At 69.6% G+C, this 49,393-nt stretch carries 41 protein-coding genes (1 of these 41 running past the window's edge); 19 read left to right on the top strand and 22 right to left on the bottom strand.

What is annotated here, in order from left to right; genetic code table 11:
• The 3 genes from ACWD0F_RS28785 to ACWD0F_RS28795 form a co-directional block, all read left to right on the top strand.
• On the top strand, window positions 1-1,499 hold the 3' portion of the coding sequence (locus ACWD0F_RS28785) for an alpha-1,4-glucan--maltose-1-phosphate maltosyltransferase (RefSeq protein ID WP_449880673.1). It extends 589 nt beyond the left edge of the window; the window shows 1,499 of its 2,088 coding nt (coding positions 590-2,088); its start codon lies beyond the left edge, outside the window; the stop codon is at window positions 1,497-1,499.
• 71 nt (window positions 1,500-1,570) lie between these two features.
• A complete protein-coding gene (treS, locus tag ACWD0F_RS28790) occupies window positions 1,571-3,271 on the top strand; it encodes a maltose alpha-D-glucosyltransferase (protein ID WP_449880675.1) in 1,701 nt (566 codons plus the stop codon).
• A gap of 3 nt (window positions 3,272-3,274) precedes the next feature.
• The gene (locus ACWD0F_RS28795) at window positions 3,275-4,606 is read left to right on the top strand and encodes a maltokinase N-terminal cap-like domain-containing protein (protein ID WP_449880677.1); all 1,332 of its coding nucleotides are present in this window, start codon (window positions 3,275-3,277) and stop codon (window positions 4,604-4,606) included.
• Window positions 4,607-4,616: 10 nt separating this feature from the next.
• Here ACWD0F_RS28795 and ACWD0F_RS28800 read toward each other — a convergent pair whose 3' ends face one another.
• The gene (locus ACWD0F_RS28800) at window positions 4,617-5,342 is read right to left on the bottom strand and encodes a DUF4328 domain-containing protein (protein ID WP_449880679.1); all 726 of its coding nucleotides are present in this window, start codon (window positions 5,340-5,342) and stop codon (window positions 4,617-4,619) included.
• A gap of 197 nt (window positions 5,343-5,539) precedes the next feature.
• On the opposite strand from ACWD0F_RS28800, the gene glgB reads away from it, so the two are divergent.
• The 3 genes from glgB (at window position 5,540) to ACWD0F_RS28815 (ending at window position 11,276) form a co-directional block, all read left to right on the top strand.
• The gene (gene glgB, locus ACWD0F_RS28805; protein WP_449880681.1) at window positions 5,540-7,693 is read left to right on the top strand and encodes a 1,4-alpha-glucan branching protein GlgB; all 2,154 of its coding nucleotides are present in this window, start codon (window positions 5,540-5,542) and stop codon (window positions 7,691-7,693) included.
• A gap of 109 nt (window positions 7,694-7,802) precedes the next feature.
• Complete coding sequence (locus tag ACWD0F_RS28810; protein ID WP_449880683.1) at window positions 7,803-9,695, top strand: S8 family peptidase; 1,893 nt, start codon at window positions 7,803-7,805, stop codon at window positions 9,693-9,695.
• A gap of 183 nt (window positions 9,696-9,878) precedes the next feature.
• A complete protein-coding gene (locus ACWD0F_RS28815; protein WP_449880685.1) occupies window positions 9,879-11,276 on the top strand; it encodes a S8 family peptidase in 1,398 nt (465 codons plus the stop codon).
• A 23-nt stretch (window positions 11,277-11,299) separates the two neighbouring features.
• Here the strand turns inward: ACWD0F_RS28815 and ACWD0F_RS28820 are convergent, their stop codons facing one another.
• Window positions 11,300-12,739, bottom strand: coding sequence for an AAA family ATPase (locus ACWD0F_RS28820; RefSeq protein WP_449880687.1), 1,440 nt, complete (start codon window positions 12,737-12,739; stop codon window positions 11,300-11,302).
• 84 nt (window positions 12,740-12,823) lie between these two features.
• On the opposite strand from ACWD0F_RS28820, the gene sppA reads away from it, so the two are divergent.
• On the top strand, window positions 12,824-14,521 hold the full coding sequence (gene sppA, locus ACWD0F_RS28825; RefSeq protein WP_449880689.1) for a signal peptide peptidase SppA: 1,698 nt from the start codon (window positions 12,824-12,826) through the stop codon (window positions 14,519-14,521).
• 58 nt (window positions 14,522-14,579) lie between these two features.
• On the opposite strand, the gene ACWD0F_RS28830 is transcribed toward sppA, so the two are convergent.
• The 5 genes from ACWD0F_RS28830 to ACWD0F_RS28850 form a co-directional block, all read right to left on the bottom strand.
• A complete protein-coding gene (locus ACWD0F_RS28830) occupies window positions 14,580-15,065 on the bottom strand; it encodes a flavin reductase family protein (protein WP_449880691.1) in 486 nt (161 codons plus the stop codon).
• A 76-nt stretch (window positions 15,066-15,141) separates the two neighbouring features.
• Window positions 15,142-16,071, bottom strand: coding sequence for an ABC transporter substrate-binding protein (locus ACWD0F_RS28835; RefSeq protein WP_449880693.1), 930 nt, complete (start codon window positions 16,069-16,071; stop codon window positions 15,142-15,144).
• A 38-nt stretch (window positions 16,072-16,109) separates the two neighbouring features.
• On the bottom strand, window positions 16,110-16,802 hold the full coding sequence (locus ACWD0F_RS28840) for an ABC transporter permease (RefSeq protein WP_449880695.1): 693 nt from the start codon (window positions 16,800-16,802) through the stop codon (window positions 16,110-16,112).
• A complete protein-coding gene (locus tag ACWD0F_RS28845; RefSeq protein WP_449880697.1) occupies window positions 16,802-17,476 on the bottom strand; it encodes an ABC transporter permease in 675 nt (224 codons plus the stop codon). The genes ACWD0F_RS28840 and ACWD0F_RS28845 overlap by 1 nt, the downstream gene beginning before the upstream one ends.
• Window positions 17,469-18,527: an ABC transporter ATP-binding protein gene (locus tag ACWD0F_RS28850; RefSeq protein ID WP_449880699.1), complete on the bottom strand. Its 1,059-nt coding sequence runs from the start codon at window positions 18,525-18,527 to the stop codon at window positions 17,469-17,471. The genes ACWD0F_RS28845 and ACWD0F_RS28850 overlap by 8 nt, the downstream gene beginning before the upstream one ends.
• Window positions 18,528-18,780: 253 nt before the next feature.
• Between ACWD0F_RS28850 and ACWD0F_RS28855 the strand changes: the two genes are divergently transcribed.
• A complete protein-coding gene (locus ACWD0F_RS28855; RefSeq protein ID WP_449880701.1) occupies window positions 18,781-20,397 on the top strand; it encodes a hypothetical protein in 1,617 nt (538 codons plus the stop codon).
• Between the two features lie 6 nt (window positions 20,398-20,403).
• Here ACWD0F_RS28855 and ACWD0F_RS28860 read toward each other — a convergent pair whose 3' ends face one another.
• From ACWD0F_RS28860 to ACWD0F_RS28890, 7 genes are read right to left on the bottom strand one after another with little or no spacing between them, the layout of a single operon-like run.
• Window positions 20,404-21,129 carry a DUF981 family protein gene (locus ACWD0F_RS28860; protein WP_449880703.1) on the bottom strand — a complete coding sequence of 242 codons (726 nt, stop codon included), beginning with the start codon at window positions 21,127-21,129 and terminating at the stop codon, window positions 20,404-20,406.
• 51 nt (window positions 21,130-21,180) lie between these two features.
• Window positions 21,181-22,344, bottom strand: coding sequence for a lipid-transfer protein (locus ACWD0F_RS28865; protein WP_449880705.1), 1,164 nt, complete (start codon window positions 22,342-22,344; stop codon window positions 21,181-21,183).
• 21 nt (window positions 22,345-22,365) lie between these two features.
• A complete protein-coding gene (locus ACWD0F_RS28870) occupies window positions 22,366-22,779 on the bottom strand; it encodes a MaoC/PaaZ C-terminal domain-containing protein (protein ID WP_449880707.1) in 414 nt (137 codons plus the stop codon).
• Window positions 22,779-23,693, bottom strand: coding sequence for a bifunctional MaoC family dehydratase N-terminal/OB-fold nucleic acid binding domain-containing protein (locus ACWD0F_RS28875; protein ID WP_449880709.1), 915 nt, complete (start codon window positions 23,691-23,693; stop codon window positions 22,779-22,781). The genes ACWD0F_RS28870 and ACWD0F_RS28875 overlap by 1 nt, the downstream gene beginning before the upstream one ends.
• The gene (locus ACWD0F_RS28880) at window positions 23,690-24,844 is read right to left on the bottom strand and encodes an acyl-CoA dehydrogenase family protein (RefSeq protein ID WP_449880711.1); all 1,155 of its coding nucleotides are present in this window, start codon (window positions 24,842-24,844) and stop codon (window positions 23,690-23,692) included. Before ACWD0F_RS28880 ends, ACWD0F_RS28875 begins: the two co-directional genes overlap by 4 nt.
• Window positions 24,844-25,917 carry an acyl-CoA dehydrogenase family protein gene (locus ACWD0F_RS28885; protein WP_449880713.1) on the bottom strand — a complete coding sequence of 358 codons (1,074 nt, stop codon included), beginning with the start codon at window positions 25,915-25,917 and terminating at the stop codon, window positions 24,844-24,846. Before ACWD0F_RS28885 ends, ACWD0F_RS28880 begins: the two co-directional genes overlap by 1 nt.
• Window positions 25,917-27,608 (bottom strand): AMP-binding protein, encoded by a 1,692-nt coding sequence (locus ACWD0F_RS28890; RefSeq protein ID WP_449880715.1) that lies wholly within the window; start codon window positions 27,606-27,608, stop codon window positions 25,917-25,919. Before ACWD0F_RS28890 ends, ACWD0F_RS28885 begins: the two co-directional genes overlap by 1 nt.
• A 187-nt stretch (window positions 27,609-27,795) precedes the next feature.
• Here ACWD0F_RS28890 and ACWD0F_RS28895 point away from each other — a divergent pair, with 187 nt between their 5' ends.
• From ACWD0F_RS28895 to ACWD0F_RS28940, 10 genes are all read left to right on the top strand, one after another.
• Window positions 27,796-28,446: a TetR family transcriptional regulator gene (locus tag ACWD0F_RS28895; RefSeq protein ID WP_449880717.1), complete on the top strand. Its 651-nt coding sequence runs from the start codon at window positions 27,796-27,798 to the stop codon at window positions 28,444-28,446.
• Window positions 28,447-28,573: 127 nt separating this feature from the next.
• Window positions 28,574-29,509: an NADP-dependent oxidoreductase gene (locus tag ACWD0F_RS28900; protein WP_449880766.1), complete on the top strand. Its 936-nt coding sequence runs from the start codon at window positions 28,574-28,576 to the stop codon at window positions 29,507-29,509.
• Between the two features lie 120 nt (window positions 29,510-29,629).
• Complete coding sequence (locus ACWD0F_RS28905) at window positions 29,630-30,862, top strand: helix-turn-helix domain-containing protein (protein WP_449880719.1); 1,233 nt, start codon at window positions 29,630-29,632, stop codon at window positions 30,860-30,862.
• Between the two features lie 711 nt (window positions 30,863-31,573).
• The gene (locus ACWD0F_RS28910) at window positions 31,574-32,563 is read left to right on the top strand and encodes a sigma-70 family RNA polymerase sigma factor (protein WP_449880720.1); all 990 of its coding nucleotides are present in this window, start codon (window positions 31,574-31,576) and stop codon (window positions 32,561-32,563) included.
• Between the two features lie 42 nt (window positions 32,564-32,605).
• On the top strand, window positions 32,606-33,721 hold the full coding sequence (locus tag ACWD0F_RS28915; protein WP_449880722.1) for a steroid 3-ketoacyl-CoA thiolase: 1,116 nt from the start codon (window positions 32,606-32,608) through the stop codon (window positions 33,719-33,721).
• Between the two features lie 23 nt (window positions 33,722-33,744).
• Window positions 33,745-34,782: an MBL fold metallo-hydrolase gene (locus ACWD0F_RS28920; protein WP_449880724.1), complete on the top strand. Its 1,038-nt coding sequence runs from the start codon at window positions 33,745-33,747 to the stop codon at window positions 34,780-34,782.
• A 25-nt stretch (window positions 34,783-34,807) separates the two neighbouring features.
• On the top strand, window positions 34,808-35,482 hold the full coding sequence (locus tag ACWD0F_RS28925) for a FadR/GntR family transcriptional regulator (RefSeq protein ID WP_449880726.1): 675 nt from the start codon (window positions 34,808-34,810) through the stop codon (window positions 35,480-35,482).
• 97 nt (window positions 35,483-35,579) lie between these two features.
• Window positions 35,580-36,527 (top strand): DNA polymerase ligase N-terminal domain-containing protein, encoded by a 948-nt coding sequence (locus ACWD0F_RS28930; RefSeq protein WP_449880728.1) that lies wholly within the window; start codon window positions 35,580-35,582, stop codon window positions 36,525-36,527.
• Window positions 36,528-36,707: 180 nt separating this feature from the next.
• Complete coding sequence (locus ACWD0F_RS28935; protein WP_449880730.1) at window positions 36,708-37,985, top strand: ATP-binding protein; 1,278 nt, start codon at window positions 36,708-36,710, stop codon at window positions 37,983-37,985.
• A complete protein-coding gene (locus ACWD0F_RS28940; protein ID WP_449880732.1) occupies window positions 37,979-38,434 on the top strand; it encodes a GNAT family N-acetyltransferase in 456 nt (151 codons plus the stop codon). Before ACWD0F_RS28935 ends, ACWD0F_RS28940 begins: the two co-directional genes overlap by 7 nt.
• Here ACWD0F_RS28940 and ACWD0F_RS28945 read toward each other — a convergent pair.
• Genes ACWD0F_RS28945 through ACWD0F_RS28975 form a run of 7 tightly spaced genes read right to left on the bottom strand, consistent with a single transcriptional unit; the run spans window position 38,416 to window position 45,860 of the window.
• On the bottom strand, window positions 38,416-39,405 hold the full coding sequence (locus ACWD0F_RS28945; protein ID WP_449880734.1) for an aldo/keto reductase: 990 nt from the start codon (window positions 39,403-39,405) through the stop codon (window positions 38,416-38,418). The two genes, ACWD0F_RS28940 and ACWD0F_RS28945, sit on opposite strands and share 19 nt — an antisense overlap.
• On the bottom strand, window positions 39,405-40,394 hold the full coding sequence (locus ACWD0F_RS28950) for an ABC transporter permease (protein WP_449880736.1): 990 nt from the start codon (window positions 40,392-40,394) through the stop codon (window positions 39,405-39,407). Before ACWD0F_RS28950 ends, ACWD0F_RS28945 begins: the two co-directional genes overlap by 1 nt.
• Window positions 40,391-41,842, bottom strand: coding sequence for a sugar ABC transporter ATP-binding protein (locus tag ACWD0F_RS28955; RefSeq protein WP_449880738.1), 1,452 nt, complete (start codon window positions 41,840-41,842; stop codon window positions 40,391-40,393). Before ACWD0F_RS28955 ends, ACWD0F_RS28950 begins: the two co-directional genes overlap by 4 nt.
• A gap of 29 nt (window positions 41,843-41,871) precedes the next feature.
• Entirely contained in the window at window positions 41,872-42,894 is a 1,023-nt protein-coding gene (locus ACWD0F_RS28960; protein WP_449880740.1) for a sugar ABC transporter substrate-binding protein, read from the bottom strand.
• Between the two features lie 49 nt (window positions 42,895-42,943).
• Window positions 42,944-43,675 (bottom strand): SDR family NAD(P)-dependent oxidoreductase, encoded by a 732-nt coding sequence (locus ACWD0F_RS28965; protein ID WP_449880742.1) that lies wholly within the window; start codon window positions 43,673-43,675, stop codon window positions 42,944-42,946.
• A 29-nt stretch (window positions 43,676-43,704) separates the two neighbouring features.
• Window positions 43,705-45,018: an enolase C-terminal domain-like protein gene (locus ACWD0F_RS28970; RefSeq protein WP_449880744.1), complete on the bottom strand. Its 1,314-nt coding sequence runs from the start codon at window positions 45,016-45,018 to the stop codon at window positions 43,705-43,707.
• A complete protein-coding gene (locus tag ACWD0F_RS28975; RefSeq protein ID WP_449880746.1) occupies window positions 45,015-45,860 on the bottom strand; it encodes a fumarylacetoacetate hydrolase family protein in 846 nt (281 codons plus the stop codon). Before ACWD0F_RS28975 ends, ACWD0F_RS28970 begins: the two co-directional genes overlap by 4 nt.
• A 344-nt stretch (window positions 45,861-46,204) precedes the next feature.
• On the opposite strand from ACWD0F_RS28975, the gene ACWD0F_RS28980 reads away from it, so the two are divergent.
• Window positions 46,205-47,410: a cytochrome P450 gene (locus tag ACWD0F_RS28980; RefSeq protein WP_449880748.1), complete on the top strand. Its 1,206-nt coding sequence runs from the start codon at window positions 46,205-46,207 to the stop codon at window positions 47,408-47,410.
• Window positions 47,411-47,521: 111 nt separating this feature from the next.
• Here the strand turns inward: ACWD0F_RS28980 and ACWD0F_RS28985 are convergent.
• Window positions 47,522-49,393: NB-ARC domain-containing protein (locus tag ACWD0F_RS28985; protein ID WP_449880750.1), on the bottom strand; the 1,872-nt coding region annotated here is incomplete at its 5' end.

Consider the following 49,393-nt stretch of genomic DNA (forward strand, 5'->3'; position numbering starts at 1 on the left):
TGGAGGCGCATCCCTTCCGTGAGCTGGTGACCAGGTCGAAGTCGCACAAGGTCCGGGTGGACCGGCGCCGGGCGCTCTACGGCTCCTGGTACGAGTTCTTCCCCCGGTCCGAGGGCGCCGTCGTCACCGACCTCGGCGTCGCCCAGTCCGGAAATTTCAAGACCGCCGGCAAACGGCTCCCGGCCATCGCCAAGATGGGCTTCGACGTCGTCTACCTGCCGCCCATCCATCCGATCGGCGCCAGCTACCGCAAGGGCCGCAACAACACCCTCAGCCCCGAGCCCGACGAGCCCGGCTCGCCCTGGGCGATCGGCTCGGAGGACGGCGGCCATGACGCCGTCCACCCCGATCTGGGGACGATCGAGGACTTCGACGAGTTCGTGGCCCGCACGCGCGAGCTGGGCATGGAGATCGCGCTCGACTTCGCGCTGCAGTGCGCGCCCGACCACCCGTGGGTCAAGGAGCATCCCGAGTGGTTCACGGTCCGGGCGGACGGATCGATCGCCTACGCCGAGAACCCGCCGAAGAAATACCAGGACATCTATCCGATGAACTTCGACAAGGATCCCGAGGGGATCTATGTCGAGGTCAAGCGGGTGTTGCGGCACTGGATGGATCACGGTGTGCGCATCTTCCGGGTGGACAACCCGCACACCAAGCCGGTGGGCTTCTGGGAGCGGCTGCTGGCCGACGTCCACACCTCCGATCCTGACGTGATCTTCCTTTCCGAGGCGTTCACCCGACCGGCGATGATGCGGGCGCTGGCCAAGACCGGCTTCCACCAGTCCTACACCTACTTCACCTGGCGGACCTCCAAGAGCGAGGTCGAGGACTATCTCACCGAGCTCTCCCACGAGACCTCGTGTTATCTGCGTCCCAACCTGTTCGTCAATACTCCGGACATTCTCCACGAATACCTGCAGCAGGGCGGCATTCCCGCGTTCAAGATCAGGGCGGTGCTGGCCGCTCTGGGCGCGCCGGCCTGGGGGGTTTACTCGGGGTACGAACTCGCGGAGAACGTCCCGGTGCGACCGGGCAGCGAAGAATACCTAGATAGTGAGAAATACCAGTACAAGCCCCGCGACTGGGTTACGGCCGAACGCGAAGGACGAAGCCTCGCGCCTTTCCTCACTCACCTGAATTTGTTCCGAAGAGCGCATCCAGCGCTGCAAGAATTGCGTAATCTACGGTTCCACGGGGTCGACCAACCGGACATCGTCTGCTTCTCGAAACGACTGCCCGGCGCCTATGACCCGGCCACACGAAGGCACGGGCTGGGCGACGTCGTCCTGGCGGTCGTCAACCTGGATCCACATCGCACCCACGAGGCGACTGTAGAGCTCGACCTGCCTGCCATCGGTCTCGACTGGAACGCCGAGTTCGTCGTCGACGACGAGTTGTCAGGGGAGTCGTACCGCTGGAGGCAGAGCAACTATGTACGCCTCGACCCCCATATCCAGCCTGCCCACATTCTCACCGTACGAGCCTCGCCACGGTAGAACTGAATTCAGCGGGGAGTCTTCAACGTGTGTGACAGCGCCTCCCTCATGAGCACCTCATGGAGTGGCTCATGAGCTCCACACCCATTCCCAACACCTTCGACGAGGGAAAGCCGCGCGATCCCCACTGGTACAAGCGCGCGGTTTTCTACGAGGTCCTGATCAGGGGCTTCGCCGATTCCAATGGCGATGGGACCGGTGACATCCGCGGTCTCATCAGCAAACTCGACTATCTGCAGTGGCTCGGCGTCGACTGCCTCTGGCTGCTCCCCCTGTACGAGTCGCCGCTACGCGACGGCGGCTACGACATCGCCGACTTCATGAAGATCCTGCCCGAGTTCGGGGACCTGGGAGACTTCGTGAAGCTGGTCGACGAGGCACACAAGCGCGGCATGCGCGTCATCGCCGACCTGGTCATGAACCACACCAGCGACGCCCATCCGTGGTTCCAGGCGTCGCGGCACGACCCCGAGGGGCCGTTCGGCGACTTCTACGTGTGGTCCTCGACGGACGAGCAGTATCAGGACGCCCGGATCATCTTCATCGACACCGAGACCTCCAACTGGACCTACGATCCCGTGCGCGGCCAGTACTACTGGCACCGCTTCTTCCATCATCAGCCGGACCTCAACTACGAGAACCCGGCGGTCCAGGAGGCGATGCTGGAGGTCCTGCGCTTCTGGCTCGACCTGGGCATCGACGGGTTCCGGCTGGACGCGGTGCCGTACCTCTTCGAGGAGGAGGGCACCAACTGCGAGAACCTGCCCAGGACCCATGAGTATCTCAAGACGATCAGGGCCGACGTCGACCGGCTCTTCCCTGACCGGGTGCTGCTCGCCGAGGCGAACCAGTGGCCGTCGGACGTGGTCGAATATTTCGGCGATCCGGTAGGTGGTGGCGACGAATGCCACATGGCATTCCATTTCCCACTTATGCCCAGAATTTTCATGGCCGTACGCAGGGAATCGCGCTACCCCATATCCGAAATTATGGCACAAACACCGAAAATTCCGGAAAATTGCCAATGGGGGATCTTCCTCCGCAACCACGATGAGCTGACGCTCGAAATGGTCACGGACGAAGAGCGCGACTACATGTACACCGAGTACGCCAAGGACCCCCGCATGCGCGCGAACGTCGGCATCCGCCGCCGCCTGGCGCCCCTGCTGGAGAACGACCGCAACCAGATCGAGCTGTTCACCGCGCTGCTCCTGTCGCTGCCCGGCTCCCCCGTCCTCTACTACGGCGACGAGATCGCCATGGGCGACAACATCTGGCTCGGCGACCGCGACGGCGTGCGCACGCCCATGCAGTGGGACCCCGACCGCAACGCCGGCTTCTCCGACTGCGACCCGGGCCGGCTCTACCTGCCGGTCATCATGGACCCGATCTACGGCTACCAGGCCATCAACGTGGAGGCCCAGCAGAAGAACGCCGGCTCGCTGCTGCACTGGACCAAGCGCATGATCGAGATCCGCAAGCGGCACCCGGTCTTCGGTCTCGGCGGCTACGCGGAGCTCAACTCCTCCAACCCGAGCGTGCTCGCGTTCGTCAGGGAGCTGGGTGACGACCGGATGCTCTGCGTGAACAACCTGTCACGCTTCCCGCAACCGGTCGAACTCGACCTGCGCAGGTTTGTCGGCGTATCTCCCGTGGAGACCATGGGTGGCGTACCATTTCCGGCAATTGGCGAACTTCCGTATCTTTTGACGCTTCCAGGGCATGGGTTCTATTGGTTCACACTCCCGCCGGCCATCACCCAGGAGGAGTAGGACGTGCTTGACGAGCTCCTTGTCGCATGGATCAGCCGCCAGCGTTGGTTCGGCGGCAAGGGGCGCGCGATCGACGAACTGTCGATCGACTCGGACGTCGAGCTGACGCCCGGACTCAGGCACCTGATCATCGCCGTCTGGCAGGAGGGCTCGCGCGAGCGCTACCAGGTCCTGCTGGGCGAGCGCGAGTGGATCCCCGACCGGCTGACCCACGCCCTGATCGGCACGATCGACGGCGTCTACCTCTACGACGCCGTCCACGACCCCGACCGCACGAACTGGCTGCTCGACGGCATGGCCCGCCACGAGACCCGCAGCGGCCTGCGCATGCGCCACGTGCCCGGCGCCACCATCGACACCTCCCCGCGCAGCCTCGTGCTGGGCGCGGAGCAGTCCAACACCTCCCTCGTGTACGGGGACGCCTACATCTGCAAGTTGTTCCGCCGCCTCATCCCCGGGGTCAACCCGGAGCTGGAGATCGTCACGGCGCTGGCGGCCAGGGACGCGCCGCACATCGCGCAGCCGTACGGGTGGATCGAGATGGATCTCGACGGCACCGACACCACGCTCGCGTTCATGCAGGAGTTCCTGTCCACCGCCAACGACGGCTGGGACCTCGCGCTGGCGAGCGTGCGCGACCTGTACGCCTCGCTGCCGGAGGCGCCGGCGGCCGAGGTCGGCGGCGACTTCGCGGCCGAGTCCGCCCGGCTGGGCGCCGCCACCGCCCGCGTGCATCACGAGCTGGCCGAGGCCTTCCCCACGGACGTCATCGAGCCGCACGACGTCAAGCGTATGGCCGAGGGCTTCAGGCGCCGGCTGGGCCGGGCGGTGTCAGAGGTGCCGGAGTTGCGGGAGCACGTGCCGGTCATCGAGGAGGTCTACCACCAGGTGGAGCTGCTCACCGACGAAGTGCCTGTGCAACGCGTTCACGGGGACTTCCACCTGGGCCAGGTGATGCGCACGCCGAGGGACTGGGTGGTGCTGGACTTCGAGGGCGAGCCGGGGCAGCCGCTGGCCGAGCGGCGGGCGTTGTCGTCGCCGCTGCGGGACGTGGCGGGGATGTTGCGCTCGTTCGACTACGCGGCCCGGCACCTGCTGGCGGACCACTCACAGGCGGCGGAGCTGGAGCCCCGGGCGCAGGAGTGGGCGGATCGGAACCGGGCCGCGTTCCTCGACGGGTACGCCGAGGGCGGCGGCGTGATCACCCACGGGGACGCGGTGTTGTTGCGCGCGTTCGAGTCGTCGAAGGCCGTGTACGAGGTGGTCTACGAGGCCCGCAACCGGCCGTCGTGGTTGCCCATCCCCTTGGCCGCCTTCCGCCCCCGCGCCGCCTAGCACCCGGCGCTCAGTACGGCTGATACATCCCGGGCGAGCCCGGCATGACACCGGCGGCGGCCGCCGCCCGGGTGTCTTCCTGGGCATCGGTGATCTTGCGGACGACGCCGATCGCCAGGCCGGCCGCGATGATCATCAGCAGGATGTCGAACGCGTCGAAACGGGCCGCGGAGGCGAGCGCGTCGAGATCGCCGGCCTTGTTGAGCAGCCGCCCCGCCACGTTGGTGACGATGTTGTGCACCAGCCAGGCCGCCCACCAGCCGTTGATCAGCCCCTTGGAGGGCGCGGCGGCGCGGGTGGAGGCGTGCCAGATGTCGTCCACGACCTGCTTCGGGAACCAGAACGCGATGATCGGGACGACCCAGCCGAAGATCACCCAGGGCCTGCTCCGCCGATGACCGTCCGGGGAGAGGATCTCGGCGTTGGACCTGACCCGGAACAGCCAGACCAGGAACGCCACCGCCGCGAGGACGTAACTGAGCGCCTCCAGAATCCCGGAGGCCGCGTAGACGAGGTCGCCCGTGGTGATCTCCGAGTCGGGCACGGAGGACGGATCTTCGATCAGCCGGTCCACGAGAGCGGCGTACCAGAGGTCGATCACCGCGGCGACGAGGCCGACCACGGCGACGCCCGCCAGGGCCACGACGGCGAAAATGGCCGGCCCGCGGACCGGGCGTAACGGCGGCGGCGGGGGCGGGTAGACGTGCGGCGGATAGGCAGGAGGAGGCGGATGCATTGCCCGGAGCCTTTCAGTGAGGGGGGAACGAGCAGCGCACCAGTATGTCTGTGTCAAGATCCCGAAAAGGTTCAGTTGTCCGACACGGCACTCTCTTGTGATGAACCCGGGATTTCGCACTTTCGGTGATTGTCTCGGTGAAAGCGGGCAGTTCCTGGGATGGACGCGCATCATAGGGCAGGGTTGGGAGCATGCCGATGAGGACAGAGCTCGACCGCCTCGCAGGCGGAGCACACCACGATCCGCACTCCGTGCTGGGAGCACACCCGGTCACGGGCGGGGTGGTCTTCCGCGCGCTGCGCCCGCTGGCCGAACGCGTGTCCGTGATACTGGACGACGGCACGGCCCACGACATGAAGCACCAGGCCCACGGGGTGTTCGAGGTGACCGTCCCGGGCCTGGACAAGGTGCCCGAATATCTGCTGAGCGTGAAGTACGCCGGGGCGGAGCCGTACCAGGTCCGCGACCCCTACCGGCATTGGCCCACGCTCGGCGAGGTGGACCTGCACCTCATCGGCGAAGGGCGGCACGAGCGGTTGTGGGAGGTGCTCGGCGCCCGCACGATGGAGCACCAGGACGTCGAGGGCACCGCGTTCGCCGTCTGGGCCCCCAACGCGCGCGGCATCAGGATCGTCGGCGACTTCAACCACTGGAACGGCACCGCCTACCCGATGCGCTCGCTGGGCCGCTCGGGGGTGTGGGAGCTGTTCGTGCCGGGGCTGGCCGCGGGCGAGCGGTACAAGTTCCAGATTCTGGGCGCCGACGGGGTGTGGCGCGACAAGGCCGACCCGATGGCCAGGCGGACCGAGGTGCCGCCGATGACGGCCTCCGTGGTCGAGAAGTCCGACTACGCCTGGCAGGACGACACCTGGATGATCGACCGCCGCGAGGCCCATCCGCAGGCCGCGCCGATGAGCGTCTACGAGGTGCACCTGGGGTCGTGGCGGCCGGGGCTGTCCTACCTGGAGCTGGCCGAGCAGCTCTCCGCGTACGTCGCCGACCTGGGGTTCACCCACGTCGAGCTGCTGCCGGTGGCCGAGCACCCGTTCGGCGGATCCTGGGGATACCAGGTGACGTCCTACTACGCGCCGACGGCGCGGTTCGGCACGCCTGACGAGTTCCGGCATTTCGTCGACATGATGCACCAGCGCGGCATCGGGGTGCTGCTGGACTGGGTGCCCGCGCACTTCCCGATGGACGACTGGGCGCTGGCCCGCTTCGACGGCACCCCGCTGTACGAGCACGCCGACCCGGCCAGGGGCGAGCACCCCGACTGGGGCACCTACGTCTTCGACTTCGGCCGCAGGGAGGTGCGCAACTTCCTGGTGGCCAACGCGGTCTACTGGCTGAAGGAGTTCCACGTCGACGGCCTGCGGGTGGACGCGGTCGCCTCGATGCTCTACCTCGACTACTCGCGCCGCGAGGGCGAGTGGACGCCGAACGTCTACGGCGGCAGGGAGAACCTCGACGCGGTCGAGTTCCTCAAGGAGATGAACGCCGTCTGCTACCGCGAGACCCCCGGCATCTCGACCGTGGCCGAGGAGTCGACGGCCTGGCCCGGCGTGTCACGGCCGGTCTATCTCGGCGGGCTCGGGTTCGGCTTCAAGTGGAACATGGGCTGGATGCACGACACGCTCGAATACCTGCGGCACGAGCCGGTCTTCCGCCGCTACCACCACCACCAGATGACGTTCTCCCTGCTGTACGCCTACTCCGAGAACTACATGCTGCCCCTCTCCCACGACGAGGTCGTGCACGGCAAGGGCTCGCTGCTCGGCAAGATGCCGGGCGACGAGTGGCAGCGGTTCGCGCAGTTGCGGGCGTTGCTGGCCTTCATGTGGGCGCATCCGGGCAAGCAGTTGCTCTTCATGGGCGGCGAGTTCGGCCAGGGCTCGGAGTGGTCGGAGGAGCGCGGGCTGGACTGGTGGGTGCTGGAGTTCGACGGGCATCAGGGCGTGCAGCGCATGGTCCGCGACCTGAACAAGGTCTACAAGCAGACCAGGGCGCTGTGGGAGAAGGACTCCTCGCCCGACGGGTTCCGGTGGATCGACGCCGACGACGCCTCGGGGAACACGTTCTCCTTCGTCCGCTACGCGGCCGACGGGTCGGCGGTGGCGTGCGTGGTCAACTTCAGCGGCGGGCCGCACGAGGAATACCGGCTCGGACTGCCGTACGCCGGGCGCTGGGAGGAGATCGTCAACACCGACGCCTACGACTACTGGGGCAGCGGCGTGGGCAACATGGGCGGGGTCGAGGCGGCCGAGGAGCCGTGGCACGGCCTGCCCTGCTCCACGACGCTGCGCGTGCCACCGCTCGGCGCGGTCTGGCTCGCCCACGAGGGGACAGCCTGAACGTTTGAGCGGCCCCCGCTGAAAGTTCGGTGAGAACTCGGGCGGGGGCCTGTGCGTGTCGGGCAAATCGCCCTAAACTCCGAGATCATCCCCCATCGGAGGACGACGCGTGCGACTTCGCCCCTTACTCGTCTGTTCGATCGTGCTGGCGCTGCTGCCCCTGTCGGGCCCGGCCTACGCGGACGACCCGGCGCCCACCCCTTCGCCCACGGTCTCGCAGGAAGCCGGCGCCAAGGTCGAGGAGGGCTTAGGCGTCGACGGCGGCACCACGAGGGCCATCGTCGAGCTGACCGATCCGGCCCAGAACGCGCCCGTGGCGACGCAGGCGGCGGCCGACAGCGTGGACGTGGTGCACCTGCCGCAGAGCCAGTCGTTCATGGTGGTCGAAGGCACCGCGGCGGAGCTGGCCAAGCTGGCCGAGGATCCGCGCGTCGCCTCCATCCACCGCGACAGGACGTACGCGCCGACCGACGTCAGCTCCAACCTGGTCCAGATCGGCGCCGACCAGGCCCACGCCAAGGGCTACACCGGCACGGGACAGGCGGTGGCGGTGCTCGACACCGGCATCGACGGCGACCACCCCTGGTTCACCGGCCGGGTCGTGGCCGAGGCCTGCTTCTCCGTCGTCGAGGCGGGCGTCGAGACGCTCTGCCCGAACGGCCAGACGTCGCAGACGGGAGCGGGCGCGGCGGACGCCATGACGGCCAAATGCCTGGCCGACGGCGTGAACCTGTGCGACCACGGCACCCACGTCGCGGGCATCGCGGCCGGCACGGGCGGCGTGGCGCCGGGCGCGGGCATCGTCGCGGTGCAGGTGTTCAGCCGGGTCAACGACGAGGAGTTCTGCGGCGACCCCTCCTGCGTGGTGGCCTACGAGTCCTCGCTGCGCGAGGCCATGGACTACGTCGCGGGTCTCACCCAGCCGATCGCCGCGGTGAACCTGAGCCTCGGCGGTGAGTTGTCCGAGACCGACTGCGACTCCAGCGCGGAGGGCGCGCCCTTCAAGGCGAAGATCGACGCCCTGCTGGCCAAGAACATCGCGACCGTGGTGGCGGCGGGCAACGAGGGCTTCGAGGGCACGTCGTACCCGGGCTGCGTCTCCACCGCCGTGGCCGTCGGAGCGAACGACGGCGCCGACACGATCGCGAACTTCTCCAACCGGGGCGGGCTGCTCGACCTGTTCGCGCCGGGCGTGGACATCGAGTCGTCGGTGCCGGACAACCAGACGGCCGTCTACAGCGGCACCTCGATGGCCACCCCGCACGTGGCCGGCGCGCTGGCGCTGATGAAGGCGGCCGCGCCGGAGACGCCGATGACCGAGCTGATCGGCAAGCTCAAGTCGACCGGCAAGCCGTACGCGTACGAGGCGGGCGGCGCCCAGGTCGTCACCCCGCGCCTGGACCTGGCGGCGGCCCTGGCCGGGGCGGCCCCGCAGCCGACCGCCACGCAGAGCCCGATCGAGAACCCCTCGCCGGAGCCGGACCCCTCCGACAGCAGCGGCCCGAGCCCGGAGCCCGACCCCTCCGGCGACACCGAGCCGAGCCCGGAGCCGGAGCCGAGCAGCAGCACGTCGCCGATCCCGCTGCCCACCGTCACGGTCACGGTGACCGTCACGCCGAAGCCGGCCGCCGCGGTCTGCACGCGGGGCACGGCCGCCAAGAAGTTGTCGGCCAAGAAGTGGGCCGTGGAGATCCACCGCAGCAGCGGCTCGATCCCGGACACCACGCTCACCTGCTACCTGAAGCTGATCGGCAAGTCGAGCAAGGTCTTCCCCGAGGTGACCAAGGCGTCCTCGCTCGGCAAGGCGTACCGGGTGCTGAAGAACAGCAAGACCAGCAAGGGCACGCTCGACGGCGCACTGCTCACGGCCTGGCTGAACTGGGCGCACGGCACGAACGGCACCACGACGCTGACCGCCGCCGAGAAGGTGCGGCTGAGCGCCAAGTCGTCCGCGGCGACGCTGAAGAAGACGGCGAAGAACGTCCTCAAAACCGCTAAATAGCTCGATATCACGAAAAGGCCGGTCGTTCGTGACCGGCCTTTTCTCATTGATGTAAAAGGGGCTCAAACGTTTCTCTGGTGCCATACGTCACCGACATCACCGTTGTCACAGGTGGGGAGGTATGCGGTCTGTACTCGCGCCGGAAGCGGAGAAGGCTTCACGGCCTGAACCTCGGAGGCACCCATGAGGCTTCGATCTCTGCTGGCCGGCGCCGCGGCGCTGGCCGCGACCGCCACCCTGCTCTGTACGGCCCCGGCGCTGCGCGCCGACACCGCGCGACCCACGCCGAGCGGCGACACCTCCGACGACGGCGGGCCGATCATCAGCCCCGCGCTCGTCGCGGAGATCCAGGCGAAGTCCCGGGTCCGCTCCATCATCCAGCTCAAGCCCGGCCAGAGCGTGGAGGCCGTCGCCGGCGACCTCGAACGGGCGTCGGCGGGCAGCCGCATCCCGGGATCGGCCCAGTCGGCGCACTTCTTCGTCGCCGAGGTGGACGACACGACGCTGGCCACGCTCCGGCGCGACGGCCGGGTCCACTCCGTCTACAAGGACGAGCTGCGCGCGCCCAGCCTCGACAGCACCACCGCCCTGATCCGCTCGAACCGGGCGAACGCCGCCGGCTGGACCGGCAGGGGCACGACCGTCGCCATTCTGGACACCGGCATCGACCGGGACCATCCGTTCTTCACCGGCCGGATCGCCGACGAGGCGTGCTTCTCCTCCTCCAGCGCGGGCGACGGCACCGTCTCGCTCTGCCCGAACAACCAGTCCAGCCAGACCGGCCCCGGCGCGGCGGACGCCGAGACGCCGCAGTGCGTCGTCAACGGGGCCTACGCCTGCTCCCACGGCACGCACGTGGCCGGCATCTCCTCGGGCCGGATGGTCACCGGCGCGCCCGCCAACGGCGTCGCCCCCGAGTCGCGCCTGCTGGCGATCCAGGTCTTCAGCCGGGTGAACAATGCGCAGACGTGCGGGGGCGGCGGGGCGCCCTGCTTCCTCAGCTACACCTCGGACCAGAAGCTGGCGCTAGAGTACGTCACGCGGGTGGTCGCCACCCACAACGTGGCCGCGGTGAACATGAGCCTCGGCGGCGGCGGCCCGTACAGAACGGCCTGTGACGGCGACGTGAGCGCCGCCGCGATCAAGCCCGAGTTCGACGCGCTGGTGTCGCTGGGGGTCGCGCCCGTGGTGTCGGCCGGCAACAACGGCTTCGCCAACGGCGTCAGCGCGCCCGCCTGCATCTCCACCGCCGTCACGGTGGGCGCCACCGACGACGCCGACGCACTGGCCACATTCACCAACCGGGGGTCGCTGCTCGACCTGTTCGCGCCTGGCGTGAACGTCACCTCGGCCGTCCCCGACGACGGGTACGGGGTGAAGAGCGGCACCTCGATGGCCGCGCCGCACGTGGCCGGGATGTTCGCGCTGATGAAGCAGGCGTACCCGGCCTTCACCGTCGCGCAGAGCCTGCAGCGCCTGCAGACCACCGGAACGGCCATCCAGTACAACTCGGGCGGCACCCCGATGACCACGCCCCGGATCGACGCCGAACGAGCCACCGCCGGCGCCCCCGCCGCCTGAACCTCCCCCTCAAAGCCCCATGATCACGCGTAGAGCTCCTCAAGGGTGACCTTGCGCACGTCGCCGGGAAAGTCCGGCTGGAAGCCCGCCCCGCTGTAGCAGGCGAGCACCGTGCCGCTGGTGTCGTAGCCCTTGACCGACAGCAGGTCACGAGCCCGCCGCAACCGATCCACGTGCCCAGTGGTCAGCACCTTGTCCCACTTGACCTCGCCGAGAGACAACACCCGCTGCGGCCGGCCGTGCTCCTCCTGGGCGAGAACCGCCACGTCGACCTGGATCTGCGTCCGGTTGTGCGGGTCGGCGACCGTGCCGGCGGCCACTCTGCCCGGCAACTCGCCGAACACCTCCTTCTCCGAGAACATCGCCCAGTCCCGGCAGAGGGCTTCGAAGTGCGGCCCGACCACCTGCGACAGGAAGGTGGCCCGCGAATTGCGCCACGCCGCCTCGGGCTGTCCGCGTTCCAGCCGGTTCCACTCGCGCCGCATCACCGCTTCATAGAAGACGATCAGCGGCTCGCAGACCCGGAACAGAGAGGTGCCCTTTCTGAACGCGTCCGCCTCCCGGGCGATGAGCTGAGAGTCCTCCAGCACGGACAGGGGATGCCCGATATCCGGAGATTTTCGGCCAATGTGGCCGGCGATGCCGCCGCGGGTGGCGTTCCCTGACGCGATGGCGCCCAGAACCGCGTGGTAGATGGCCGTGTCACGGATGTCGGCCTCCTCCGCCAGCAGATAGCGAGCCTCGCGGTAGAGCGGGACCTGCGGATTGAGGACGGTGCGGGTCACCCAGTCGTCGAAGTCCGCCAGCGAGGCAGGCGCGTCCCCGGCCACGAACTCCCTGCGGTAGGCGGGCGTGCCGCCCACGATGGAGTGCACCAGCACGGCGAGTCGCGGATCGTCGATCCCCCAGAACTCGGCGGCAGGCCGGTAGTCCAGCGGCCGGACCACGAGCTCGAGACTCGCCCGCCCGCGCAGAGGCGCGTTTCCGGCGAGCAGCCGGCCCATCACCCCCAGGGCCGAGCCACACAGCAGCAGGCGCGACTTGCCTTGCCGCGCGTATCCCCTGGGATCGAGGGCGTGCTGGAACAGGGAGGGCAGAGAAGGGGATGCCTTGCAGAGATAGGGGAACTCGTCGATCACGATGAGCCCATCCTGGACGACGGCGAACAGCCGCTGCAGCGCCTCGTCCCAGTTGGCGAACGCGTATCTGCCGCCCCCGGTCTGTGCCGCCAGAGCCTGCCCGAAACGGGCCAGCGCCGCGGTCTCCGTCTCGTCCGTGGCGGCGAAGAAGAATCCACCGACCTCCTGCAGCAGGGCATCGAGAAGGAAGGTCTTGCCCTGCCGGCGCCTGCCGCTCACGATGCCGAGCCGCACATCAGGGCTGGACGACGTGGCGAACCGCACAAGTCCCGCCCATTCGCGATCCCGGTCGAAGACGTGGGCGGGCTTGAGAACACTGCTCATGGTAGGACTATACAGCTAAGAGGTATACACCTTAGCTGTATAGTCCTAAGCGTATTTCGAAATGCGTCGCTTAGGGTGGCTTCTATGGACGCAGGCAGGGCGATCTTCGAAACCGTCGACAAGCTTCGCCAGCGGCGCACCGGCCCGCTGGTCCTGGAGCTCGATCTCACAGAGGGCCTCACCGAGGGCCCACCGGCGGATCCACTGGCCGCGGTGCTGTCCATGCGCAAGCCGCGCCTGGCCGACGTCCTGTCCGGGCTCAAGCGGGCCAGGCAGGACTCCCGGGTCAAGGCGCTGGTGGTGAAGCTGGGGAGCAATCCGCTGGGGCTGGCGATGGTGCAGGAGCTGCGCCAGGCCGTGGTGCACTTCAGGGCCTCCGGCAAGCTGACCGTCGCGTACGCCGAGACCTACGGCGAGTTCGGCGGCGGCACGGTGCCCTATTACCTGGCCAGCGCCTTCGAGCGGGTCTATCTGCAGCCCAGCGGCGACGTCGGGCTGACCGGGGTGGCTCTGGAGCAGCGCTTCCTCAAGGGCGCGCTGACGAAGCTGGGCGTGGGCTACGAGGCCGGCCAGCGCCACGAGTACAAGACCGCGGTCAACACCTTCACCCAGGATCACATGACCGAGCCGCACCGTGAGTCGATGAGCCGCATCGTCGAGTCGGTCACCGAGACCCTCGTCGCGGGCATCGCCGAGGGGCGGCGGCTGGATCCCGGCAAGGTGCGGGAGCTGATCGACCGCGGCCCGTTCACCGGCGCGGAGGCGCAGGAGGCCGGGCTGGTCGACGGGCTGGCCTACCGGGACGAGGTGTACGACGAGGTCAGGCGCTCCGCCGGCGCCGAGGCGCACCTGCTGTACGTCTCCAGGTACGCCCGCGCCGCGGCCGTGCGCAAGCTGCCGCAGCCGATGGCCGACGGGATCGCGCTGATCCACGGCTCCGGCATGATCAAGACCGGCCGCAGCGGACGCAGCCCGCTGGGCGGAGGCGGGGCGATGGGCTCCGACACGATCAGCGCCGCGTTCCGCGCCGCCCGGCGCGACGAGCACGTCAAGGCCGTCGTGTTCCGGGTCGACAGCCCCGGCGGCTCGTACGTGGCCAGCGACACGGTCTGGCGCGAGGTGACGCTGACCCGCAAGGTCAAGCCGGTGATCGTCTCCATGGGCGACCTGGCGGCGTCCGGCGGCTACTTCGTGGCGATGGCGGCCGACGTGATCGTCGCCCAGTCGGGCACGCTGACGGGCTCGATCGGCGTGTACGGCGGCAAGCCCGTCCTGTCCGAGCTGCTCGGCAAGCTGGGCATCACCTCCGAGCTGGTCGCCGAGGGCGCCAACGCCGGCATGTTCTCCACCTCGCGCGGCTTCTCCCCCGACCAGTGGGAGCGGGTGAACGCCTGGCTCGACCGCATCTACGACGACTTCGTGGGCAAGGTGGCCGCGAGCCGCGACCTCAGCCGGGAGCGCGCCCACGAGCTGGCCCGCGGCCGCGTCTGGACCGGCGCCGACGCGCAGGCCCGCGGCCTGGTGGACGAGCTGGGCGGCCTGGAGGACGCGCTGGCGCTGGCCAGGAAGCGGACCGGCCTCACCGACGACGCCCCCGTGCGCACCTATCCGCGGCTCAACCCGCTGGAGCGCCTGCGCGGCCCCGAGTCCAGCGAGGACAAGTCCGCCGCCCTGGCCAGGCTCCGGATCGACGCCTGGGGGCCGCTCGCGCGCTTGTCGGCCGAGCTCGGCCTGCCCGCCGCGGGTCCCCTGCTGCTGCCGGAGTGGTACACGATCCGCTGAGCCGGGGGTTCAGGCGCCCGCTGAGCCGCGGGGGCCAGGCGCCCGCTGGGCCGGAGCGTCAGGCGCCCGCCACGGCGCGGTAGCGGGAGCGGAGCCGTACGAGGGGGAGGAGGCCGGGGTCGACGTAGTCGATCGCCGGCACGGTGGCGATGAACAACGTGTGGTCGCCGGCCGGGACGACCTTGGTCGTCTCGGCCTCGAAGGCGGCCACGCCGCCCTCGACCACCAGCGCCCCGGAGTACGCGCCCCGGTGGTGCGGGGTGCCCGCCAGCAGCAGCCGGGCACTGGGCCGGCCGGCGGTGGCGAAGCGGCTGGCGACGGCCGTCTGCCCCGACGACAGCAGGGAGGCGGCCCAGCGGTCCTGCCGGAGCATGAGCTCGTTGAGGTAGCCGTCACTGGCCATGCTCACCAGGACCAGCGGGGGCTCCAGCGAGACGGACATCAGCGCCGAGACCGTGGCGCCCACGTCGTCGCGCCCATCGCGTACGGTCACCACCGCGACCCCTGCGGCGAGCTGCGCCATCGCCTCCGTGAACTCGCTCACCGCACGAGCCTCCCACAACGCGGCGAGGGCCCCCGCGAAACGGAGACCCTCAGCGCGTCTGGAACGGTATGGAGCATCAGGCGAGACCGTTGGAGGTCAGCCACTCCTTGGCCACCGTGGCGGGCTCGTCCTTGTTGACCGAGATCTTCTGCATCATGTCCAGCAGCGACTGCGTGCTGAGCTTCGCCGAGATCGCGTTCAGCGTGGTCCTGATCGTGTCGTTCGCCGCGGACTTGAACAGCAGCGGCGTCACGTTCTGGGCGGGGAAGATGTTCTTGGTGTCCTGCAGCGGCACCAGGCCGTTGGCCGCGATCTTCGGGTCGGTGGTGAACACGTTGCCGACCTGGATCGTGCCGTCCTTCAGCGCGTCCGCGGTGGTCGGGCCGGTGGGCTTCCACTCCTTGAACTCGACCCCGTAGACGTCCTTGAAGCGCGCCTCCCACCGCTTCTTGAACTCGGGCGGGCCGCCGACGACGAAGGTCTTGGAGACCTTGGCCAGGTCCTCGATGGAGTTCAGCGACTGCTTGGCCTGGACGTCCTTGGTGATGGACAGGCTGTCCTTGTCCTCGGCGGGCGAGGAGTCGAGCACTTCCAGCTCGGCGGGCAGCTTCTCCTTCAGCGCGGCGTTGACCTCGTCGGTGGTCGCGGCCGTGGCCTTCAGGTCGACGAAGGCGAGCAGGTTGCCGTTGTACTCCGGCACGACGGTCAGGCCGCCGCTCTTGACCTGGTCGTAGACGGCCTCGCGGCTGCCGATGCGCGGCTTCTCCTCCACCTGCACGCCCTTGGCCTCCAGCGCCTGGGCGTAGATGGATCCGAGCAGCACGCTCTCGTCGAAGTCGAAGGAGCCGATGACGGCCTTGCCACCACCGGCTGCGGAGGCCGACCCGGTGGGCGCTGCGCTCGTACTGTCGAGCGGGTTGCCCCCGGTGCTGCCGCCGCCACCACAGGCGGCCAGCGCGAGCATCGCCGAGAAGAGCACCCCAGCGATGCCGTACTTGCGTCTCATCTTGCTTTCCCTTCTAAGGCGGGGGGTAATACAGGAGACTAGCGGACCTTCAGGCGCTGGCTCACCCCCGGTGAAACCGTTACCCGCTGCGCGATCGTGAACAAGATCTGCACCACGAGCGCGAACAGCACAATCAGTACTGAACCCCCGACGACGCTCGCATAATCCTTCGTCGCGAAACCATCGATGACATAACGTCCGAGACCGCCGAGGCCGGTGTAGGCGGCGACGGTGGTGGTGGCCACGACCTGGATCGCCGAGAGCCGGCAGCCGAGCAGGATCAGCGGCAGCGCCACGGGCACCAGCACCCGTCCGAGCACCTGCCCGCCGCGCAGCCCCATCCCGTACGCCGCGTCGCGCAGCTCGGGATCGACTCCCTTGATGCCCTCGAACGTGTTGACCAGGATCGGCGGCACCGAGAGCAACACCAGCGGAATGATCACCGGCCAGATGGAGGCCGTGCCCAGCAGCAACACGAACATCACCAGCAGTCCCAGCGTGGGCAGCGCCCTGGCCAGGTTCGCCGAGACGACGACCAGCACCTCGCCCCGGCCCGTGTGCCCGATCAGCAACCCCAGCGGCACCGCGATCAGCGCGGCGAGCAGCAGCGCCAGCACCGAGAACTCCAGGTGCTCCAGCAGCCGCGCGGGGATGCCGCCGGACCCGGACCAGTTCGCGGCGGTGCCGAAGAACTCCACGAGCCAGTCGAAGAACGCCGTCAGCCAGCCCATCAGGCCCCCCTCCGCGCCCGCACCCACGGCGTGAGCAACCGCTGCGCCAGCACCAGCAGCCCGTCGGCGACCAGCGCCAGGGCCACGATGAGCACGATCCCGACGATCACCGGCGGCATGAACGGGTTCTGGTACGCCCGCGTGAACAGCCCGCCGAGACCGCCCTGCCCGATCAGCGCACCCACGCTGACCAGGCTGATGCTGGACACCGCGACCACCCGCAGCCCTGCCAGCACCACGGGCACCGCGATCGGCAGCTCGACCTGGAGCAGGCGGCGCAGCGGCGTGAACCCCATCGCGACCGCCGACTGCCGCACGTGGTCGGGCACCGAGCCCAGCCCGTCGACCACGGCCGGGATCAGCACCGCCATGCCGTAGAAGGTCAGCGGAATGATCACGGTGGTCTGCGACAACCCGGTCACCGAGATCAGCAACATGAAGACGGGCAGCGAGGGCAGCGCGTAGATCACGTTCATCAGGCCGGAGGTGGGCTGGTAGAGCCAGCGCCAGCGCACGCAGGCCAGTCCGAGCGGCAGCGCGACGACCAGCGCGACCAGGATCGGGACGAGAGACATGACCAGGTGGTCCAGCAGCAGGTTCTGGATGCTGTCTACCCGTCCGGTGTCCCAGTTGCGCCCGATCCACTCCCAGATCGTGGGGGGACCGTCACCCATCTGCGGCCTCCGCCAGCGCCTCGTCCAGCGCCTCCCGCGTGGCCACGCCGACGGCCTTGCCCTGCTCGTCCACCGCGACGGCGTAGCCGGACGGCGACAACAACGCCGCGTCGAGTGCCGAGCGCATCGAGTCGCGCCCGTGCACGAACGTCCCGAACGGCTCCAGCTCCCCCGGCCGCGACCGGGAGATCCACCCGAGCGGCCGGGTGTCCGCGCTCACGACCAGCGACCACGGCTCGTCCGCGCTCGCGTCCGACCCTTCGGGCACCGTCAGGTCGGTACGCAGCCGCAACCCGGCCGTGGAGATGAACTGCAGCCGCCTGATCCCCCGGTCGTGCCCGAGGAACTCGCGGACGAACTCGTCGGCCGGCTCCGACAACAACGTCTTGGGATCGGCGAGCTGGGCCAGCGTGCCGCCCACGCGCAGCACGGCCACACGGTCGCCGAGCTTGATGGCCTCGTCGATGTCGTGGGTGACGAAAACGATGGTCTTGTTCAGCTCGGACTGGAGACGCAGGAGCTCGTCCTGCAGGCTCGTCCGCACGATGGGGTCGACCGCGCTGAACGGCTCGTCCATGAGCAACACGGGCGGATCGGCGGCCAGCGCCCTGGCCACGCCCACGCGCTGCTGCTGCCCGCCGGAGAGCTGGAACGGGTAGCGGCCCGCGAGCGCGGTGTCGAGGCCGACGCGTTCGAGCAGCTCCATGGCCCTGTCGCGGGCCTTCTTCTTGTCCCAGCCGAGCAGGTAGGGGACCGTGGCGACGTTGTCGACGATCTTCCGGTGCGGGAAGAGCCCGGCCTGCTGGATGACGTAGCCGATGCCGCGCCGCAAGGTGGGTGGGTCTATGCCCTGTACGGGAACGCCGTCGAGCAGGATCTGCCCGTCCGAGGCGTCGATCATGCGGTTGATCATCCGCAGGGATGTCGTCTTCCCGCAGCCCGAGGGGCCGACGAACACGGTGATCTCGCCGGTGGGCGCCTCAAGGCTGAGGCGGTCCACGGCGACCGTGCCGTCTGGGTAGCGTTTGGTGACAGCATCGAATGTGATCACGCGCGACCTTCCGCTCTTGGCAGGGCCGCGGCTCGCCTGCCACGACCGCCGCATGATCTCTTGGGGCACAGACTACGGCGATCCGGACCACCCTGTCCCCTCAGGGGCTGGCTTAAACGTTTCATCCACCTGCGAGTTTCGTAGCAAATATGGATCTGGTAGTGCGCCGGACCGTGGGTGTTGGCATGATTACCTTCACAATCATCTGACTCGCCCCCCTCACCCTCAGCTTCCGCACACAGAGGACCGGCCAGTGTCTCAGCCGCTCACCGATCAGCGCCCCCGGGCGCAACTGATCGCAGAGCTCTACGACCGCCACGCCGCCGGGTTGTTCGCGTACTGCGCGGACCAGCTCGGCGACCTCGGCTCTGCCTCTGACGTCCTGGCGTCCGTGCTTTCCGGCGTCCCGGTCGCGGAGCCACCCCGTGCCGCTCTCTACGCGTTCGCCCGCCGGGAGATCCACCGGCGGGACATCGTCTATTCGCCACCCGCGGTCGATCCGCTCATCGACCCGGCCTCCGCGCTCGTCGAGCGCACCCTGCGCGAGCTGCGCCCGCACCAGCGCGAAGTCCTGGTGCTCTGCGCGGTCTGCGGGCTGAGCAAGGCCGAGCTGGCCTGGGTGCTCGACGTCGCCCCCGACACCGCCGAGGAGCTGGCGGTGGGGGCGGGACACCGGTTCAGGCAGGTGCTGAGGACGGCGCTGGCCACGACCCGGGTCCGGGTGCCCAAGCCGGTGGCCGACATCTACGGCGCGCTGGGGATCTCACCGCTGCGGGACGTGCTGGGCCGCCTTCCGTGGCCGCAGCCGCCCGGAGCGCTGCGCATCCACTTCGCCGGTTCCCGTCCGGCCCGGCCGGGGCCCCTGTTCACCAAGCCGCGCTGGCCCGCGCCGCCCATGTGGCCGCAACCGCTGGCCGACGGGGATCCGGCCACCAGTACGGTGATCTTCCCCGCTGAGCTGCTGACGCCGCCCGCGCCCGCGCGGGTCTCCCCGCTGGAGGCGACCACGGCGCCGATGCCCAAGCTCCGCGACTCCCTGGCCGCGCCCGGCCGGTCCCTGACCAATCCGCTGGCCGCGCTGGCCCAGGGCTTCTGGAGCGCCCGTGTCTCGGCGCAACCGCCCCGGGATCCGCGACCCTCCCAGTACCCGCATCCCTCGGGACAACCCTTGAGGAATTCGCAACCTGCTGGACGACCCTCCCCATACCCGCCACCGTCTGGACCGCCCTCCCGGAACCCGCAATCCGCGGAGCAGCCGTTCTTCCTCTCGGCGCCCGTGCCCGCTGACGGGCCGGAGCCGTTCGCGACGGGGGACGTGCTGCTGCCCAATGACTCCCCCGAGCCGTTCGCGACCGGCGACGTGCTCCTGCCCAGGACGAGCGGCCGGTCCGCGCCCCAGCCGTTCACGGTCCCGCCCCGCCGGCAGCCCTGGCCCGTCACGGCTCCGCTGCCGGAGGGGCCGCGGCCGGCGGACGACGTGCTCGTGCACAAGGGCCCCGCCCGCCCGCTCCAGCCGTCCTCGCGCGCCGACGAGCCGGTGCGCGACGCGGCGCCGCTCTTCCAGCCCCGCGCCAAGCCCGCGGAGCCGGTCTACCGGATGCCGGAGCCGGTCGAGGAGCAGGAGGCGGCCACGGACGAGCTGCCCGTCGTCTCCGTCCGTCCGGCCGAGGTGTCCTCCTTCCTGGCGCCGCGCCCGGTCCGCACCCGGCCGCCCACCAAGCGCCGTCCCGAGGTGACGCGGCGGCCGGAGAAGGCCCGCCGCCGCAGGAACCGCCACTACGACTGGGCCTGGGAGGTGGTCGGGTTCCTGATCTGCGTGGCCATCGCGATGATCGTGTTCTTCTCCGTGCCGTCGTTCATGAACCCGTGAGAGCGCCTACATGGTGTTGACGATCAACCCGATGTGCGTGAAGTAGTTCAGCGCCCCGAACAGCAGGAACGCCACCCCGGCGATCCCCCAGCACACGCCGACGACGTTCGCGAGCGGGCCGCCTCTGGCCCGCAACGCGAGCGGGAACAACACGGCGCCGAGGCCGACGAGCACGTACAGGCCGGAGATGAACGACGCCTCCAGGAGCGGCAGGCCGGCGAACGCGCCCGAGATCGGCTCCTGCGGCGGCGCGGCGAACAGCGTGTACGTCCAGCCGGCCGCCGCGATCCCGAAGCAGGCCAGCCCCATCCCCAGCACGAACAGCGAGAGCGGCCCCGCCACCCGCGCCACGAGTTTCCGGCGGTCGGTCGTCACGCTGATCGCCCCCCACCGCTTCCACAGGTAGAGGGCGGCGGCCAGCAGCAGCACGCCGAACGCCAGCGCGGGCTCGCCGAAAATGATGTTGTCGAAGGGGAAGCCCTGGCCGGCGAGCGGCCAGGTGAGCGTCATGTGCAGCCCGGTGACCGCCAGGAGGCCGCCGAGCGCCCCGAAGGCCAGGGCCCAGCCGTCCACGTGCTCCAGGGGGTCGCCGCGCAGCACCCGCCGCCCGAACGAGACCACGACCAGCAGCCCGGCGCCCGCGGCGACCGCCATGATCGTGTTGTACGTGGGCATCCTGGCCCAGTCGATCTTCAACTCCGGCTGCGCCAGGATCGCCCAATATGCGCTCATACAGCGATGATTACCCTGAGTAATCGATCACCAACCAGTAGTGCGGCCCGGTCAGCCCGAGGAGAGGATCAGGCCGCTCGTGGGCACCCCGGTGCCGGCCGTGACCAGGACGTTCGTGACGCCGGTGAGCTGGTTGGCGGCGGTGCCCCTGATCTGGCGCACCGCCTCCGCGATGCCGTTCATGCCGTGGATGTAGGCCTCGCCGAGCTGGCCCCCGTGCGGGTTGACGGGGAGCCGGCCGGCCAGCCCGATGCCGCCGTCCTGGAGGAAGCCGGGCGCCTCCCCCTTGCCGCAGAAGCCGAGCTCCTCCAACTGGGTCAGGACGAACGGGGTGAAGTGGTCGTACAGGATGGCTGTCTGGATGTCCTTGGGCTTCAGGCCGGACATGGACCAGAGGCGCCGGCCGACGACGGACATCTCGGGAAGGCCGGTCATGTCATCGCGGTAGTAGCTGGTCATCATCAGCTGGCCGGCCCCCGAGCCCTGGGCGGCCGCGGTGATCACGGCGGGGGATCTGCGCAGGTCGCGAGCGCGCTCGGCGGAGGTCACCACCAGGGCCACCGCCCCGTCGCTCTCCTGGCAGCAGTCGAGCAGGTGCAGCGGCTCCACGATCCACCGGGACGCCTGGTGCTCCGCCAGCGTGATGGGCCGCCGGTGGAACCAGGCCGCCGGGTTGCTCGCGGCGTGCTCGCGCATGGTCACCGCCACCCGGCCGAAGTCCTCCGAGCCGGCGCCGTAGACGTGCATGTAGCGCCGCGCGAACATGGCCACCCAGGCGGCGGGCGTCATCAGCCCGTACGGCACGTGCCAGCTCATCTCCAGCCCCTGCGAGGTGGGCTGGCCGGACAGACCGGCGTTCGGCTGGCCGAAACGGCGCCCGGAACGCTCGTTGAACGCCCGGTAGCAGACGACCGTGTCGGCCATCCCGGTGGCCACGGCCATGGCGGCGTGCGCCACGGTGCCGCAGGCCGCGCCGCCGCCGTACTCGACCCGGGAGAAGAACGTCAGGTCGCCGATCCCCGTCTCCCTGGCCACGGCGATCTCCTGGTTGGAGTCCTGGCTGTAGGTGACCATGCCGTCCACGTCGCCCGGTGACAGACCGGCGTCGTCCAGCGCCGACAGCACGGCCTCGGCGGCCAGCCGCAGCTCCGAACGCCCTGACTTCTTGCTGAACTCGGTGGCACCGATGCCTGCGATCGCCGTGCGCCCACTCAACAACGTTCTGCTCTCCTTGGCTCAGGCGGCGGGCGGAAGGGTGACGGTGACGGTCGCGGTGGCGTGGTCGCCCAGGCTCACCTTGCCGCTCACCTTGACGGTGACCTGGCCGTCGTCGTTCGACACGACGGTGCCGGTGAAGCTGAGGCGGTCGCCCGCGTACGCGGGGACGCCGAGCTTGACGTCGATGCGCCTGATGACGGCTTCCGGCCCGGCCCAGTCGGTGACATAGCGCTCGACGAAACCCATGGTGGTCAGGATGTTGAGGAAGATGTCCTTGGAGCCCTGGGCGCGGGCGATGCCGGTGTCGTGGTGCACCGGGGTGAAGTCCATGGTGGCCAGGGCCGTGGAGACGACCACGGTGGGGGTGAGGTCGATGGACAACCCCGGCAGCACCGCGCCGATCTCCGCCTGGTCTTCGGTCAGCGTCCGCATCACGGCTCCCTGGGCGCCCACATGGGCAGGACGAGCTGGTCGTCCATCGCGTGGTACGTCACGCGCAACGGCATGCCGATGGCGACCTCCTCGATCGGGCAGCCGACCACGTTGCCGACGATGCGCACGCCCTCCGGCAGCTCCACCACGGCGACCACGAACGGGGTCTCGCGGCCTGGGACGGGTGGGTGGTGGTGGACGACGTAGCTGTAGAGGGTGCCCTCGCCGGTGGCCAGGGTGTGGGAGCGGTTGGAGGAGCGGCAGTGCGGGCACAGGGGGCCCGGCGGGTGGCGCAGCTCGCCACAGTCGGCGCAGGTCTGGATGCGCAGCTCGCCGGCTCGCACACCGTCCCAGAAGAACGCGGTGTCCTGGTTGACGGCGGGTCGCAGCGGATAAGCGGGCTTTTCCGCAGTGGCAGGGCGGTCGGTGGTTGTAAGTGGGCGAAATTTCAGGACTCGGAAGAGCATTTCGGTGACCGGCTCGTCGTCCTCGCTGTACCAGGTGACGTTCCAGGTGGCGAAGAACCCCACCCCCAGCGCCGTCCGCTTGGGCCCCGTCAGCCCCGCGAGCCTGGTCGCCGGCGTCAGCCGCTCCCCCACCCGCGCGTACCGGTGGTAGGTCTGCTCGCAGTTGGTCGCCACCACTCCGGTGTAGCCGCCGGCGGTCAGCTCCGTCATCAGGTCGTCCACCGGCGAGCGGTCCTTGCCGGACGACCGCAGCCCCTGCATGCTCCACACCTGCGCCATCGCCGGCGGGGCGAGCGCCCGGTCCAGGTAGACCGGATTGGCGTCGCCCATGGCGTCCAGCCAGTGCCGGATCATGGGCTCGTTCACCGGATCGGGCGCCGGGGTCCCGCGCACCTCTCCCAGCGCCGTCTGCTTGGCCGCGAGCTCGTGCAGCTCCTCGTCGGTCATCGCGGCGGCCTCGGCAGGCTCAGGCCGAGCATCGCGATCAGCTCCCGCTGCACCTCGTTGACCCCGCCCCCGAACGTCAGCACCACCGCCCCCTTCACGCCGTGGTCCATCCGTTCCAGCATCTCCGCCGTCTCCGGGTCGGACGGGTCGCCGTACCTCGCCAGGATCTCCCCGACGAGCCTGCCGGTCTCCTGCATGCGCTCCGAGCCGTAGATCTTGGTGGCCGAGGCGTCGGGCGCGCCGAGCCAGCCCAGGTCCATGTTGGCGGCGACCTGCCAGTTCAGCAGCTCGTTCGTGCGCAGGGACACCCACACCCTGGCCAGCGCCCGCCGTACGTCCTGGTTGTCCACCAGCCCGGTGCGGCGGGCCCAGGCGAGGAAGCGGTCGTAGGTCTGGCCGAGGTTCCCGGCGGGGCCGAGGGTGACGCGTTCGTGGTTGAGCTGGTTGACGATCAGGTCCCAGCCCTTGTCCACCTCGCCGACCACCATGTTCGCGGGGACGCGCACGTCGGAGTAGTAGGTGGAGTTCGTGTGGTGGCGGCCGTCCATGGTCACGATCGGGGTCCAGGAGTAGCCGGGGTCGTCCGTGGCGGCGATCATCATCGTGATGCCCTTGTGCTTCTTCGCCTCGGGGTTGGTCCGGGCGGCGAGCCAGATGTACTGCGCGTAGTGGGCACCGCTGGTGAAGATCTTCTGGCCGTTGACGACGTAGTGGTCGCCGTCGAGCACCGCCGTGGTGCGTAAGGAGGCCAGGTCCGTGCCCGCCTCGGGCTCGCTGTAGCCGATCGCGAAGTGGCACTCGCCGGCCAGGATGCGCGGCAGGAAGAGGTCCTTCTGCTCCTGCGTGCCGTACTCCATGAGGGTGGGTCCCACGGTCTGCACCGTGATGATGGGGTAGGGGACACCGGCCCGGGCGATCTCGTTCGCGAAGATCTGCTGCTCCAGGGCGCCGTAGCCGCCTCCGCCGTACTCCTTGGGCCAGCCGATGCCCAGTTTGCCGTCGCGGCCGAGGCGGCGGCAGTGCTCCATGTACGCGTCGCCGAACGGATCTTCGGCGATCTTCCTGCGGTCCTCGTCGGTGAGACAACCCTGGAAGTACGCGCGCAGCTCGTCCCGGAGCTCGCGCTGGGCGGGGGTCAGGTCGATCAGCATCAGACGAGCGCTCCGATCAGGTCCAGCTGGGCGTCGGCACCGCCGAGCAGGTGGGACAGGTGCCTGGCCTGGGCGAAGTAGCGGTGCAGCGGATAGGTCACGTCCAGCCCGAGGCCGCCGTGCAGGTGCTGGCAGGTGTAGAGCGCCTTGTACGCCTCGCAGACGTGGTACGCCGCCAGCGCCAGATCCTGCTCGGCCGGCAGCCCCTCGCCCAGCCGCCAGGCGGCCGACCACGTCGCCACGTCCAGCGCCCTGGCGGCGATGTAGACGTCGGCGATCTGCATGGTCACCGCCTGGAACTCGGCCAGCGCCCGGCCGAACTGTTTCCTGGTCCTGATGTAGGCGGTGGTCAGCTCCAGCGCCCCGGCCAGCACGCCGCCGGCCTGGGCGGCGATGGCGGCGGTGAACAACCGCCGGGCGTCGGCGACCGCTTCCGGCCCGGCCACCCGCTCGGCCGGGGTGCCATCGAGGGTCAGGGTCGCGGCAGGCTCACCCGTCGAAGTGAACGCCGCCGTCAACCCAGCCGTGGGCGTTCCCGTGGACCCGGCCGTTGGCGCGCCCGCAGACCCGGAAGACCCGGCCGTGGGCGTGCCCGCAGACCCTGCTGTGGCATCCGCGCCCGTCTCGGGTGGTGCCGCCACCAGGAACAGGCCCTCGTCGGCGGTGACCAGCACCGGCGCTCCCGGATACGGCACCGAGACCTTCCGCCCCGTGAGAGCCCACCCGGCACCCTCCGGACGGGCGGCGGTCAGCGGTGGATCGGCCAGTGCCCGGCCGGGCTCGCGCAGGGCGAGGGTGATCCGGCCCTCCTGGGCTCGCGGCGTGCCATGGCGGGCCAGGACGAGCGTGCTCACCAGCGTCGGCAACGCCGCGACCGGCGCGGCCCGCGCGCCCACCTCCCGCAACACCACGGCCATCTCCACCGGCCCGAGCCCGGCCCCGCCGGCCTCCTCGGGAACGCACACGGTCATGAGCCCGGCCTCCCACAGCCGGCTCTCATCCCCTTCCCTGGCCAGCACCTCGGCGGCCAGCTTCCGCAGCTCCCGCTGGGTCTCGTCCAGGTCGAAGTCCATCAAGCCTCCCATAGCCGTTGCCTGCCGTGCCGTACGAACTCCTCCTCGATCCCCTTGGCCTCCGCGTCCGTCAGCGGCCGGAGCCCGTCGGGGCTCCGCAACCAGACGGGGTCGGCGCAGCGCCACGCCTCGCGGGCGAGGAGCCGCTTGATGACCTTGTGCGACGGCGTCTGGGGCAGGCGATCAGAAACCCGGATGTACCGGGGTAAGGACTTGGTTCCGAGATCGCGCCGGGACGCGAGGAAGGCGGCGAACGCGTCCGGATCGAAGGCCCCCTCCAGGACCAGTGCCGCCATGACCTGATCGCCCGCCGCCGCGTCGGGCACCGGATAGACGGCCGCCTCGATCACCCCGGCGAACTCCCGCAGCGCCGCCTCGATGGGCGCGACCGCCAGGTTCTCCCCGTCCACGCGCAGCCGCTCGGTGCCGCGCCCGGCGAAGAACACGTACCCGTCCGCGTCCTGGTAGGCCAGGTCGCCGGACCAGAACGCACCGTCCCTGACCCGTTCCGCGTCCGCCTCCGGGTCGTTGTAGTAACCCTCGAACAACCCCAGCCCGGCCGTGTTCACCAGCTCGCCGACGGCCTCGTCCGGGTTGAGCAGGCGGCCGTTCTCGATGCGGCCCGGCGGGCAGGGGCGCGTCGAGAACGGGTCGAGGATCTGGACGCCCTCCGGCAGCCGTCCGAGGCAGCCCGGCGGCCCCGAGGGGTCGGGGGTGAGCGAGACGGCCGTCTCCGTCGATCCGAAGGCGTCGATCACGTAGCAGCCGAAGCGTTCGCCGAACCTCCTGGTCGCGACCGCGCTTCCCTCATTCCCGAAGGCGATCTTGAGCGGGTTGCGGGCGTCGTCGGGCTGTTCGGGGGTGGCCAGGACGTAGGAGAGGGCCTTGCCGACATAGTGCAGGTACGTACAGCCGTAGCGTCTGATGTCGGGCAGCACTCCCGAGGCCGAGAACCGCCTCCGCAACACCAGCGCGGCACCCGAGGCGACGGCGGGGGCGTAGGCGGCCATCAGGGCGCCGGAGTGGAACAGCGGCATCGAGCAGTAGACGACGTCGGCGGGCGTGAGCAGCGCCGCCAGGCTCGTCCCCGGTACGGCGATCTTGCGCTGCGTGATGCGCACGGCGCGCGGACGCCCTGAGGTGCCGGACGTGAAGATCAACATCACCAGCCCAGCCGGATCGGCCTCGGACACCTCACCAGGCACCCCGCCAGACGTCTCCTGTCCGGCGGCCGGCAGCGGCCGGACGCCCGCAGCCGGCGCGGACAGCGGCTGAACGTCTACACCCAGCGGCGCAACGTCATCACCGAGCCCAGCCAGTGGCAGGACGTCGACGCCCAGCGCCTCGGACACCGGCCGGGCCACCCCCGCGTACGGCTCGTCCGCCAGGAGGAGATCGACGTCGGTCGCGCGCGCGTCGCGGATCAGCTCGTCGGCCGACCGCGTCGGGTTGAGCGCGACGACCACGTGCCCGGCCAGCGCCGCTCCGCCCACGAGGAAGACCAGCTCGGGAACGTTCTCACTGAGCACCCCGACGTGCAACCCGGCCCCGCGCCCGGACAACCAGGCCCCGGCGGCCCGGCAGGCGGCGATGTGCGCACGCCACGACCACACCGTGCCGTCGAACATCAGCCCAGGTCGATCGTCCTCGGCCCGGGCGAGAAGCAGGGACGCGAGGGTGTTCGCGGTCATCGCCCCTCCAGCAAGCGCTAGGTCAGCCGAATCGCAAACTAGAACAGATTCTAATATCTGTCCAGTGTCACCCAATGCTGATAAGTCGCGATATATGGCTGTAACGCCGTGGACATGGGTCTATACGGCTTGTTTGTGACCCGCGAGTAACAAGCCGCGTTATCGAGAAATCAGATAACGTGTTCTTATGCGTACCACGCACGCGACATTTGCCGCGCCCTCAAGCGACACCGAGGGGACCATGGAGAGCCACCCCACACCGGTCGGGCACAGCGTCCGTACGCGTAGCCAGCACCAACGCCGCAAGCGCATCGTCCAGGCCGCGGCGGCGCTCGCCTCGCGCGGCGGAGTCGAGGCCATGCAGATGCGCACGGTGGCCGAGCGCGCGGGCGTGGCGCTTGGCACGCTCTATCGCTACTTTCCGTCCAAGATGGACCTCGTCGTGGCGGTGGTCGGCGAGGAGATCGACCTCCTGGAGAGCAGCATCGAGCGCCGCCCGCCCGGCGCCGCCACCCCGGCGAGCCGCGCGGTCGACGTGCTGATGCGCGCCACCCGGGGGCTGATGCGCGAGCCCGAGCTGGCCGACGCGCTCATCCGCTCACTGATCATGGCCGAGGTGCAGACGCCGTTCGGCGACCGCATGACGGGGCTGCTGCTGCGCGTCTCCGCCCGGGGCCTGTCGATCGAGGAGGCCAGTGAGGAGCAGCTCGACCTCGCGGGCTCCCTGGCCAGCGTGTGGGTGCAGGAGCTGCTGGAGATGTTGCGCGGCCGGCGCACCTACGACCAGATCCAGCGCCGCATCGAAACCGCCGCCGCCCGCCTCCTCTCCGACATCTGACCTCCCTGCCCGGCGCCCCCTCGCACGCCTCTCCCGCTACGTGGCGACCTGGCCCGATCTTTACGCATCATGACCTTTGGGCCACTCGCGAACCGTGCCCTGTCCGAGCACGCTGGACGGCATGAAGATGAAGGCGATCAGCCAGGACGCCCTGGGCGGCCCGGACGTGCTGAAACTGGTGGAGATCGACAAGCCGGCACCCGGCCCGACCGAGGTGCTCGTGCGGGTCGAGGCCGCCGGCCTCAACCCGACCGACTGGAAGAGCCGGCAACTCGGCGGCCTGCTGCGGATGCGGCCACCGTTCGTGCTCGGGTACGAGCTGTCGGGCGTGGTCGAGGACTCGGGGGTCGGCCAGGCGCTCTACCAGCCGGGCGACGAGGTGTTCGGGATGCTGAAATATCCAGACAAGAACGGCGCCTTCGCCGAGTACGTCACCGCCCCGTCCCGCCACTTCGCCCGCAAGCCCGCCAACCTGAACCACGTCGAGGCCGCCGGGATCCCGCTCGCCGGGCTGACCGCCTGGCAGGCACTCGTGGACGTCGCCGGCACGAAGGCGGGCCAGCGCGTGCTCGTCCACGCGGCGGCCGGCGGCGTGGGGCACCTGGCGGTGCAGATCGCCAAGGCACGCGGCGCGTACGTGATCGGCACGGCCAGCGCCGCCAAGCACGACTTCCTGCGCGGCCTGGGCGCCGACGAGCTGATCGACTACCGCACCGAGGACTTCGCCGAGTCCGTCCGGGACGTGGACGTGGTGATCGAGACGATCGGCGGCGACTACGGCACGCGCTCGCTGCGGACCATGCGCGACGGCGGCACGATCATCTCGCTCGCCCTCTCGCTGCTCGACCCGAGCCTGCACGCTCAAGCCGCCGAGCGGGGCATCCGGTCGGCGGCCATGCTGGTGGAGCCCGACTACGCCGCGATGCGGGCCCTCGCGGCGCTGGCCGAGGCGGGCCGGCTCCGGGCGGAGATCGCGGCCGTCCTGCCACTGGCGGAGGCCGCCAAGGCACACGAGCTCGGCGAGACGAACCGGACGACCGGCAAGATCGTCCTCACACTCTGACGCTACTCGATCATGCACGCCAGAAAGTGAGGGCGCGATCGCTTTGCGTGGCAATCCTGTCAGCCCTGCCGCCTACGCTGGCAAGGAGGGTGATAGCCGGACCTCGGGAAGGGTGACCCCATGACCCCCATCGGCACGAACATTCTGATCATGGATCAGGCGGGCATAGGCCCCCGCATCGCCGAAGCCCGCAAGCTCGCCGGACTGACGCAGGAGGGCCTGGCCCTGCTCATTCCCTGTTCCAAAAGCCTGGTGTCGCAAGTTGAGCGAGGCAGCAAGCCCGCCACGCCCTGGTACATCGCGGCCGTCGCCAGGGCCTTGCACGTTGACGTCACGGAACTGACCGGACAGCCCTACCGTGGGTCCACCGGACGGGCCGACCGGGCACATGCCAGCATCCCGGCCATCCGCGTCGCCCTCCACTACTGGGACGTACCGCCCGACCTGGAAGCGGAGCCGAGAGACCTCGACGCCCTACGGCTGGACGTGCGCAAGGTCGCCTCCCTCCTGGACCGGATCGACTACGTCGCACTGGGCAAGCTGCTGCCGGGGCTGATCGAGGAACTGTCCGCCGCCCTGCACGGAAGCGAGGGCGCGAAGCGCCGGACGGTGGCTGAGATGCTGATGCATGCGTTCATCGCGGCCAAATCTGTTGCCTACCGGCTGGGCTATGTCGATCTCACCTCGGTCGCCGTGGACCGGGCGACGCAGGCGGCCCGCGAGACCGATGATCCGGAACTGCTCGCCTACGCCGCCGAGGAGCGATCCCAAGTGTTCTTCGCCTCGGCGGCCTACCGTGCCGGTCTCGCCTTCCTCGATCGTGCTCACCGAGCATTCGACCCCTTGATATCAGGTAGCGAACCGGGGCTCGCGATCGCCGGCTCGATGCATCTGCGGTCCGCCATCCTGGCCGCCCGCATGTATCCACGCAGGTCGGATGCCTGGGAACACCTCGGCCTGGCACAGGAGTACGCCTCGCGCATCGGCCGTGACACCAACCATTACGGCCTTTCCTTCGGTCCGAGCAACGTGCGCATCCACGAGATAGCCGCCGCCGTGGAGCTGGAAGATCCTGATGAGGCGTTGCGGCGGAACGAAGGATTCGAGCCGTCTCGTGCCCTTCCTCCTGAGCGCTCCTCGCACCACTACATCGATCTTGCTCGCGTACAGCTCATGGCGGGAAGGCCGGATCGTGCCCTGGAATCCCTGAAACGCGCCGACCGGCTGTCGCCGCAACACACGGCATATCACCCGATGGCCCGCGAAACAGTCACCGGACTTCTGCGGGCGCACACGCGCATCCCAGAGCCGTTGCGCTCGCTGGCACGGCGTGTTCGATCGACGACCACGTAGGGTCAGGCCGGCAGGTCACACAGAGCGTGCGATTTTCGCGCCGGAGTCATCCCTAGCTTCGATGACATGCAAGAAAGCACCCTCACCGACGCCAGTTCCGACACCGAAGACCCGATCGGGCACGATGACGCGCTGAACACGGCCGTACGACTCCAGCGGGACTTGGGCCGCCTGGGGATCTCATCCGACGTCCACGACGGCTATGGCCTGGCACTGCTATCCGTATGGGTCGGGCTGGTCGTATGGTGCGACGGTGGGCGATTCTGGTGGCGTACAGGCTGGGACGCGAAACGGCGACGAGTCATCTATGCCGGGCACCCGTCCACCGACCCAGCTCAGGCCGCCCACCGCTATGCCCAGTTGTCTCACCCGCTCCCGACGCCGACCGTCGGAACACGGCCATGCCCGTGACATTGCAACAAGTGATCGACGCATATCCGAGCTGGCAGATTCACGACATGGCCGGAGGCTGGGCGGCGATCCGCAAAAGCCCGGTTCCCCGGGAAGCTGGGCTGTCCAACGTCCGCTGCGGGGCGACGTTGGACGAGTTGGCGGCGAACCTGGCGGCCGAGTCCAGGCCGAAAAGGGTCAAGCACCTTCGAGGAGCAGCCTGACAGACTGCGCGCACGACGCCGGACGTTGCGCCGGCAGAGCCGCACGGAGAGGAGGAAGCTCGTCGAATTGTCGGTGGCGGCGGTTATACAGAGGGGTATGACCGACAAGCCGACCAACGGGGACTTCCTCCGGCAGGCTGATCCGATGCGACGCGAGCTGCTCGCGCACTGTTATCGCATGATGGGGTCGGTGCACGACGCCGAGGACCTCGTCCAGGAGACCTATCTGCGCGCGTGGCGGGCCTACGACGGGTTCGAGGGTCGCTCCTCCCTGCGTACGTGGCTCTATCGCATCGCCACGACCCAGTGCCTGACCGCGCTCGACAGCCGCAAGAGGCGGCCGCTGCCGACCGGGCTGGGCGCGCCGAGCACCGAGGCGAGCGCGCCCCTGGTGCAGGACGGCGAGGTGCCGTGGCTGGAGCCCGCGCCCGACCACAAGACCGGCGTGAGCGCCGACGACCCCGCCTCGATCGTGACCTCGCGCGAGAGCGTCCGGCTCGCGCTGATCGCCGCGCTGCAGCACCTGCCGCCCAGACAGCGCGCCGTGCTCGTCCTCCGTGACGTGCTGCGGTGGAAGGCGGCCGAGGTGGCCGAGGCGCTCGACACCACCACCGTGGCCGTCAACAGCATCCTCCAGCGGGCCCGCGCCCAGCTCGCCGAGGTGTCGCCGAGCCTCGACGACCCGGTCGAGCCGCTGTCGCCGGAGCAGCGCGCCCAGCTCGACCGCTACGTCGCGGCGTTCGAGAGCTACGACGTCGACAGCATGGTGCACCTGTTCACCAAGGACGCGGTCTGGGAGATGCCCCCCTTCGTCGGCTGGTACCAGGGGCCGGAAGCGATCATGGAGCTCACCAGGACGCAGTGCCCGGCCCAGCGGGCCGGCGATCTCCGGCTGATGCCGATCGCGGCCAACGGGCAGCCGGCCTTCGCCGTCTACCTGCGCGAGGAGGGCGCCTACCGGCAGTTCGCCATCATGGTGCTCACCTTCGCCGGCGACGCCGTCCGGCATGTGGGGATGTTCTTCGAGGAGAGTTTGTTCGAGTCCTTCGAGCTGCCGGCGTCACTGGAGGCTTCCGCGACAAAGTAGAACGCGTTACAGTCGCGCCAGAGCATCGTTCTGGAGGCTGCCGTGGGCACACCTGTGATCGTCGAGGCCGTTCGCACTCCCATCGGGAAGCGTGCCGGCTGGCTGGCCGAGCTCAAACCGCAACAGGTTCTCGCCACGGCGCTGAACGGGCTGGTCCAGCGCTCGGGCATCGATCCCTCGGTTGTCGGGCAGGTGTTCGCGGGTTGCGTGACGCAGGCGGGCGAGCAGGGCGGGCACGTCGGGCGCCACGCCTGGCTCTATGCCGGGCTGCCGTACCAGGTGGGCGTCACGACCGTCGACGCCCAGTGCGGCTCGTCGCAGCAGGCGGTGCACCTGGCGGCGGCGATGGTCAGCGCGGGCGTGATCGAGGTGGGCGTCGGTTGCGGCGTCGAGGTGATGAGCCGGGCGCCGCTGGGCAGCAACGTCCGGCCGGCGCGGCCCAGGCCGGACGACTGGAGCATCGACCTGCCCGACCAGTTCACCGCCGCCGAGCGGATCGCGCGGCGGCGCGGGCTGACGCGCGAGCGGCTCGACTGGTTCGGGGCCAGGTCGCAACGGCTGGCGGCCAAGGCGTGGGCCGACGGCCGGTTCGAGCGGGAGGTCGTGCCCGTCGGCGAGGTCCGCCGCGACCAGGGATTACGCGAGACCACCGTGGAGGGCCTGGCCGGGCTCAGACCGGTGGCGGAGGGCGCGCTGCACACGGCCGGCACCTCGTCGCAGATCTCCGACGGCGCCGCCGCCGTGCTGGTGATGAGCGAGCAGGCGGCCCACCGGTACGGGCTGCGGCCACGGGCCCGGATCCTGGCGCAGGCGCTGGTCGGGGCGGAGCCGTACTACCACCTGGACGGTCCCGTGGACGCGACGGCCAAGGTGCTGACGGCGGCCGGGATGGCGATCGGCGACATCGACAGGTTCGAGGTGAATGAGGCGTTCGCGTCGGTCGTCCTGTCGTGGGCGAGCGTGCACAAGCCCGACCTCGACCGCGTGAATGTGAACGGCGGCGCGATCGCGCTCGGCCATCCGGTGGGCGCCACCGGCGCACGCCTGATCACCACGGCGCTGCACGAGCTGGAGCGCTCCGACTCGGCGACCGCGCTGGTCACGATGTGCGCCGGCGGGGCGCTGGCCACGGCCACGATCCTTGAGCGGATCGGCTGATCACGAACATCAACGGGGGATGCATGAAGTCCAGACGCAGGCCGTACGCGGAGCAGCGCCCGCAGGAGCTCGGCGGCGGGGTGTGGTGCGTGCCGGTGCCGATCCCCGGCAACCCGCTCGGCTACACGCTCGTCTACGCCATCGAATCGCCCAGCGGCCCCGTGCTGGTGGACGCCGGATGGAACCATCCGGACGCCTGGGAGGCGCTCAGCGGCGGGCTCGCGACGCTCGGCCTCGACGTGCGCACGGTGAGCGGGGTGGTCGTCACCCATTTCCATCCCGACCACGCCGGGCTCGCCGGGCAGGTGCGGGACGCGTCAGGGGCCTGGATCGCCATGCATGAGAACGACGCGGCACTGGTCCGGCTCATGACCGAGTACGCCGCCACCGAGCAGGACTTCTTCCAGTCCGACATGCTCAGACGGGCCGGCGCCGATCCGGGCGAGGCGCGGCAGGCGATGGCCGGCCGCCCGGCGCCGCCCGCGCTGCCCGACCGCGAGCTGCGCGACGGCGACCTGGTGGACCTGCCGGGCCGGAAACTGCGGGCCCTGCACACGCCCGGCCACACCCCCGGGCACATCTGCCTGCATCTGGAGGACGCCGACCGGCTGTTCACCGGCGATCACGTCCTGCCCGACATCACCCCGCACATCGGCATTTATCCCTATGACAGGGATGATATCGATCCGTTGAGTGATTTCCTGGAGTCCTTGGACCGGGTCGGCGAGCTGAGCCCGCTGGAGCTCGACGCCGTTGAGGCGCTGCCCGCACATGAATGGATATTTCCCGATGTGGCGGCGCGAGCCGTCCAGATCCGCCACCATCACGAGGAGAAGCTCGACCGGCTGCACACCCTCCTGACCCAGCGGCCGGAGCCGCTGACCATCTGGGAGGTCGCCGCGATGATGACGTGGAACAAACCATGGGACGACCTGGCGCCCGTGCTGAGAGGCATGGCGGCCGGGGAGGCCGCGGCCCACCTGCGCACCCTGGAGGCCAGGGGCCTGATCCGCCGCGTGATCGGGGTCGATCTGGTCCGCTTTCAGGCCCTAGACTCCTAGACATCCGATGTCTAGGGAGAAAAGCGTGGCGGTCACCGACGCGGCCATCGACAAGATCAAACAGATGATCCTCTCCGGCGAGCTGGCCCCCGGCGATCGGCTGCCCAAGGAGGCCGATCTCGCCGAGCACCTGGGACTGTCACGCAACTCGCTGCGCGAGGCCGTACGCGCGTTGTCCCTGATCAACGTGCTGGACGTGCGGCAGGGCGACGGCACGTACGTGACGAGTCTGGAGCCGCACCTGCTCCTCGACACCATGTCGTTCGTGCTCGACCTGCACCGCGACGACACGGTGATCCAGTTCTTCGAGGTCCGGCGCATCCTGGAGCCGGCCGCGACGGCGCTGGCGACCGAGCTGATGACCGAGGCCGACATCGAGGAGCTGCGCCTCATCCTGGTGTCGCTGCCCGACCAGCCCACGGTCGAGGAGCTGGTGGCCAACGACCTGCGCTTCCACCAGCGGATCGCGCAAGGGTCGGGCAACAGCGTGTTGTGCTCGTTCATCGAGAGCCTGTCAGGTCCGACGACCAGGGCGCGGATCTGGCGGGGGCTCACGCAGGAGGGCGCGATGGAGAAGACGAGGGAGCAGCACACCGCCATCTACGAGGCCATCGCCGCCCGCCAGGCCGACGTCGCCCGGTCGTGGGCGACCGTGCACGTGGCGGGCGTGGAGTCGTGGCTGCGCAAGGCGCTGCCCTGAGCCCCACCAGGAGGTCTGCTCAGACGATTGACCGGGACCGGCGGCAACGCCGCAGGAGCCGCTGATCCGGGAGAGCGCGAGCGGGTAGCACCTTCACGTGCCTGACAAACTGGAGCGATACCGGAGCAAGCGCGACGCCGAGCGCACCCCCGAGCCCGTCCCCTCCACGTCACCTACGGCCGGCGACGGCAACGCGTTCGTCGTCCAGGAGCACCACGCGCGGTCCCTGCACTGGGACCTGCGCCTGGAACGCGACGGGGTCCTGGTGTCCTGGGCCGTCCCCAAGGGCCTGCCCGCCGACCCCGGCACCAACCACCTGGCCGTGCACACCGAGGACCATCCGATGGAATACCTCGCCTTCCACGGCGAGATCCCCCGGGGCGAGTACGGCGGGGGCACCATGACGATCTGGGACGCCGGCACGTACGAGACGGAGAAGTGGTCGGATCGCGAGGTGAAGGTCGTCCTGCACGGGCGGCGCGCCTCCGGCCGGTTCGTGCTGTTCCAGACCCGGGGGAAGAACTGGATGATCCACCGCATGGACCCCCCGGTCCGCGATCCGCTCCCTGCGGCGGAGCCCATGCTGCCCTTGGAGCGCGCGCGGCCCCCGCTCGACACCTCCGCGTACGCCTTCGAGTTCGCGTGGGGCGGCAGGCGGCTGCTCGTCCCCATCGACGGCGGCCGCACCACCGCCGCCCGCGAGCACCCATGGCTGCGGGCCCTCGCGCAGTCGTTCGGCAGCCGCACCGCGCTGCTGGACGGGGAGCTCGCGACGCTCGGCGGCGCGGAGCTCCTCCTGTTCTACGACCTGCTGTACGACGACGGGCAGTCGCTGGTGGGCGAGCCTTACACGGCGCGCAGGTCGGCGCTGGAGGCGCTGAACCTGTCGAACGCCCACTGGCAGACGGCGCCGTCCTGGCCCGGGGAGGCGGGGGCGGTGCGGAAGGCGGCTCGGGAGCAGGGGTTGCCCGGGGTGGTGGCCAAACGCCTGGACTCGGCGTATGCGCCTGGGCCGTCGAAGTCCTGGCTGTTCATCCCGTCGTGAACGGTCACCGGCCCGACGGCCGCCAGGCCGGTGACCAACACGCCATCATCACGGCGTCCGATCGGACCTCAAGGTGCGACCAACACGACAGCAAGCAGGCGACCAATGGGACAGCAACCCGGCGACTAATGCGACAGCAACCTAGCGGCCAATGCGACAGCGATATGCCATTCTGAGGAGATGAGCAACACTCCGCTGGGCCGGCTTGTGCCACGGCACGCAGCGCGGGCGGTCAGCGAGGCACTGGACGACACGCGGGTCGTTCTCATCAACGGGCCCCGCCAATCCGGCAAGAGCACCCTGGTCCGTGTTCTCGCCAAGGGCCTGGCCGCCGAATGGCGCGACCTCGATGCCACAGCCACGAGGCAGGCGGCCCTGGCCGATCCGGATGGCTTCGTGGACTTCCCCGGTCTCATGGGGATCGATGAGATCCAGCGGGTCCCCGAGCTGTTGCTGGCGATCAAAGCCCAGGTGGACGGCGATCCGAGGCCGGGCCACTTCCTGCTCACGGGCTCGTCACGGCTGCTCGGCCTCCGCGATCTCCCCGACACGCTGCCTGGGCGAATGGAGACCATCGAGTTGTGGCCGTTCGCGCAGGGCGAGATCGACGGCGCCCCCGACGGCTTCATAGACGTCGCCTTCACTGAAGGGCCCGCCCTTCAGCACAGCTCCGAGGTGTCCCGCGCCGAATACGCCGAGCGGCTGGTGCGCGGTGGGTTTCCGGAAGCGGTCGCCCGCGACAACCCGCGACGCAGAGGGCGCTTCTTCGATTCCTACGTCAGCGACTTGATCGCCCGCGACGTACGGCAGCTTGCCGAGATCGAGCGTGCCCCGCAGATGAGAGCGCTCATCCGGCTCCTGGCCGCCCGCTCCGGGCAGTTGCTCGTCGCGAACGCGTTGAGCACGGAGCTCGGCGTGTCGAGCAAGACGATCAACCGCTATCTCGTTCTGCTGGAAGAGGTCTTCCTGATCAAGCGCATTCCGGCTTGGTCCAGAAACCTCAGCAGCCGGGCCATCGGCACGCCGAAGGTCGCGTTCGTCGACTCCGGGGTGGCGGCCAACCTCCTCGGGACCGATGCCCGCGGTCTCATCCGTCCCAACAGCGTCTTCGGCCCGCTGCTCGAAGGATTCGTCCTCATGGAGCTCGCCCGCCAGCTCACCTGGGCGAACGAGCGGGCCGAGCTCTATCACTACCGCACCAAAGACGGCACGGAAGTGGACGCGGTGCTCGAAAACCGGCAGGGACGCGTGGTCGGTGTGGAAGTGAAGGCGGCCTCCACCGTGCGCCCCGAGGACTTCAGAGGTCTGAAGCACCTCGCCGAACGGCTGGGGGACGACTTCGTCCTGGGCGTGGTCCTCTATACCGGCACCCAGACCCTGCCGTTCGGCGACCGCATGCGGGCCGTGCCCGTCGGCGCGCTGTGGGAGGTGGGACAGGAGATACTGCCTCGGTGCTGATTACTGAAATATCGCCCGCCGAGGATGCGCTCGGGGCTGAGTTGTTCTCCCTGCAGCGGGCCGCGTACGCCGTCGAGGCGGAGATCATCAAGGATGATCGCATTCCGCCTCTGCACGAGAGCCTGGACGAGCTCCGCGCGCAGCCCCTCAGGTGGCTCGGGGCCATGGACGCGGATGGGCGGCTGGCCGGTGCCGTGGCGTGGGAGGAGACGGCCGACGAGGTGGACGTCAACCGGCTGGTCGTACGTCCGGACGCGGCGCGGCGTGGGATCGGGCGGGCCCTGGTCAAGGAGGTCATGGCCAGAGCCGGCGAGCGGCGGGTCGTGGTGTCGACCGGACGCGACAACGTGCCCGCGCGCACGCTCTACGAGCGGCTCGGGTTCGTGCTGACCGGCGAGGTCGAGGTGATCCCCAGGTTGTGGATCGTGAGTTACGCCTTTCCCGCTTGAGGAGGTAGCAGGCCCTCCTCCGCCAGTTCGGCCCACAGCTCGTCTGGGACGGGGCAGGACCACAGGGCGGCGTTCGCCGTGACCTCGTGCGGGGCGCGCGCCCCCAGGACGACCGAGGCGACCGCCGGATGGCGCAGCGGGAAGGCCATGGCGGCCTGGGGCAGCGAGACGCCGTGTCGTTCGCAGACCTCGGCGATCCTGGTGGCCCGCCGTACCAGCGGCGCGGGGGCGGGCTGGTAGTTGTACGTGCCCGACGGCTTGGGGGTGGCGAGGATGCCGCTGTTGAAGACCCCGGCCGCCAGCACCTTGACGCCCCGGATCGCGCACTCCTCCAGGAGCGGCAGGCCCGACTGGTCGAGCAGGGTGTAGCGGCCGGCGAGCATGACGACGTCGATGCCGGTCTCCTGGACGAAGCGCAGGGGCGCCTGCCACTGGTTCATGCCGACGCCGATCGCCCGCAGCACGCCGTCGGCCCGCAGGCCGGCCAGGGCCGGGTACGCCTCCTCGATCGCCTGGTCCACGTGGTCGTCAGGGTCGTGGATGAGGGCGATGTCGATGGCCGGCAGCCCGAGCCGCGTCAGCGACTCCTCCAGCGACCTGCGGACGCCCCCGGCTGAGAAGTCCCACACGCGCGCGAGCCGGGCTGGCACGTCGAAGCCCTCGTCGTCGCGGTCGCCGGAGGTCCGCAGGTCGCGGCCGTCCCCGGATGGGGCCGGGACCAGCAGGCGGCCGACCTTCGTGGACAGGACGTAACCGGAGCGGCCGGCGAGCGCCGCCCCGAGCCTGCGCTCCGAGAGGCCCAGCCCGTAGTGGGGAGCGGTGTCGAACAGGCGCACCCCACTGTCCCACGCCGCGTCGACCGTGGCGTGGGCCTGCTCTTCGGAGACCGCCTCGTACAGGTTGCCGAGCGGAGCGCCGCCCAGCCCGTACCGGGGCAACTCGATCGCGCCGCGCCTTCGGCCGTGTCCCATCAGTCCTGTGCCTTTCCGCCCGCGATCCGGCTGATCATCAGCGCGATGAGGATGATTCCGCCGTAGATCACCGGCTGCCAGAAGCCCGAGACACCGATGAGCGTCAGAATGTTCTGCACCAGCCCGATCACCAGCACGCCGGTCAGCGCGCCGAGGATCGTGCCCTTGCCGCCGTCCATGCTGACCCCGCCGATGACGGCCGCGGCGAACACCATGAAGATCCAGCCCACGCCCTGGTTGTTGCCGATCGCGCCGAGCCGGCCCGTCTCCAGGATCCCGGCCAGCGCCGCCAGCATGCCGCCCAAAATGAAGACGCCGTAGAGCACCCGGTCCACGCGGATGCCGGCGGCGCGGGCGGCGTCGGCGTTGCCGCCGATGGCGTAGAGGGAGCGGCCCAGCCGGAGGTAGCCGAGGCCGAAGACGCCGGCCGCGAACAGCACACCGGCGATCCAGATGGCGGCCGGGACACCGAGCCACAGGGCGCTGCCCAGGTAGAGGATCGACTCGGGAAGCTCGAACAACGTCTTGCCCTCCGACGGCCCCTGCAGGAACCCGTGCACGATGATCAGCATGGCGAGCGTGACGATGAACGCCGAAAGCTGGAACCTGATGATCAGGAACCCGTTGAACGCGCCGATGGCCGCGCCGATCAGCAGCGCCAGCGGGATCACCAGCGTGCCGGGCAGCCCGATGCCGAACCCACCCGCCGAGACCGGGATCACCAGCATCACCGCGATGGCCGGAGCGGTGCCGACCGTCGACTCCAGCGAGAGGTCGAACTTGCCGGCGATGAGGATCATCGCCTCCGCCAGCACCAGGAGCGAGATCGCGGCCTGTTGCTGCAGGACGTTCGTCAGGTTGCCGGCCGTCAGGAAGGTCGGGTCCAGGAACGCGCCCACGACGAGCAGGAGCACGATCACCGGCACCAGCGTCAGGTCACGGAACCTGGTCAGCCGCACCCGGGGGGCCGGCGCAGTCAAAGTGGTCAATCTTCCATGCCTTCCATCGCGGCCACGAGCTCGTGGTCGGTCCAGCCACGCGGCACGTCCTTCACGACCCTGCCGTGGAACATCACCAGCACCCTGTCGCAGATGCGCAGGTCGTCGAGCTCGTCGGAGACCACCACGGCCCCCGCGCCCCGCTCGACCGCGTCCTCGACGGCGCCGAGCAGGGCCTGCTTGGCCTTGACGTCGACGCCTGCGGTCGGGTTGATCACGACCAGCACCGTCGGGTCGTCCACCAGCGCCCGCGCGAACACCACTTTCTGCGCGTTCCCGCCGGACAGGTCCCCGACGGGCTGATCGGGCCCTTCGGCCTTGATGTCCAGTCGCCGGATCATCTGCTCGGCCTTGGATCGGCGGCGGGGCGGGGCCACCAGGCCGTACCGGCCCAGCTTGCGGGCGATCGGGAACGTGGCGTTCTCGCCGACCGAAAGCAGCGGGACGAAACCCTCGTGGTGGCGGTCCTCGGGCACGAAGCCGAGCCCCGCCTTCATGGCGGCCGGGACGTCGCCCGGTCTGACCCGGGTGCCGTTGACCGTGACCGTTCCCGCGTCGGCCCTGCGCAGGCCGGCCAGTGTCTCGGCCAGGCCGACCTTGCCGCTGCTCGCGGAGCCGGCCAGGCCGACCACTTCGCCCGATGTGACGGAGATGTCGATGCCGGCGTAGCGACCGGCCAGCGACAGCCCCTCCCCTGCCAGCACCACGCGGTCGCCGGGTGTGCGGGTGCGGGACTCGTACGCCGTCGTGGCCTCCCCCGTCATCGCGGCGACCAGCTCGTCGTGCGGCAGGTCGGCGACCGGCCTGGTCACGACGTGCCGGGCGTCGCGGAAGACCGTGACGCTCTGGCAGATCTCGTAGATTTCGTCGAGGTGGTGAGAGATGTACATCATCGTGACGCCCTGCTCGCGCAGCGACCGCATGCGCGCGAACAGGCGCTCGATGGCCGGGCCGTCGAGCCTGGCGGTCGGCTCGTCGAGGATGATGAACCGGGCGCCGAACGACAACGCCCGGGCGATCTCCACGAGCTGGCGCTGCTCGACGCTCAGGTCCCCCGCCAGGGCCTGCGCGTCGACGTCCACCTCGTACGTGTCCAGCAGCTCGCGCGCCCGAACCCGCAGCCCGCGCCAGTTGATCAGGGCGCCACCGGCCGACTGGCGGTTGAGGAAGAGGTTCTCGGCGACCGTGAGCGCCGGGATGATGGTGGACTTCTGGTAGACGCAGGCGACGCGCTGCCGCCAGGCGTCGCGGTCGGCGAGGGCGGGCGCCGCCTCTCCCGAGAACAGCACCTCGCCCTCGTCCGGCCGCTGAAGCCCGGTGAGGATCGACACGAGGGTGGACTTCCCTGCGCCGTTCCGGCCCACGAGCGCGTGGATCTCGCCCTCGGCGATCGCGATCTCCGCGCCGTCGAGCGCGGTGGTCGGGCCGTAGCGTTTCACGACATTTCGAGCTTCAACGTGATTTTTCATCACTTGACCTGGTTGCCCCAGAGGGTCTTGTCGTCCACGTTCTCCTTCGTCACCAGCGGCGCCGGAAGCTGGTCCTCCAGGCCGTTCGGGAGCTGGATGATCGTGCTGCCGTGATCGGTCGGGCCCGGCTTGAACGTCTTGCCCTCGGCCGCCGCCTTGGCGTAGAAGAGCGCGTACTTGGCGTACAGGTCGGCCGGCTGCGAGACCGTGGCGTCGATGTCACCCTTGCGGATCGACTCGAACTCCTGCGGGATCCCGTCGTTCGAGATCACGAAGACGTGCTTGGGGTCGGACGGCGGGACGAGCAGGCCCTTCTGCTTGAGCACCTGCAGCGTGGGCGCCAGATGGACGCCGCCCGCGTGCATATAGACGCCCTTGACGTCCGGGTTCTGCTCCAGGCGGGTCTGCAACATGGACGCGGCCTTGCTGCCCTCCCAGTCGGTCGGCTCGCTGAAGACCGTGATGCCGGGGAACTTCGCCTGCATGCACTCCAGGAACGCCTCCGACCTGTCCCGGCCGTTGATCGAGCTGAGCGCGCCCTGGAGCTGCACGACCTTGCCCTTGCCGCCGAGCTGCTCGCCGAGGAACTCGCACGCCTTGGTGCCGTACGCGCGGTTGTCGGCGCGGACGACCATGTAGACCTGGCCCTTGTCCGGCCGGGTGTCGACGGTCACGACGGGGATCTTCTTGTTCGCGAGCTGCTGCAGCGTGTTGGCGATGGCGCCGGTGTCCTGCGGGGCCATGACGATCACCTTGGCGCCCTGGCCGGTCAGCGCCTGCACGTTGCTGACCAGCTTGGCCACGTCGTTCTGCGAGTTCGTGGCGGGCATGAGGTCCACCTTGAGCTCGCCGGCCATCTGCGGAACGTACTTGATGTAGGAGTTCCAGAAGTCGGAGTCGGCCCGGGGGTGGTCGATCCCGACCTTCCCGCCGCCGTCTCCTCCTTCCGTTGAGGTGCCTGATCCACATGCGGTGACGACCGCCAGGAGGGCCGCGACCGCGACCGCCGGTCCGAACTTCATGGGGGGTTACCTTCCTTGGTCGGCCGGCCCGAAAGTTGGCCGGCCCGGGTTAGCTGGGTCGGAGCCTGAGCCCTTGCATGCCGCCGTCGACCGCGAGCGCGGTCCCGGTCGTCGCGCCGGACTCGGGGCCGGCGAGGTAGGCGATCGCCGCGGCGACCTCCGCCGCGCTGACCAGGCGGCCCATCGGCTGCCTGGCGTTGAGTGCCGCCCGTTCGGCCTCGGGGTCATCGGCCTGATCGAGCAACCGGGCGACCCACGGGGTGTCCGCGGTGCCGGGGTTGACGCAGTTGACCCGGATGCCCTCGCGGAGGTGGTCCGCGGCCATGGCGAGCGTCAGCGACAACACCGCGCCCTTGGTCGCGCTGTAGAGGGCCCGCTGCGGCAGCCCGGCGGTGGCCGCGATCGAGCAGGTGTTGACGATGGCGGCATGCTCGGACCTGCGCAGGTACGGCAGCGCCGCCCGCGCCACCCGGACCATGCCGAGCACGTTGACGTCGAACACCTGGTGCCACTCACTGTCCGGGTTGTCCTCGATGGTGCCCTGCGCGCCGATGCCCGCGTTGTTCACCAGCACGTCGATGCCGCCCAGCCGGTCGGCCGCCGCCGCCACCGCCGCGCGTACACCGGCGTCGTCCGTGACGTCCGCCTTGATCCCGATGAACGGCTCTCCGGGCGGGTTGAGGTCGAGGCAGGCGACCGTCATGCCGCGCTCGGCTAGCGCGGTGGCCGCGGCCAGGCCGATGCCGGAACCGCCACCGGTCACGATCGCTTTCAGACTCACGCGCCCCTCCGGACCTTGACCGCTGTCGCTCATCCCTGCCTCCAGACCTCGCCGCCGGGGAAGGTGTGGGCGGCGATCGACTCCGCGCGCATCTCGGCGCTGAAACCGGGCGCGGACGGCGCGACGTACCGGCCGTTCCGGATGACGACCGGATCGGTGAAGTGCTCGTGCAGATGGTCGACGTACTCGATCACGCGGCCGTCCATGGTGCCGGTGACCGCCACGTAGTCGAACATCGACAGGTGCTGCACCAGCTCGCACAACCCCACGCCACCCGCGTGCGGGCACACCGGGACGCCGAACTTCGCCGCGAGCAGCAGGATCGCCAGGTTCTCGTTGACCCCGCCGACCCTGGCCGCGTCGATCTGCAGGTAGGAGATGGCGTCGGCCTGCAGGAGCTGCTTGAAGACGATGCGGTTCTGCACGTGCTCGCCGGTGGCCACCGGAACGGGCGCGATGCCCCTGGCGATGGCGGCATGGCCGAGCACGTCGTCAGGGCTGGTCGGCTCCTCGACCCAGTGCGGGCCGAACTCGCGCAACGCGTTGATCCACTCGATGCCCGAGCCGACGTCCCAGCGCTGGTTGGCGTCGATCGCGATCGGGTAGTCGGGGCCGCAGACCTCGCGGGCCACCCTGAAGCGGCGGCGGTCGTCGTCGAGATCGGCGCCCACCTTGAGCTTGATCTGCCCGAACCCCTGGTCGAGTGCTTCCTTGCAGAGCCGGCGCAACTTCTCGTCGTCGTAACCGAGCCATCCCGGCGACGTGGTGTAGGCCGGGTAGCCGACCTCGATCAGCCGCTCGGCCCGCTCGGCCTTCCCCTGTTCCGCGTTCTTCAGGATCCGCAGGGCTTCCTGCGGCGTCAACGCGTCGCTCAGGTACCGGAAGTCGATGAGGCCGACGATCTGCTCCGGCGACATCTCCGACAACAACCGCCACAACGGCTTGCCCGCCCGCTTGGCCTTGAGATCCCACAGGGCGTTGACCACGGCGGAGATCGCCATGTGCATGACGCCCTTCTCCGGCCCCAGCCACCGCAACTGCGAGTCGTTGACCATGTCCTGGTAGAGCGCGCCGAGATCCTCGACGTCCTTGCCGATCACGTACGGCTCCAGCGCGCTGATCGCCGTGGTCTGGATGTCGTTCCCGCGCCCGATCGTGAACGCGAACCCGTGCCCCTCGAACCCGTCGTCGGTCGTGAGCACGACGTAGGCCGCGGAGTAGTCGGGGTCGGGGTTCATCGCATCGGAGCCGTCCAGCTCGCGCGAGGTCGGGAACCGCACGTCGTGCGTCTCCATCCCCACGATCCGGTACGCCACCGCTCCCCCGGTCCCGGTCGCCGTCATGCCTGGCCAACCGTCTGGCGCTGCCTCCCGAGCCCCTCGATCTCCAGCTCCACCACGTCTCCGGCCCGCAGGTACGGCTGGTCCGCCATCCCCATCGCGACGCCCGCTGGCGTGCCCGTGTTGATCACGTCACCCGGCTCCAGGACCATGAACCGGCTCAGGTACCGCACGATCTCCCCCACGTCGAAGATCATGTTCTTGGTGTCGCCGTTCTGGCGCAGATCGCCGTTCACCCAGAGGCGCAGCGGGAGGTTCTGCGGGTCGCCGACCTCGTCCGCCGTCACCAGCCATGGGCCGAGCGGGTTGAAGGTCTCGCACGACTTGCCTTTGTCCCATTGCCCGCCGCGTTCGAGCTGGAACTCCCGCTCGGACACGTCGTTGGAGATCGTGTACCCGGCGATCACACCGAGGGCCGCCTCCCGGCTGTCCAGGTAGCGGGCCTCCTGGCCGATGACGATGGCCAGCTCCACCTCCCAGTCCGTCTTCACGCTGCCGCGCGGGACGAGCACCTCGTCGTACGGGCCGATCATGGTGTTGGCGGCCTTCATGAACACGATGGGCTCGGCCGGCGCCTGGGCGCCGGACTCGGCGGCATGATCGCTGTAGTTGAGGCCGATGCAGACGATCTTGCCCGGACGCGCGATCGGGGCGCCGATCCGCAGCCCCTCGGCGTCGACGACGGGCAGGGCGTCTCGCTCAAGCGCGTCGCGGACGCGCGCCACTCCGCCGGAGGCGAGGAAAGCCCCGTCGATGTCCGGCTCTCCGATGTCGCGCAGGTGGCCGGCGCCATCCATGACCACCGGTCGCTCCTGCCCGGCCGGTCCTACTCGCAGCAGCTTCACACCGCACCCTTCAGCCATACATCGGATGTCTTGTCCCCTGATGCTCATGCGGCCGGGTGGAGCCTGTCAAGAGCGTCCAGGTGGATACATCCGATACGTGACCTCGAAATACAGCGATAGACAACGAACGTGAGGTGTGAAGCCAGTTAACCGCATCGATGGCCGCGTTCACATGACTGTAACTTCGTCGCCGAAAACATCGGAGGAGAAACCTGCTGACGTGGCGTGCGGCCCGCCTTCTGTCCGCTGAGAGGCGCCGTCTCGGCCCCGGAACGTGCCATGGTCTCCTTGACGACCGTACAGGGACGTAATAGAACACGTTTCAGTACCGGTAAAACAAGCGCTTGATCAAGAGGGTGAGCCAGGTGCAGATCGACCTCGTCGACAGGGACCGTTACGCGACCTCTGGACCGCCGCACGACCAGCTCACCTGGTTGCGCGCGAACTCGCCCATCCACTGGCACGACGGCGATCCCGGCTTCTGGGCCGTCACCCGCTACGAGGACGTCGTCCACGTCTCCCGGCACTCCGACCTGTTCTCCTCCTCCCGAAAACTTGCCCTCTTCGACGAGCTGCCGGAGGAGCAGATCGCGCTGCAACGCCTCATGATGCTCAACCAGGATCCGCCGGAGCACACCAGACGGCGCTCCCTGGTCAACCGTGGCTTCACCCCCCGGACGATCGGCGCCCTGGAACAGCACATCCGCGACATCTGCGACGACCTCCTCGACAAGTGCACGGGTGAGGCCGACTTCGTCACCGAGGTCGCCGCCCCGCTGCCCCTCTACGTGATCTGCGAGCTGCTCGGCGCGCCCGTGACCGACCGCGACAAGGTGTTCAACTGGTCGAACCGCATGATCGGCAGCCAGGACCCCGACTACGCCGCCTCTCCCGAAGAGGGCTCCGCCGCCGCCATGGAGGTCTACGCCTACGCCAACCAGCTCGCGGCGCAGCGCAGGGCCAGCCCGAAGGACGACATCGTCACCAAACTCATCCAGCCCGACGAGCACGGCGAGACGCTCGACGAGAACGAGTTCGACCTGTTCGTGCTCCTCCTCGTGGTGGCGGGCAACGAGACGACCAGGAACGCGGCCTCCGGCGGCATGCTCGCCCTCTTCGAGCACCCCGACCAGTGGGACCGCCTGGTCGCCGACCCCACCCTCGCCAAGACCGCCGCCGACGAGATCGTCCGCTGGGTGTCGCCGGTGAACCTGTTCCGCCGCACCTCCACCACGGACCAGATGCTCGGGGACCAGCACATCAAGGCTCAGGACAAGGTCGTCGTCTTCTACGCCTCCGCCAACCGCGACGCCACCGTCTTCCCTGACGGCGAGATCTTCGACATCGGCCGCAACCCCAACCCGCACATCGGTTTCGGCGGAGGCGGCGCCCACTTCTGCCTGGGCAACCACCTCGCCAAGCTGGAGATGCGCATCCTGTTCGAGCAACTCGCCCGCCGCCGCCCCCGCCTGCGCCAGACGGGACCTGCTCGCCGGTTGCGCTCCAACTTCATCAACGGCATCAAGGAACTGCCCGTCAGCATCGGCTGAACAGCTCCACCCCGACGCCCTATCCTCGTCCGGTCCGCGTACAGGTGCGCATCCACGTGAAGCCCCTTGGCCGCGCGAAGATAGCGCAAAGACCCTTGTTTGCGAGGATCGTCACGTGCGGTGATCACTGCCAAGGGCCGCCAGCCACGCCTTCACCTCGTCAAGAGGTCCGGGCGCCCAAGTCTTGTTCTTCTCCGCCAGCTCGATCGCCCGGGTCAGGTGCTCGCGAGCCTCGCCGGTCACACCGAGCCCGGCATAGGCCCGGCCCAGCGCCACGCGCATGTTCGTGGTCCAGGTGCTGCCCTGCTCGATGGTCTCGGCCAAGGCCGGCTCGGCCACTTCGATGGCCTCCTGCCAGCGTTGCGCGGCGAGCAGAGCTGTAGCCAGGCCCTGCAGGGCACCTATCCGTGAGTGTTGTGCCGCAGCGGACGCGACCGGCTGTTCGTCGATGTTCCTCAGTAAGCTGCGGGACGCCTCAATGGCCTCATCAAGCCTGCCGAGACGAGCGAGCACACGCGCCACTCCCTCGCTGGCCCAGTAGTAGGTGTGGTGGTAACCGGCAGCTTCGGCCAGGTCTCGCCCCCGGGAATACGCCCACAGCGCCTGATCGAAGTCGCGGAGGACCCGCCAGGCCTCGGCCGCGTTGCACACCGCATCGGCCTGCTCTTTGACCGCGCCGAGGTCTTCGGCGAGCCGGTAGACCTCCATCGCCTGCTCCGCGCACTCCCTCAACGCCGCGTCTCCACTAGGTCCGTAGGCGCCGAGAAATGCCCAGACGTAACGGTTCATGTGCCATAGCTCCCGGCGGCGGTCGGACAGCGCGGCGGCGGCACGCGTCAGCCCGAACACCTCCAGCCAGTCGCTCGACCAGTGCTGCGTGTAGGCCGCGAACCAGCGCATCGCCTCACCGAGTCCGGCCACCTGCTCGTGGCGGCCGACGGCGGCCGCCAGCCGCAGCCCGGCCAGCCACGTCTCCCGTTCGACCTCCAGCCAGGCCCGCGCCTCCTCCAGTGTGGCGAGCCGAACCAGACCCTGCCAGCCGGGCGGTGGCGCGCCGTGGTCGGGTTCGAACCATCGCCCGGCCATGGTCGCGGTCTCCAGCAGCCAGCCGATCATGCGCTGCTCGGCCGCCGCTTGGGCCTCGGTGGGTTCCTCTTCGCGCAGCCGCTGGCTCGCATACAGCCGGATCAGGTCGTGGAAGCGGTAGCGGTCGGCGTCTTCGTGCTGCAGCAGGCCCAGCTCGACCAGGTCATCGAGCTGGTCCTCGGCGTCGAACACCTCGCTCTGGGTGAGCACGGCGGCGATCGGCGCGGCGAAATTCACGGCCGGAACCAGCGCCAGCCTCCGGAAGGCCGCCTGCGCCTGCGGCGGCAGCAGCGCGTACGACAACGCGAACGCCGCCTCCACTCCCACATCGCCCACGGCCAGGTTCGCCAGCCGGCGATCCTCATCCGACAACCGCTCGGCCAGGTGCCGCATCGTCCATCCGGGCCGGGAGGCCAGCCGGGTGCCCGCGATCCGCAACGCCAGCGGCAGATGCCCGCACAACCCCGCCACCTGCGCCGTCTCCGCCGCCGCGCGATCGGTGCCCTCCCGTACGATCGCCCGCAGCAGCTCCGCCGACTCCTCCGGCGACAACGGCGCCAGCGCGATCCGCGCCACCCCCTCCAACCCACCCAGCGCACGCCGGCTGGTCACCACCACCATCCCCGCCCCCGCACCCGGCAACAGCGGCCGCACCTGAGCCTCATCAGCGGCATTGTCCAGCACCAGCAGACACCGCCGCTCCGCCAGCGTTCCCCGCAACTGGCTGGCCCGCTCCCGCTCCTCCTCGGCGATCGCCCGCGGATCCAGGCCCAGCGCGCGCAGCAGCCGGTGCAGCGCCTCGGCCGCCGGCACCGGCTCGGCGTCCACACCCCGCAAATCCACATAGAACTGCCCGTCCGGGAAGGTCTCCCGCAGCAACTCGGCCGCCCGCACCGC

Source organism: Nonomuraea sp. NPDC002799, assembly GCF_053592075.1.

Bases quoted from the DNA above. Each gene is read 5' to 3' on its own strand.
- treS (WP_449880675.1), top strand. From the start codon at position 1,571: ATGAGCTCCACACCCATTCCCAACACCTTCGACGAGGGAAAGCCGCGC.
- ACWD0F_RS28800 (WP_449880679.1), bottom strand. From the start codon at position 5,342: ATGCATCCGCCTCCTCCTGCCTATCCGCCGCACGTCTACCCGCCCCCG.
- glgB (WP_449880681.1), top strand. From the start codon at position 5,540: ATGAGGACAGAGCTCGACCGCCTCGCAGGCGGAGCACACCACGATCCG.
- ACWD0F_RS28815 (WP_449880685.1), top strand. From the start codon at position 9,879: ATGAGGCTTCGATCTCTGCTGGCCGGCGCCGCGGCGCTGGCCGCGACC.
- ACWD0F_RS28820 (WP_449880687.1), bottom strand. From the start codon at position 12,739: ATGAGCAGTGTTCTCAAGCCCGCCCACGTCTTCGACCGGGATCGCGAA.
- sppA (WP_449880689.1), top strand. From the start codon at position 12,824: ATGGACGCAGGCAGGGCGATCTTCGAAACCGTCGACAAGCTTCGCCAG.
- ACWD0F_RS28835 (WP_449880693.1), bottom strand. From the start codon at position 16,071: ATGAGACGCAAGTACGGCATCGCTGGGGTGCTCTTCTCGGCGATGCTC.
- ACWD0F_RS28840 (WP_449880695.1), bottom strand. From the start codon at position 16,802: ATGGGCTGGCTGACGGCGTTCTTCGACTGGCTCGTGGAGTTCTTCGGC.
- ACWD0F_RS28845 (WP_449880697.1), bottom strand. From the start codon at position 17,476: ATGGGTGACGGTCCCCCCACGATCTGGGAGTGGATCGGGCGCAACTGG.
- ACWD0F_RS28860 (WP_449880703.1), bottom strand. From the start codon at position 21,129: ATGAGCGCATATTGGGCGATCCTGGCGCAGCCGGAGTTGAAGATCGAC.
- ACWD0F_RS28870 (WP_449880707.1), bottom strand. From the start codon at position 22,779: ATGCGGACGCTGACCGAAGACCAGGCGGAGATCGGCGCGGTGCTGCCG.
- ACWD0F_RS28875 (WP_449880709.1), bottom strand. From the start codon at position 23,693: ATGACCGACGAGGAGCTGCACGAGCTCGCGGCCAAGCAGACGGCGCTG.
- ACWD0F_RS28880 (WP_449880711.1), bottom strand. From the start codon at position 24,844: ATGCTGATCGACCTGACCCCCGCCCAGCGCGAGCTCCGGGACGAGCTG.
- ACWD0F_RS28885 (WP_449880713.1), bottom strand. From the start codon at position 25,917: ATGGACTTCGACCTGGACGAGACCCAGCGGGAGCTGCGGAAGCTGGCC.
- ACWD0F_RS28890 (WP_449880715.1), bottom strand. From the start codon at position 27,608: ATGACCGCGAACACCCTCGCGTCCCTGCTTCTCGCCCGGGCCGAGGAC.
- ACWD0F_RS28895 (WP_449880717.1), top strand. From the start codon at position 27,796: ATGCGTACCACGCACGCGACATTTGCCGCGCCCTCAAGCGACACCGAG.
- ACWD0F_RS28900 (WP_449880766.1), top strand. From the start codon at position 28,574: ATGAAGGCGATCAGCCAGGACGCCCTGGGCGGCCCGGACGTGCTGAAA.
- ACWD0F_RS28905 (WP_449880719.1), top strand. From the start codon at position 29,630: ATGACCCCCATCGGCACGAACATTCTGATCATGGATCAGGCGGGCATA.
- ACWD0F_RS28910 (WP_449880720.1), top strand. From the start codon at position 31,574: ATGACCGACAAGCCGACCAACGGGGACTTCCTCCGGCAGGCTGATCCG.
- ACWD0F_RS28920 (WP_449880724.1), top strand. From the start codon at position 33,745: ATGAAGTCCAGACGCAGGCCGTACGCGGAGCAGCGCCCGCAGGAGCTC.
- ACWD0F_RS28935 (WP_449880730.1), top strand. From the start codon at position 36,708: ATGAGCAACACTCCGCTGGGCCGGCTTGTGCCACGGCACGCAGCGCGG.
- ACWD0F_RS28945 (WP_449880734.1), bottom strand. From the start codon at position 39,405: ATGGGACACGGCCGAAGGCGCGGCGCGATCGAGTTGCCCCGGTACGGG.
- ACWD0F_RS28960 (WP_449880740.1), bottom strand. From the start codon at position 42,894: ATGAAGTTCGGACCGGCGGTCGCGGTCGCGGCCCTCCTGGCGGTCGTC.
- ACWD0F_RS28970 (WP_449880744.1), bottom strand. From the start codon at position 45,018: ATGACGGCGACCGGGACCGGGGGAGCGGTGGCGTACCGGATCGTGGGG.